Genomic DNA, 43,324 nt, shown 5'->3' on the forward strand with positions numbered 1-43,324 from the left:
TCCCAGACCGGCTTGTCCCAGGTGACCAGTGGGTCGCCGCCCCAGATGTCGTTCACCAGCACGTCGAGTTGGCGGTGCTCGGCGTCGATCCGGGCGACCAGGTCGCGGACCTGATCGGGCACCAGGTGGTCGACCTGGACGGCGATGCCGGTGCCGCCGGCCGCGCTGACCAGCTCGGCGGTCTCCTCGATGGTCTCCGGTCGATCCATCTCGGAGCGGCCGGCCCGTGAGCTGCGACCGGTGGCGTAGACAGTGGCCCCGGCCGCGCCGAGCTGAACGGCGATCTGCCGTCCGGCGCCACGGGTGGCACCGGCGACGAGCGCGATCTTTCCGGTTAGCGGTTGTGTCATGCCTGCGACGTTGTCAGGAATACCTGACAACCGACGTCCGAATTCGGTACTCGATCTAGTCGACCAGTCGGACCCGGACCCGGCGGTTGGCCCGGCCCTTGCTCTCCACCTTCACGACCTGAACCTTGCCGATCTGGGCGGTGGAGGCGACGTGGGTGCCGCCGTCGGCCTGCACGTCCAGCCCGACGATGTCGACGATCCGGACCTCCTGCTCATCGGGCGGGATGAGGTTGGACTGGGTACGGATGATGTCCGGCAGGGCCAGCGCCTCGGTGCGCGGCAGCACCCGGGTGGCGACCGAGCGGTCGGCGGCCACCTCGGCGTTGACCAGCTCCTCGATGCGACTTTTGAAGTCCGGGGGCACCTCGGGGAGGTTGAAGTCCATCCGGGCCTCGCCCGGTTCCATTGCGTGATCACAACGGTCACTTACCCAGCTTGCTGCCTCCACGCCTGACGGTACTGGGCGAGAACTGCCACGTTGATCCCGAAGGCGCAGGTGTCCTCGTCGCTGCCGAGCGCCGAAACCGAGCCCCAGAGCGCGCGGTCCTCTTCGCCGTCGAGCAGGTTCTCTTGTCGACGGAGGCGGGCGGCGTCCCACGCCTCGCGCTCGGCTTGCTGCTCAGCGCGGACCTTGCGGACGTGGACGGCCCAGCCGGTGCCGAGTGCCCCGACGACCAGGACGGCGGTCCCTGCGGCGGTGAGGAGCTCGACGGCGCCGACGGTGCTGGCGCGCCAGAGCCGGTAGCCGAGTCCGGTGGCGGCGAGGACGGCGAGGACGGTGCAGATGGCGCGGGCTGAACCTAGGGCGTTGCACTGGTGTTGCACGTTGCTCCGATCGCAGGGGGAGGTCATTGATCGGGGGTGGGCTGGCGTCACCTCCCACCTCGGGCGGCTTCGGGCCGAAGATCCGAGGCGTATTTGTGCTGGTCAATGCCACGGTTGGAGCTAGATCCATATGTTACGACGAGATGACAGACAGGCATCATGACTCTCGGCCGTGGAAGTTGCACACCTGGCGGACGTAGGTCGTCCTAAGTCCCACCAATCGGACTATCGCGAAATCCATTCGGTTGACCCCCGAACGGGGGTCACAGGTCAGCGGACGCGGAACGGCGCCCCGGAGTCGTCTCTCGGAGCGCCGCCCGTCGGAGGGGTGTGGGGGCTGAGCGAGTAGGCGCCAGCCCGACCCACCCAGCCCGTGCGAGTCACCTGCCAAGGAGACCCACCCCGGAAATCTATGATGACTAGTCATGCCCGGTCAACCCGCCATGACCTGTGATGACCTGGGATGTTGACCCGCGTGGCGACGCATGATCCGATTGGCGAACCTGCCAAGGAGAACGATCCATGCCGCCCGCCTACAGCAAGATTCAGCTACTCATCGACGGAGTCACCCAGCGCATCGAAGCCGGGGACTACCCGCCCGGCACAAAGCTGCCCTCGGGGCGGGAGTTGTGCGACGAGTACGGCGTCAGCATGCAGACGGTGCGTACCGCGATTGAGCGACTGAAGGCGGCCCGGTTGATCGAGTCGGTGCCGGGCGGCGGGTACTACGTGCGCCGCGGCCAGTAGCCCCGCTCAGAGGTCGATGACGTAGTCGAGCTCGACCCGGTCCCCGGGCAGCACGATGTCGACGGCCGCCTCGACCGGCCGACCGCCGGCCAGCATGGTCCGGGTGATGGTGAGGACGGGCACCGAGTCGCCGATGCCGAGCGTCCGCGCCTCGTCGGGGGTGGGCATCCGGGTACGGACCTGCTCGCGGACCTGGTCGACGGTGACGCCGAGGGTGGCGAGCTGGGCGATGTTCCCGCCGGGCCACGGCTCGTTGGCCGGGTCCGCCACGGGCGTCCCGCTAACCATGGCGAGCAGCAGGTAGGAGATGGAGATCTGCTGCGGCACGCCGTGGGAGCGGAACACGAAGTGCCGGCGCAGCAGCGGCGTGCCGGCGTCGACCTGGAGCAGCTCGCCGAGCTGCTCATCGGCGGGGACCTCGGTGAAGTCCTTGTCCAGCGTGTACGCGTCCCAGCCGATGCCCAGATCCTTGGTGAAGCTGGTCGCCTTGCCCGCTGGCTGCCCGTCGCGCTGGGCGGTCTCCACCTTGTAGCGGTCCACGCCGAGCCGGCGCACGGGCCAGCGGGGGCGGACGTGGGAGCCCCGGTGCCGGGCGGTGGTGATGAGCCCTTCGGCGCGCAACAGCGAGATGGCTTCCCGGACGGTGCCGCGGGCGACGCCCCACTGCTCCATCAACTCCACCTCGGTGGGCAGGGGTGCGCCCGCCGGGAGGGTGCCGGTGGTGATGCGTGCGCGCAGCTCGTCGGCGATCTGTCGGTAACGCGGGGTCTCGTCGCGGGGTGGGGCCATGGCGATCACGGTACCGCCCGATCTTGATTCGTCTGTGCGCCTGGTCTGGGCCGAACGTATCAGAGTTTCGTCTAGACGAATAGACAGAACGAAGGTACGGTTCCGCCATGGAGTACCGAGTGGACCTCTACACCGCTGCCGCCCTGTTCGAGCGGACTGAGCGGTTCATCGCTCGCAACGAGGCCGAGGCGGTCGTCACCGCGCGCGGCCTGGTCGTCGGTCATAACGCGGGCTACGCGCTTGTGTACACGGCGGACGGCAACGGCTCGACTGGCTTCGTGGCCAAGGTGGGCGCGGAGCGATGAACCTCCCCGACTGGGCCGCCTGGATCCCCGACGCACTCGACGTCGCGCAGGACAACGCGCAGCACGTCGCCGTCGGGGCCGGCATCATCGGCGCACTCATCGCCGCCAGGGCCATCCGCCGGTTCACGAAGGACCGCGAGCACGACGAGGTCGCGACCAACTTGGGGGTGCTGCTCTTCCTGGTCGTCACCACGGAGGGCATGTGGGAGGTCGTCCGCAACAAGCTCGGCGTACCGATCCTCTTGGCCATCGCGATGTTCGCCGCGTACGACGTGGTGATCTACGCGCAGCGGGCCTCGGCGCTCAAGGTGCTCGCGAAGGACAAGAACGCCCGAATCGGCTTCTACCTGGCGATCATCTGGGGGATGTCGATCGCCGCGTCGATCACTGTGAGCTTCGCCAGCGGCAATACCGCCGTATGGTTCCTGCGGTTCTTCTCCCCGCTCGTGGGCGCGGCCCTCGCCACGCAGAAGATCCTCGCCAAGCGGGGCGACGGGGCGACGAAGCAGGAGTCCAACTGGATCTGGACCGTAGACCGCGTCCTCGTCCACAAGGGCTGGAAGAAGCCCGGGGCCGTCGACGACCTCAAGGACGTGTTTGCCAAGCGGCGGATCGCGGCCCTCGTCGACGCCGGCCTGGAGCTGCGCGCCCAGCAGAAGGCGGCAGAGACCCGCACCGAGCCGGTGAAGGCGTCGCGTTGGCGCCGGCGTGAGGACCCGCTGGTTGCTGCCCGGCGTCGGGTTCAGCAGTTGACGAAGACCGCGACCCCGGCCGACGTGGACGCCGCCCGCCGGCAGCTCCGGCTCACGCTGAACGCCGAGCGGGAGTTGTTCCGGCCGGACGACGACCTGGACGAGCGTGGCCGGCAAACTCTCGACGAGGTTCGGCTCATCATGCGCCAGGCCACGGACCGGCTGCGGCCGGATCACGTCCGGGCGTTCGGCTCCGATCGTGGGCCGATGGTGGAGCTGGGCGGGATCCGGATGCCCGCTCACCTGGCCGCCCGGATCGAGCAGAGGTCAGCCGTCGAGCCGACCACGACTCCGACCGTGGAGCCGGCCACCGCGCCGACCGCGACGGTTGCCGCAGCGGCCACGAAGCGGCCGACCGTGGTCACCAGAACGACCGCGAAGCCGGCCGCCAAGCGTGGCCGGAAGCCGGCCGCGAAGGGCACCGAGGCCGAGCGCACGGCCACCGCGTACGCCGACCTCAGCGCTGCTCTCGGCCGACCGCCGACGGGCAGCGAACTGGCCACCGAGGCGGGCGTCAGCAAGTCCTACGCCAACGACTGGAAGCGCAACAACGCACCCACGAAGGAGAACTGAGATGCCGCAGAACGAGTCCGTGATCCCGTCGACGACCGAGACGCTGCGGGCGCAGCGCCGGGAGCAGCAGAACAAGGCGAACGGGGTCCAGACCCCGATCTCCCGCCGCTCGGCCCGCCTGATCGCGGAGCAGCAGAACCGGCGCTGACCCACCCAAGCAGCGGGGCGCCCGGTCCCACCTCCTACAGCCGGGCCGGGCACCCCGCACTCACTCCCGAAGGAGAGCAACCATCATGCACCGCGCCGACACCGACATCGACATCGACCTGGAACTCGACGAACCCCAGCCGGTCACCACCCCGGGCGTCGTCGCCCCCGCCTGCCTCATCACCGGCGGCCTGGTCCTCCTCGCCGCCGGGGTCGCCAGCTTCACCGGCCACCTCACGCTGGAGTCGAAGGCGTTCCCCCTGCTCCTGGCCCTGCTCTTCATCCTCGGCGTCATCGCCACCACCCGACGCCCCACCAACCACTGACCCGGAGGTAACCCCATGGCGACGCGCCTGCTCCCCGAGAACGAGATCCGCACCGACGAAGACCTCATCCAGATGCTTGAGGGCATCCGGCAAGTCGGCGTCGCCGGCCACGACGAGCTGGACGAAATGGCCGGCATGATCCGCATGAAGATCGAGCGATACGCCCGCCGCCACGGCATCGGCCGCATGAAGGCCCGCTGGTGGGGGCGCATGGTCGCCCTGCCGTTGAGCCGCTGCGCGGACGCCATGCTCGCCGTGGCCAGCTACTCCAAGGTCTGCAAGAACCGCTTCGAGGCGTTCGTGACCGCCCTCGACGACGAGAACGCCGGCCGCTCCGACTTCGAGGTCACATCCCGCAAGCAGGTCGCCTGATGAGCCGCAAGACAGGGTTCGGTGACGCCGCGCGCGGTGCCTCGTACGTGGTGCAGGCCAACCCCCTGCCGTACGTGGTGCCCGCCGTAGCCGCCGTCGTCAACCTGCTCCTGTCCGGGGTGCTGTCCCTGATCTGGGGGGCGTACGCCAACCCCACCCCGTGGGAGTCGGCGTGGCGTTCCGCGCTGGTCCTGGGCTGCGCCGCCCTCATCGTCTGGGTGACCTGGCGGGTTGGTCGCGCCCGCAAGCAGGAACTGCGGGTCATGTCGATGCTGATGTCGATGGCCAGTTGCATCGGCCTGTGGGTGCTGACGTTCCGCGGCTGGACCGTCGACTCGGTCCTCGTGTACCTGCTGGTCATGGCCACCGCGTGCATCGGGCTGGCCGCGACCCGGCTGCTGCGCGGCGACGGCACCGACACCCGGCCGAGCCTGTTCGGTGAGCTGACCGAGCGTGTGAAGGAGTTGCAGGACGTCGGAAAGCACGGCACGCCCCGGGTGGTCGACGGGCGGATCATCACGCCAATCGAGATGAACGCGGGCGGGGACTTCTCGCAGCTCGCGAAGCCTGAGGTTCGGACCGCCATCGCCTCGCAGCACGACGTGCCAGTCGGCGGGGTGCGGATGATCCCCGACCGTGACACCCCCCGGAAGGGGCGGATGGAGCTGTCGCCGGTGGACATGCTGGAGAACCCGGCGCAGTGGCCGGGCCTGTCGGCGCCCGGCGGGTCGATCGCTGAGCCGCTGCGCCTGGCCGTGTATCAGACCGGCCGCACCGTGCCGCTGGTCCTGCCGGGCGGTCCGGGTCGCAACGCGATCGGTGTGCTGATCCTGCTCGGTCAGTCCGGCAGCGGGAAGACCGAACTCCAGATGGCCCTGGCCACCGAGGCGCGGTCTCGCCAGGACGCCCGAGTCACGTACATCGACGGGCGGAAGGGCCGCCAGCTCCCGCAGGCGTTCCGTGACGCCATGCACACCATGATCTGCGACGCGGGCGACGGTGAGCGGTACCTCGACGACATGGTCAACCGGGTCTCCGCTCGCGCCGCGCAGATCGGCGACCACGGCCACGAGCAGTGGACCGCCGGCTGCCCGGCCTGCCCCGCCTTCGAGGTGGTCATCGTCGACGAGGCCAGCAAGTTCGTTGAGGCCGAGGACACCCTGGTTGAGCTGGCCGAATCGATCCGCTCCGTAGGGATCTTCATGCTCCTCGGTTTGCAGCGCGCCACCGGGGACCGGATGCCGACGTCGGTGCGCACCACGATCGGAGGGGTGATCTGCATGGGCGTCAAGAACGCGGCCGAGGCCGCCCGAGTGCTCAGCGAATCCACCATGACCGCCGGGGCGGACCCGGGTCAGTGGGGCAACAAGAAGCCCGGCGCCCTGTACGCCGAGCTGCCCGGCGTCGACGAGGAGGACTGGTCGCTGCCAGCACGGACGTACCGCCCCGACCGGGACGCCCTGGTCGCCGAGCTGGCCGAGCACCTCGAGGCCGCCAGCGCGGACGCCGACGACCGGGCCCTACCCGTGCCGGCGGGCGAGGGTGAGTTGGTGCCCGATGAGTCCGAGCCCACCGGTGACGACCAGGCCGCCGAGGACGACCCGGAGTGCCCGCCCCTGCCGGCGGACCCCGAGTGCCCACCCGACGGTGACCCGCGTACCCCGCTCACCGTGCCGGACCGCGAGCGGATCGAGCTGTTCATCGAGCCTTCGCAGGGGCAGCAGTTCACCCCGGAGCAGGTGCGGGACCTGTTCCGGCAGGCGATCGAGGACGCGCACCGCCGGGGCATCACGCAGGTGAAGCCGTCGTCGTTCGCGCCGCTGATCGACATCGTTGGTGAGGCTGGGTTGAAGCCGCCGACGGTGACGAAGATCCTCCGGGAGCTGTGCCAGCCGGGGCGGGGGCAGATGCTGCGGCGGGCACCGGCGCGGGGCGTGTACGAGATTCTGCTTCCCGAGCTGGTCGGGGTGCCCGCTACGTAGCGTCACGCGGGCCGGCGCCGGTGTGCGCACTTCACGCACTTCACGCGTCGGCCCGCAACCGGCCCCTATACGTGCGCGTGCGCGCGCCTGCGAGGGGCCGTGAAGTCCGTGAAACGTGAAGTCCGTGAAGTCCGTGAAGATTGACAGAGAGTGAGCAGGCCGTGAGTTGGCTCGGGACCGCCCGCAAGGGTGCCGCGAACGAGTTCGGTCGTCGGATGTGGCGGTGGTTCGCCGCCTTCGAGATCACCCGCAAGGTCGCCCCGGTGGTGCTTCTCCTGGCGGTGCTGGCGGCGTCGGTGTGGATGGCACTGCGGTGGTCGGCGTGGTGGATTCCCCGCCTCGGGATGCTGGCCACGCTGGCGGCGGTCCTCGGCGTGATGCTGTGGCTGTACCGGCGGTGGCGTTGGTCGGTGCAGATGGGCTTCCACCGGCCGGCGCTCGCCCTGGCCGGCCTGGTCCTGCTCGCCGGGGCTGGAGGGGCGTTCTACTGGCTGCGCTGACCCCGGACGCGACGCAGCGGCCCCGACCCCCGACGTGGGGGACCGGGGCCGCTGGGCGTTCGGGGTCAGTCGCCAAGCCAGAACGACGTCCGACTTCGCCGATCCGCAAGCACCAGTGCTACCCGTCCGACGACCACTCTTCGGTATCGGTAAGACCCGAGACGCAGCTTGCCGACCAACTGCCCGCGCTGGGTCAACATCCTCACCTCCCACGGCTCCGTGCCGAGTAGCTCTGCCGCTTCCGCGACCGTCACAAGATCGGATTCCTTGGCTGTCGAAAAGTAAGGGTCACGAATGGCGTGGCGGTTGTCCCTATCGAAGCCAGATGGCCGCAGGCCGGGCAGGACGCGAGGGATCGTCGAATGGAACGGCGCAGCGAGATACCGCCTCGTGAGGTCGTCGTGGTCGCGAAATCCTCGCTCCACGGCGGCGATGAGCAGGTTGCACCTGGTGCAAGTCAGGCCCCGTACAGCGTGACGGCCGATGGCGTGGTCATGCTCTATGCACGGGTTGCTCATCTCCATCCCGCAGCGATCGCAGCGGCCTTCGGCGCGACGCACTAGATCCTCGAACTCAAGGCACGTCAGCCGGTAGTAGTAGTGGATCGGCTTGTGGCCGACGCACCGGGCTGCCCGCCCCGTATAGCTCGTCACCCCTGCTCCGGCCGCTTGGGCAGCTTGGCACCGGGCTTGCGTAGCCACCAGTCGAGAAACTCTCGGCACAGCTCACCGGCCGAGGTTCCGGCGTCCTTGGCCTGCTCCATCGCCGGCTTCCAGGTGTCGTCGGGGATCCGGATGCTTCGGTGCTGGGTCTTCGGGGCGTTTGGCATGCTCCGAGCATATTCGGTGTACGTACAGAAATCCAGCATGGTGTACGTACGATTTCCATCTTAAAGCCCTTGCAGGTGTACGTACACCTGCGTTAGACTATGGGTACAGGGAAACGGAAGGGGAATGGAAATGACGAACATCATCTACTGCGAGGGCTGCGGCGAAGCGGGCGGGAAGCACGAGGACCCCTACTACCCGGGCGAGGACGACCTGATCGACATCTGCACCCCCTGCCTCCGCCACCGGCGCCGCCAGGCCGCCATCGACGCCCGGCAAGCCGAGTTCGCCGACATGGACCCCGCCCGAGCCGAAGCCCTGATCGGCGCTCTCTAACCCTGGAGGGCCGGGCAACCGGCCCACCCGCAGGAATGCGCTTTCCCTCCCTCTCTTGGATACGCAAAAACGCCCTCCCCAGCCGCAACCCGGAGAGGGCGTTTCGTGCTCGGGTCACGATCCCGTCCAAAGGCGCACCCGAGCGTGACCACTGCCAGCAGCCTGATCGGAGCGAAGGGGCTACCGGCCGTGGTCGCCTCCTTCGTACCGCGACGGCGAATGCCGCACAAGAGGTGGCGCACGGGCTCGCCCAGACAGACGAACGCCCCCACCCGGCCGGAGCCGAGCGGGGGGCGTTTCGTCGTGCGGGGAGGGCCTACCGGATGGACTGGCGGGGGTCAGCCGCTGGCGTGACCTGGTTGCGGGTCAGCAGCGCCAGGACACCCACCACGGCCACCTGCACGGCGCCGACGGTCTCCTGGGACACCTCCAGCCCGTACGCGGCGACCAGGACGGCCACGGCGGTCACGAGGCCGGTGAACGCGGCCGGGGCGACCGGGCGGACCAGGGTCGCGTTGATCGCGGTGGTGACCGCAGTCAGGACGGCGACGATCGCCGCGGCCTGGAGGGCGGACAGCCCGTCGATGCCGAACGTCACGACGACGCCGAGCAGCGCCGAGATGGCCTGGATGACGAGGGTGGGCTCACGGCCGAACAGCTTCACGATGCTCCTAAGGTGGGGGTCGTGGTGCGTGGTGGATACGCCCAGCAGCCGGACGGCTCACGGGCATGGCAGGAGTGGAAGCCGGACGCCTGTCCGGCCGGTCACACGCGCCTCGGCGCGTCGACGTGGGCGTGCCGGGAGTGCAACTGGCCCGTCCGGGCCTGGCCGTGCATGACGGAGGGCTGCGACGCGGTGATCTGGGACCCCGACCACGTCCACGGCGAGTAGCTACAGGTGGTCGGCCGGCTCGTGCTGGGCCCGGTGCAACAGCACACACCGCCACAGGATCTGGACAACCAGCAGTGCGAACGCGACCAACGTCACCACCGACCGGCCCGGGTAGTCCGGCCAGATCCGTGCCGCGACGATCAGGGTCAACAACACGCCCAGGTCGGCGGTGAACAGCATGACGTGCCGGCCACCCGGGTTGTGCCGCCAGTCGCCCGCCGTCGTCGCCCAGTAGACGAGCACGAAGTACCAGCAGCCGGCGGCGCCAACCGCAGCCACGGCAGTGGTCAGGTCTCTCATTTCGCCCCCCGCAGAGCGTCCGTGATCATCGGACCGAAGTGGTTCTTCCGCCGGAGGTCGTGCATCTGCTGCGCCACCCGGTCAACGGGGGCGTCGTCGGCGCGGGCGGCAGCCAGATCCTCCCGCGCCTTTTCCAGACCCTCGCGGACCTCGACGGCTTCCGGCGAGGGGCACTTACGCCTACGTCGCCAGATCATCGCGGCCCGCCTCCCGCGCGAGTCCCTGAAGGAGCCGCACTGTCAGATCCGAGTTCGGTAGCAGCTTCGTGAGCTGGTCATCTCTTACCCGGATCTGCTCGTCCTTGACCTTCACGGTTTCCTTCAGGTCGGCGATCTGGCCGTCCTTGTCCTTGATGCGGTCCTCGTGCACCGAGCGGGAGACGAGCCGACCGGTGAGGACCAGGAGCACCACGAAGACGAGTACCCCGACCGGGCCGCCGGTGCCGAGCAGCGCCGGTGGGAGTTCCACGGGCTACCCCTGCATCCTGCGGGCCAGTTCGTCGGCGACGGCCTTCACCTGCGCGGGCGGGATCGCGGCGGCGATCTTCTCCGGCGTCAGCGACGCCAGCACGCCTGCCACGATCGCCGGCTCGTCGACCAGGTCCCGGCCGGCCAGCGCGGCGAGCTGCGCCTCGAGGCGGGCCAGGGACTGCTGCTCCACGCTGACCTTGTTGCCCTTGAACTGGGCGTAGTGCAGGTCAGCGAGGGCCTGACGCTCCGACGGGCCCTTGTCGTAGATCGGCGTCTTGGTGTCGAGCGCCATGTCGTCTCCCTGGAAGTCGGCGAGGCTGTCGCCCCGCAGGATGGACAGGACCGCCGCTGCGGCCTTCGGGTCGTTGACGTACCGGCGGCGCAGTTCCAGGTGCACGTGCCACTCGTGGTCGTCCGTCGCCGTGGAGACGGTGCCCGCGTACCAGTCGTAGCGGCCCGGGTTGCCAGTGCCGTCCCAGCCGTTGTGGGCGTTGAGGTAGCGGGCCCTGGGGTCGTTGGCCCGATTACGCCACACCGCGCACAGGCGGGCGTGGCACAGCCTCATGTCGGCCAGGCTGAGGTTCATGTCGATCGCGGAGGCGCAGTCACGCGGCCACGTGCCGGGCGGTGCCTTGTCGTCGGGCCTGGTCACCGAGTAGTCGGACCGGTTGACCTGGTCTTCGATGCTGATGTGGTAGCCGCCCCGCTTGGCGTGGCGGGTGTCGCCGACGATGCCGGAGATGACCGCCGACGGGTACAGCTTCTTCCAGTTGGCGGCGATGCCGGTCAGGACCGGGGTTGCTCGGGTGGCCACGTCAGCACCTCTCCACGATCAGCTTCGACGACGCCGTGGAGAACGCGTCCATGGTGATGTTGCCGGTCCCGGACAGCCGCACCGCCGTCACACCGACCGTGATCTGCCCCGCGACGTTGGTGAACGTGCCCAGCAGCACCGTGATCAGGTTGGTGGTAAGGCACCCCTGGTTGGTCGTGTCGAACTGGGTGCCCGCCGCCGTCAGCGTTCCCCCGGCCTCCCGGCGCAACCGCAACTGCACGGTGTCGCCGGCCACCGATGAGCGCACGTGCTGATGCGCGGTCACCTTGTACCGGGCAGCCGCAACGGCGGTGAAGGTGAACGACGTCACCACGGTCTCGGTGGTGGTGAACGGGCCCACACCGGCACCCGACCCCCGCAACGTCTCACCGATCCATCCGGGTGCCCACGACGACCGAACGTCGTCACCAGCGGCCAACGGCACGGCAACCTCCTCTCACAGGCCCACGATCGCGGGCACAGCCACCTGAACGGCTGTCCCCGCCGCGTGGCCTTTCACGATTCCGTTGACGGACCGGACGACCGTCGCGGTCTGCGGGCTCGACGCCCCAGTGATCACGGTGACCGTGACCCGCTCCCCGCCCACCATCAGGTCGAAGGGGAACGCCGCCGCCTTCGTCGTCCACAAACCCATGGCCGCCGGGGTGGCCAGCAGCATCGTGGTCGCCGTGGACGTCACCGACGACGACAGGGTTGCCCCGTCCGCGGTGACCCGCTGCGGGCCGTCCACCACGGCGAAGCTCCATGCCGCCGCCGGGTCCGACGTGACCACCGCTGACCACGCCGTCGGGCTGATCGTCTCCGACCAACCCATCACCAGCCGATCGATGTCGCCCGGCGGGTGCGGAAACGGCGGGTTGGTCCGGACGATCCGCGATCCCACCCGACACGCCAACCACGCCCCGACCAGATCCCGGTTCGCGGCCAGATCCAGGGGGAACGTCTGCTCGTTCAGTCCGGGCAGCGTGCCCTGGTACACCCGCAGCGACGCGTGGTCGCGCAGTTGCCCGTCCGTCTCCACGTTCAGCGACGCCGAGTCGTCGTACAACCCGACCCGCTGCTGGTGAGGCACGTTGTCGACGGTCACCTCAATGCCGTCCGGCCGGGAGATCGCCCACCGGTTGCGCAGCCGTTGATCGTCGAGGGCCGGCGCGAGCACCTCCACCTGACCGCCCGACGTCACCTGGTACGTGGCCAGGTCAACGCTCATGGCGACCGGGCGGTTGTGCCGGGCCCCGTGCGGCAGGTACGCCAGCCCGAACCCGTCCTCGGCGAGGATCCCCTCGTCGGCTTCGGCGGCCTCCTGGAGCAGCTCCAGCACCCCGAGGGTGCCCTGCGGGCCGAGGCGCTCGCTGGCACCGCCGGCCACCGTGACGGGGATGCCTTCCTCCGCGCACAGCCGCGCGATCCGGGCTGAGGCGGTCTCACCCGCGTACCCGAACGCGGCAGCAACGGCGGTGTCCAACGGCGGCGGGATCACCGACACGGCGACGTGCTGTTGGGCCATGTCCGCGCCGCCCTGCGCAGCCGCGGTCAGCCCCAGGGTGTCGATCGCCGGCAGGGTCATGTTCCCCGCGGTGGTCCCGAAGTTGACCATGACGCCGTCGACGTACACGTTCCAGCTCACTTTCGCGCCGGCCTGGTAGACGTCCCAGCGGACGTGATGCGGCTGCCCGTCGAACAGCGTGGCAGCGGTTGCGGTGACCTCCGATTCGCCGTTCATGGCCACGTCCACACCGCGCACGCTGGGCAGCAGCAGCAACTGCGGCCACCCCAGCGAACCGCCCAGGTAGGACGGGTTCGCATCGACCGTGGCGTCACCCGAGTCGGTACCGGAGCGATACATGAAGTCCACCACCCAGCGTCCCGGGCTGGCCGGCATGACCACCCGGCCCCAGATGACCGTCAGGCCGGCGCTCCCGGACCGGGACAACGCCTCCGGCAGCCACGGGGCCATCTCCCCACGCCCCCACTGGGCGAAGGTGAGCACCGCCCCCGACGGGTGGGTGCCGGTGAACGGAAACAGCGGCGACCGGCCGACCGTGGCTGCGCCCTCCCGCACCGACTGCCCATCCTCCAGCGTCCAGTACGCCACCGGTGACGTGGTGGGGATGTACCGGGCCGGAGCCGACCGGGCCGGTTTCGCCCCTTGCGACAGCCGGCGCAGGATCCCCGACGCGGTCACCCGCACGAACGCGTCCATGCCGCCGCTGGTGGGTGTGAACTGCGGTTGCCACTGGTCGGCGTACCCGGCGAGCCGGTCGTACCAGATGCCCGCCCACCGCACCCGGTGCAGCATCGGCACCCCACGATCCACGTTCGGCCAGTAGGTGGAGAGCGGGTTGCCGGGGACCAGCGCCCCGTCCGGGCAGTCCAGCGTCAGCGTCCCCGAGCTGGGCGACGCCTGCCGGGCCCCGGCGGACAGGCCCGCCCGGATCCGCACCGGGTCGGCGCGCTGCCTTGACGACAGGTCCGTCCACGACCACGCCGTCCGGCCGGCGGACAGGTTCGCGCCGAACGCCGCCCACACCTGAGTCTCGAACCCGTCCTGCGACGGCTCGTCGCCGAGGATCGCCGCGGCAACCAGGTCAGCGATCAGCGCGTGGCCGGCGTTGGAGAAGTGCACCTCGTCGGCGTACAAGCCGGCGGCGATGGCGGCCGGGGTGCCCTGGTCGGGGATGCTGGGCCGCAGATCCAGGGCGAGGACGTTCGCGTCGGCCAGGTCCACGGCGTCGATCTGGGTCATGTAGTTCGCCCAGAGGGTGGCGTCGGCGGTGCCCCGCTTCGGCATCTTCAACAGCAGCACCGTGCCGGTGAAGCCGGCGGATCGGGTATCGGCGATCATCTGGTTGAGCGCGTTTTTGAACTGGGCCGCCGTGGTTCCGCTGGTGGAGTCGTTGGCACCCCACGGCATGATGAGCAGCTGCGCGCCCTCCACCGCGCCCAACGCCGTCCACCACGCGTTCGAGCCGGTGAACGTGGCCAAGGTGCTGCCGTGGCGGGCTGCATCCACGACCCGCACCCCGGAGGCGGTGTCACCGTTGTACGTCATCAACCCTTCGGGGAACACCGGACCGGGAGACGTGACGGTCGAGGCGGCACGCGCCACCACAACGCTGTGCGCGCCAGCGGAGAGAGTCCCCGAATCCCAGATCAGCTGACCGCTGACCACGGTCCCGTTGACCCCGTCGACGACCGTCTCAGCACCACCGTCAAGCTTGATCGAATACTTGCCGACCGTTGCGCCTTTCGTGCCGTAGAGCTTCGCCCGGGTGCCGGTGAAGGCGAACGTCACCGAGTCGGACGCCGTGATGGCGGCGGCCCGGAGGCCGGACCCGTAACTGCCGGTGGTCACTCCACCGGTCGCCGTGCGCGGGTAGTCGCTGAACAGCGGCGACACCCGAGGCGACGCCGAGATGTACGGCACCGCCGCACCCGTCACACCACCCGGCTGCATCCGGGCGCGGAGCTTCTGCTGCAGCAGGTACTGCCAGCGGGTCAGCACCGACGTGGCACCGGTGCCCTCCGAATTCGAGTCACCGATCACCACGATCGACGCGACGGACGACGACGCATCCAACCCAAGTGGACTACTCACCTACGCCTCCCGTCGATACCAGCGGTGGCGCGGGCTGCGCACACTGTCACGGTGACCCGACTCCGCCTGTGGCTGACCCCGGGAACCGTCCTCATCGCGCTCGCCCTGGCCGCCGTCACCGTCGGCTTCTCGGTGCGCGGTGTCGACACGATCCAGGGATGGCTGGCCGAACCCGCCCCGGCGGCCAGCCCGCAGCCGACGTACACCGTGCCCGGAGCGATCCGCCTACCCGCCGGCCAACACGTCACCCAGGGGCAGACCTGTCAGGGGACCACCATCAGGCCGGACGCGCAGATCGTCGTCACCGACCCGAGCGGCGCCACCATCGCCTACGCACCCCTCAGCCCAGGGCGGCTCGTCGACGGGGCGTGCGAGCTGCCGTTCACGCTGACCCTGCCCGCCGGCAAGGGCCAGTACGGCATCGACTTCCCCGCGTACGGGCTGATGCCCTACACCGAGCAGGAGATCGCCGACCTGCTGGAGCTGACCATCGGCTAGGACCCGAACGCCACGTTCGGGTCGCCGCCGTAGTAGATGCGGGTGTGCTCCCGGATCGCCTGCATGATGGGGTCACCGTCCCCACCGATCCACCGGGCGACCAGCGGTGCCGGTGCCGGCGCGGACGTCGACAGCCCGTACCCGCCAGCCGACGCGGCAGCCAACGGAGTACCCGCGACCAGGGCGGTCACCCCGCCAAGCTCCGACCGAAGAGCGGGCAGCTCACCCCGGATACCCCGGATCAGACCACCCATGATCGCCGTACCGGCCGGCTCCAACAGCTTCCGGTCGCGCGCCGGTGGGCCCTTCCAATCCGGGATGCGTGACGTCACCCAGTTCAGCGTCGACTCCAGCGCGCCGAACGCCGAACGGATGCCGTTGATCAGGCCGTTGATGATGCTGCGGCCAGCGTTGAAGAGCAGGCTGCCGAGGTTGCCAATCGCTGAGGTGATCCGCCCACGCAGGCCGCTGAACGTGCTGGCCACCGAGGACAGCGCGTTGCGCACACCGCCGGTCAGCTTGTCCCACAAGCCGGTGAACAGGCGGATCGCCGATCCGATGAACGCCTCAACCCGCTGCTTCACCGTGGCGGTGCCGCCGGTGAAGATGCTCACGATGTGCGCCCACCCCGCCGCGATGGACTCCCGGAGATCCTTGACCCACTGGAACAGCCCACCGAACGCGGCACCGAGCCCGTAGATCAGGTCCCCGGCGATGCCGATCACATGATTGATCAGGTAGAAGATGACGTTCAGGGCGTCAGCGGCAGCCGGGGCCAGCGCCGCCATCACCCCCAGGAACGTCCCCAGAGCCGCGCCCAGTGGACCCAGGTTCAACGCAATGACCTCGATGATCGGACCGGCCGCCTGAACCGCCGCCAACAGGCCAGGCATCACAGCCTTCACGAAGTCGGCGAACCCCTGCGCCAGGCCCGGGATGTACGGGCCGATCGCCGCGAACATCTGCTCCAGGCTCGGCCCGATGTCGATCACGAGCTGCTTCAGGATCTCCATCGCCCTCAGCAGCGGGCCCGGCTTGCCCGGTTCACCCAGCAGCGGAGCGGCAGCCTTCGCCAGAGTCGCCTTCAACGTCGCGCCGAGGTCCGCCGCTGCCGACTTGAAACGCGGGTCGTCCTTCACGCCCACGATGCCCAGGGCGATCACGCCACCGCCGAGCGCGGCGAGGATGCCGCCCGCGAGAGCGGCGCCGATCAGCGGGCCGGCCACGGCCGCAGCAGCGACCAATCCGACGAACGCGGCCGGGCCGGCGAGGGTGGAGATGCCGCTGCCAAGGCTGCTGACCACACTGCTCGCCAGGGTCCGGCCGATGGTCTCACCAGCGGTGTTGATCCTGCCGTCGCGCAGCGGCTTGTCCAGGTCGACGTCGACGTCCGCCTGGATGCGGGCGCGGACGGTGCGGGACACCTCGGCGACCTGGGCGCGCAACTGCCGCTCGTACTCGGCGCGGCCGGCGGGCTCGGTGGGCACCTGAGCGGACAGGCTGGCCTCGACCGCGCTGATTGCGGCGGACACGTCGGCACGCAGGTCGTCGGTGTCCGCCCCAACGTCGATCTTCACCGCTTCGCGGGTCAGCGCACCCAGTTCCCGACGGACGTCGTCCTGCAGCGCCTTCGTCAGCGGGTCCAGGCGCACCGGCAGTGTCGGCTCCTGGCCGGGTCGGACCGGCACCTCGGCGGGCAGGTCACCGGGGCGGAACTCCGGCTTGACGGGCACGCTGACCGAGGTGCCGGCGAGGGCATCCCCGATCAGCGTGTCCAGCTTCGACCCGGCGAACTCCCGGGCGATGTCCTTCTTGAGGGCGCGCGCGAAACCCCGGGCTGAGGGGATGATCGCCACGTACGCGGTGCCAGCCTCCGTAGCCATCTCACCCCCCAGCGTTGATCAGTCCGAGTCGTTGCAGACGGCCCACGTACTCGCGGCGCCGCTTCTCCGCCCGCGCGTCCGGGCGCTTCAACGCCTTCGGCTTGGAGCCTTTCCCGCCGCCGCGCTGCCAGTTCGCACCGGCGAGCAGCTCCACGGCGCTGGCCAGCAGGTGGTCAGCCGTCGACCACCGCCCGGCCTCCCCGTGTAAGGCGACACCGAGCGGGGAGTCGGGCGGCAGGTGTCGGATCAGGGCCAGCAGTTCCCGCCGGGTTACTTCGCCGGTGACGATTTGGCGGAGCGACGTGCCGGGGTAGTACCGGCGGAGCGACGCTTCGACGGCCCCGCCGTGCTCCCGGATGAGCTGGGCGAGGCCGGCGATTCCCCCGGCTTCGTCCCGGCGTGCGCCTGCCAGCGGCGGAACAACTCACCCATCGCACCGGCTGGCTGCGGCAACTTCTCGAATCGCTCCCAGCCCTCGGGGCCGAGACCACGACGGAACAGGGTCTGGATCGCGTCGACGTCGCCCTGGTCGGCGACCTCCATCACCCGCCAGTCGGTGTCCTGGGCGTGGGGCAGCTCGAAGTCCTGCCCGCCGTAGCGGAACTTGTACGGGTCTTTGCGGGTCTCGGCGACATAGGCGTCGAGGTCAAACACGTTTTCGGGCATGGTGCTCTCCTTGCGGGCGTGCGGGCTATGGAGCACCGGCGGGCCCCGCGCCCGCAGACGGGCCCGCCGGTGCGATCAGGGGTTACGGGGTCTTCATGTCCTCGTCGAGGTAGTAGCGGTACGCCACCACCCCGGACCCATCCACGTACGCCGACAGCGTCCACTCGTAGACCGTGATCTCCTCCGACGACCAGACGATGTCCCCGCGCTCGGTCACCTCGGCCTTCGGCAGGTAGATGCGCTGCGCCCGGGTCGTGCCGTCGAGGCCGTGCAGCACCCAGGCGCGCACGTCGGACACCGGCGGCTTCTCCGCCAGCGTGGCACCCTCGGCGGTGCGGGTGAGCGTGCTGCCCGGGTACTGAATGCCCAGGGTGACCAGGCTCGTTTCGGCAGCGGCGAACGTCCACGTCTTCGCGAACTGGCCGGGGATTCGCCTGGCCAACGCGTTGCCCTGCCAGATGAACACGTCGGTGCGGTCCTGGCTGGTGGCCTCGGTGATGCCGTCGGATGAGATCGCGCCAACGCCCAGGAACCCCGCCGCCAAGGCGGTCGAGGCGTTCGTGGGGGGCGTGATCGTGCCCGGGGTGGTCCGGTCGTGGGTGTAGACGCCACCGTCGGTGTAGGCGCGCAGCAGATCGGTGTCGACCGCCATCGGTCATCCTCCTGAGTGCATGGTGAGGGCCCGGCGGTCGCCGGGTACTGGTCGCGGGCGCGACGTGTGTTTACGCGGGTCGGCCGCGCATCCCGATCTCGACGGTGAGCTGAGTGATCGTCAGGGCGACATCCGCCGGATCCGGCACCGGCGTCGGACCCGCGAACGTCGCCACCCGGTAGCAGGTCACCGGGCGCGGCCACCCAGGCACCGTCACGTCCTGGCCCCGGATGCCGCGCAGCAACGCCCACACCAGTTGGGCGATCGCCTGCCGATTCATCTCGTCAGTGGTCGCACCGGTGGAGTACCAAACCTGCGCCTGCAACCTCGGGGAGTCGGCCACCATGTGCAGCTCCACCCCGCCGAGGCGGCGGATCCGGACGTACTTTCCGGGCGACTCCTTCGGGGCCACCTTCGTGCCCACCGTCACGCCGTTGATGTAGGGCTCGGACCGCTCGGCGAGCCGTGCACGCAGCCATGTCACCGCGACCTGCTCGGCGTCCGGGTACAGCGCGACCGCGTCCATCAGGCGTCCCGGGCGGCGTCGATGCTGCTGGTGAGGATGCCGTGCTTGGCTTCCACCGCCAGCCCTGACGGGTGGTCGAGGGTCACGGTGGCCCGCGCCCGCTCCACACCCTCCGCCACGTCCACCGTCACCGGCAGGGCGATCCGACCAGGGACACCGTCCACCCGGATGCCGGCGGCCTCGACCTGCTCGGCGACCGCCTCAGCCTTCCGGACGAGCACCGCCTGAACGCCCTCGGACCGCAGCAGGTTCCGCATCCCCCGCCGGTTCAGCTTCACCCGGGTCACCTTGACCGACACGGCTACCCCTCCACCCGGTTGCAGTACGCCACCGTCCCGAACTCGATGCCCGAGAACGGGCTCTTCCAGGCGAACGGTTCACCCACCACCTCGTACGCCCGGCCCCGGATCTCCAACCGGTCCGTGGCCAGGACGTCGGCGCCCACCGGCATGAACACGACCAGGTCCGAGGCGACGACGTTCCGGTCGCCGGTTAGGCTCTCGTCGCGGCCGTTCTGGGCCACCGCGCACCCCGCGTACGGCGTTGACGTCGCGGCCGACCAGTCCCGGACCTTGTTGCCGTACCCGTCGTCGGCCAGGCCGGCGCGCAGCACCGCCACCGACTCCCCGTGCGGAAACGTGATCGTCACGGGTCCACCAGCTCGTACAGCGGGCCCGTGCCGGTCAGGTCCGCCCCGCACGAGCAGTACAGCGCACCGAACATCAGCGAGCAGATCGGCGAGTGGATGGTGCCGCAGCCCGGGGCGGTGTCGACCGTGAACGCCGACGGGCTTGACGTGCGGCACAGTGCCTGCAGCGCATCGATCTCCGACGGCCACAGGTTGAACCCCGACCGCTGCCGGGTGTCCGTGGTCACCGAGTACGGGCCGGCGGTCTGCTGCTGGAACGCACCCGCCCCAGCCTCCGCCCACCGCTTCACCGCACCGATCAGGATCAACTTCGCCTCAGCGAGCTGGCCGGCGGTCGGTGCCGGGTCGGTGGACGCCAGGCAGGGTGCGACGCGGCTGGCCTTGGCGTTCGCGCCGGCCACCATCACGGCGACCAACTCCCCGCCCTGCAAGCTCGCGGGCAGGTCAGACGGCAGGATGATCTGCCCAGCGGCCGCCGGGTCAGGCCCCGCGGGGATCGCCATCGTCAGCTCCCGTCGGTGAGGTCGCGGCGGCCTGCGCCCGCAGCTGCGCGTTCTCCGCCCGCAGCACCGCAGCCTCTCGCTGCGCCAACCACAGCTCCAGCGCCAACTCGCGCACGTCGTTCAACGTCAGCTCCACGGCCGCCCCCTCACGCCGCAGCGATCGTGGTGACGGTGCCGCTGCTGCCGCGCCACTTCAACGCGCCACCCTCGGCGTACAGCACCCCACCGCCTGTCGGGTTCGACGCCGGCACGGTGGTGGCGTTGCCGACACCCACCACACCGACACCGCCGCCGAGGCTGGTCGTGTTCAACGTCAGCGAGCTGACCGACGACGACGATCGGCGAGCCACAAAGCCTGGCCCGAGCGTGATGTTGCCCGTCGACCGGGACACCACGATCGGGGTGTCGATCAGCACCCCGGCATCGTCGTAGCGGACGAGCTGCCAGTTGCTGCCGGCGTTGGCTCCCGCCTCCGCCTCGTTCGTGCTGCGGATCTTCCACCGCCGGTACTGGTCCGCGCCCTCCGAGTCGAGGCTGAACATCAGCCCCTTTTCCGTGCCCGCCGGAGCGGACAGGCGCAACTCCTGACCGTTCGAGCACCGCACGACCAGGTCCGCCAGATTGGTCATGATGAGCGTCTTGTCCAGGCCGGCGATGGCGTTGTCCACGGCGGGGTTGCCGAAGCGCACCTCAAACCGGGTCTGGATCGCACCCGTGCTGTCCGGGGTCTCCACCGACCAATGCTTGTGGTTCGACGCGTGGTTGTTGGCCTCCCAGTGAGCGCCCGCCCACACCACCGGCTTCATCGCACCCACCGGCTGACGGTTCACGTCGTACCCGCCCGCAGGGAAGTACCAGGCCTCCATGGCCTTGGCGTCCTTGCGCATCAGGTAGTGGCGGATCGTCTCGCCGTACGAGTTGTAGTCAGCCCGCTGGTACGAGTGCAGGTTCAGCCGGCCAGTCGAGTCGTACTGCCCCTGCTGGCCGTCGTCCTCGCCCCCGGCAAACGACGACGGGATCGACACCGACCCCACTGTGCCAGTTCCGACGATCTGCTCCAGCGCCTGGAGCCGCGGTTCCGGTGCCGCCATCACCCGGATGACCGGCCCGTTGTCGACGATCGCGTACAGCACGTCCGTGCCGTCGGTCGGGCCACGGAAGTCCACCTGACCGCCGTACCCGTCGAGGTGCGTCGTCGAGTTGAGCAGCGCGTCGCCTGGGTCGGGGGTGTCAGTGCCCCGCTCGGTGTAGACCGGCGCCCGGTTCTGGCAGGCCGGGTCGAGGTAGTAGGTGATGACCCCGTTGGTCGCCTGGTCGCCGTTCGGGCGCTGCACGAACCGAGTGCCGGAGTCGGGGAAGCGTCTGGACGCCACGGGGCTCTCCTTGCAGGTTGTGGTGGGGCCCGGTCACAGAGCGGCCGGGCCCCGATCCCTCAGCGCTCGTCGTCGGCCTGGAGAGCCGCGATCAGGTCCGGCTTCCGGCCCTCGGAGGACACCCGGTCCGCCTCGTCGCGGTCGGCGTTGCGCCGCTCGATCTCGGCCTTCAAGTCCGCGACCTTCATCGCCTCGTAGCCCTCGGCAGCCGGGCTGGACTCCGACCCGGTGTCGGGCACCCAGGACGAGTCCATGACCTTGTCGTCACGGACCGACACCCGGGCACCGCTGGTGATGTGCGTGTACCGCTTCATCGGGGATCAGCCCTCTCAGACCAGGTCGTGAATCTTGGCGAAGGCGTTCAGGTCCGCGATGCCCCAGCCGTAGACGACCTCAGCACGGAACGCGACCTGGTTGTTGCGCTTCAGGTCGCCGCCGCCGTCCGGGTCGCCGTACCGGATGACCTCTAGGCCGATCGACTTCTGCACGCCCCAGCGGATGGCCGAGAAGTCGCCGGCGAAGCCGAGCACCTTCGTGTCGACCGCGAGGACGCCCGAGCCGCGCACCGTGTTGGACACCGACGCGCGGTGACCGTCCAGCTCCGAGACCTCGGTACCGAGCTTGAAGTTCGGGTACAGCTTCTGCTCCGAGTTGGTGCCGCGGAGCGACGAGAACTTCGAGGCGTAGGTCGGGTCCAGAGCGATGTCGCGGGGCACGAAACCGTCGGCGAGCACGAGCGCGTCGGCCGCGTCGAGGCTCACGTACGGCTTGTCGGCCGCGACGTACTCGACGAGGTTCGTCGTGTCCGTGAGTCCGCCGTTCATGGCCGCCACGACGGCGCCGCCGGTCGGGTTGATCTCGTGGAACACGCCGAAGTCCAGCGCGCGGGACAACGCCGGCTGGATGAGGTCGAGGATGTCGTCGACGACCTCCAACTGCCGGGCCTCGTCGGCCCACAGGACTTCCTCGTTCATCCGGAGGGTCTTGTGGAACTTGTACGGCTTGACGGGCTTGCTCGTCGGCGTGATCGTCGAAGCGCCCTTCTGGCCGCCCTCAGCGACGTACTCGGCCTCGCCGATGTCGAAGGTCCACGACTCGCCCTCACCGAAGGTCATCGGGGTCTGGGCCGAGAGGGTGGCGACGCACGAGCCGCCCTTGATCTTGCCGAGCCACGGGCTCAGCTTCTGCTTGGGGATCGAGAGGGATCCGGTCGCCAGTGATGCCACGGTCTACTCCTGGAAAGGTCAGTCGACGTCGAACAGGCGCCGCGTGAACTCGCGCATGTCGCTGTTCGAGCCGGAGTTCGGGTTGCTGCCCTCGCGGGGCACGTGGTTGCCGGTCTTCTTGCGCTGCGAGCCGCGGCCAACCAGGCGATCCACCTGCTTGAGCAGCAACTCGGGGTCGGACGCGGTGAGGAACAGCTCGGCGTCCTCGTCGCTGATGCCGTGGAGCTTCACCAGGTGCTCACGCAACTGGCCCGCGACCAGGCTCGGAACTTTCGCCGCCTCGGCCTCGGCCTTGGTGACGCGGTCGTTCGCCTTCTCGATCTCCGACTTGTTGGCCTGCTCGATCTCGTCGAGCCGGCCAGCCTTCGCCTTCAGGTCGTTGTAGTCGGCGAACTTGCCGCGCTCCCGGGCCACCCGCTCCGCGATGACACGGTTCAGGTCGTCCTGGGACGTGATCGGGGTGAAGGGCCTCGGCTCGGGTGGCGTCGACCCGTCCTGCTGTCCGCCGTTCTGCGCGCCCTGCTGCTCCGACATCTCTGCTCCTCACATGTCCGCGCGTTCACCGCCGCGCGTCGGCGTACCCCACCCCTCGGCGGGAAGCTTCAGTTGATGCCCAGGTCGAGGCGCATCTGGGCGAGAATCGCCTTCGGGTCGCCCCCGGCCTTGGCCCGGGCGTCGCTGTACTCCTCCAGGAGCGCGTCGACGTCGTACGGCTCCTGCTCACCCGGCCACACCGGCGTCGGAACGCACCAGCACTTGCTGTGGTAGTCGTTCGCCATCCCACCGGCGGACTCTTCCGAGTGGTACGTCGCCCCCCGAGATGCCAGCAGCCGACAGAACGCGCACGGATCCGCCCTGCCCGGCACCCGCGCCCACCGGGCGTCCGCCGGGTCGGCGTCGACGCTGTCCGCGATCGTCCGCCGGGCCGGCTGCAACACGAGCCGCTGCACGCCACCGGACAGGTGCTCCAGCGCCTGCCGCTGATCCGGTTGGGCACCGAACAGCGGACCGACCGCCCACCGGGCCACCGCCGCAGCCTGGTCGCGGGGAGCCGGGTCGGCCATCTGCGCCCGGAACCGGCCCCGCACGTCGGCCTGGTCGCGCAGCTCGTCGTACCAGTCCACAGCGGCCAACGCCGCAGCGTCGCCATACACCGCGACCAGGTCGGCGGTGAACGCCTCGACCTGCGCCACCGGGACGTCGCCCGTCAGCAGAGTGAGCAGTTGCTCCCACCACTCGGCCAGCTCGGCGAGCGCCAGGGTCACCAGATCGGTCTGAGTCGCCCGGAACCCGGCCACATCAGCCGGCGTCGCCACCAGTACCCTCCGCCGCCGGAGGTGCCTGACGGGCCGCCTGAGCCGCCGCCGCGAGCATCGTCGTCCGCTGCTGCGCCTGCGCCCGCCGCCGGTCCGCCAAGGCGCGGGCGATCTGCTGCGGCTCCAGGCCGAGCAGTTCCAACCCCACCTCGGTCTCGGCCAGCCACGGCACCGTCGCGAGCTGCTTCGCCCCAGCGTCGGCCTGCGCCGCGCGAGACAGGTACATCGGGGGGCGCCACCGCGGCTGAATGGTCGCCCACTCGGCCGGCACGTCTTCGGCCTTGACGCCGTTCGCCATCGCCAGCGCCCGCACCACCGTGCGCCGGAGATACGGCCCCCAGTCCTCGGTCGCCCCCTCAGCCTCGGCGATGAGGTCCTCACGCGACGCCAGGTACGACTCCGCCGAGGTCGGGTTCGACATGTCCGACACACCCAGCGAAGTCAACGGGATGGACGTCTCGCCAGAGAAGAACATCGCCTGCTGCTTCAACGCCTTCAGGTGCGGCTCGGGGTCCGACGCCGGGATGTGCTTCACGTCCGCCCGCGGCTGCGCCGCGTCCTCGTCGTCGGGGATGCCCTTGATGCGGCCCATCACGACCTGCCACGACGCCTTTTGCGAGCCGTCTGCGTTCTTAAAGATCGATTCGTCGGCGCCGAGCATCCACAGGTCCGGGATCGCGTAGATGTCGGAGTGCGCTTCCAGCCGGATCGCCGACCGGGCCGCCATGTCCTGGTACGACATGACCGCGCGGGAGATCCGCGACGAGCCGAACGGACGGCTCAGCCGCGGCTTGTACGGCAGCGGCTCCGCCGGCACACCCCAGTCGTGTTCCTGGACGTCCACCGTCCAGCCGGAGGCGTCCTTGTCGGCGACGATGGTTCGGCCGTCGAGGTACAGGGCCAGCGCGGTCACCTGGTCGTCGTCGCCGCGAGCGTTGACCGAAAGGAGGTTGTCCAGGCGGCGGGTGCGAGCGTTCCACTCGCCGGTCGCGTTCAGCGCGTCCCGGAAGTGGATCAGCGCCTCCGGCTCGCCCTCACCGCCGGTCGTGTTCACCACGAACGACGTGGCGTGGATCAGCGACGAGACGGTGCCCTGCGACACCTCGGAGCCGAGGTTGTTGCCCTCCCAGATCTCCCGGAAGCCCAGATCGTCCAGCTTGCCGTCAGGCCACACGAACCCGTCGAGGTTGCAGCGGCGGGCCAAGATGTCGACCGCCTTACCGGACCAGCCGAGCACGATGCCCAACTTCCAGTACTGCGGTGGAATCACCGACCCGACCAGGCGCACCGCGTGCTTCATGTCGTAGTACGCCTGACGCAGCCGGTTCCGCTCGTACTTCTGGTTGAGCTGGTCGAGCAGCCGGCCAAGGGTGCGCTGGTCGTCGTCGGAAATGCCCGGCAGGGTGATCTGGTCCATCACAGCACCACCGCCCTCCGACTACCGCCACTACGCCCTGCGCCGGCCCGGCCGGGGCGGCGCACTCTCGTCTGCTGGGCACCGATCAGCGCCAACGTGCCCGCCTGAATCGGCGTGATGTCCGACTCGGCCGTCTTGCGCGACCACACCCACATGCCCGTGTCACCGAGGGCCCGCTTGCCGGCGGGGAGCGCCGCCGACGTGAACTGCGGCTGGCCGATATGCCAGAGCCAGCCCGTCACGATCCCGTCTAGGACTCGGGAGCACCCGGCGCCCAACTCGGCCACCTTCACCGGCGTCGCCTCAAGCTTCGTGCCCTTGAAGAACCACCGCCCGGCGCGCTGCTCCAGCAACGCCGCGATCGGCCCGGCCACGTCCACCACCACCGCACGAATCTGCGGATTCGCAGCCACCGTCGCTACGAGGTGCGGCACCAGCCACGCCACACCGCGGCCCCGGGTGTGCTGGTCGTCGTCCAGCTCGAAATGCCACATGCTGTCCGCGCGCTGACCGGCCAGTGCCACCGACGCCCACGCCAGATCGGGGCCGCACTCCACGCCCAGGGCGAAGCGGTCCACCGCGATCGACAGCTCGTCGGCCTGGTCCCGCCAGGACGGCTTCGGGATCACCCCGGAGCCCTTCGCCGCGTCCCAGATGCCGAGGGCCTCGCGCAGCCAAGCCTCGTCGGATGACAGGTTCTCCCGCAGCCGCAACATCGAGACCAGCGGCGTCCGCAGCGGGAACGACGGGTTCGCCTTCGCCCACTGCTCCCGGTCGTCGGGGTCGGCGTCCTCGTCGGCCGAGCACTCGATGTACACCAGGTCGTCGGACTCACCCGACAACGCCTTTGCCCGCTTCAGGGAGAACGCCTCGCCCGGGTCGATCGGCCGGGGCGGGGTCCCCATGTAGAACAGCAGCGCCCCGTGCGGGTGCCGGGACTGGTTGGTCGCGGCGACCATGTCTTCGAGCGCCTTCTCCGTCAGGATCTGCGCCTCGTCGAACACCTCGACGTCAACCTCGTCGAAGCCGCGGCCGAACCCCTGCTCCCGAGCACCGAACATGATCACGGACCCGTTGCGGAACCCGATCTCCTGCTCGCCGTTCGCCGTGCGGATGTACGCGATGTACGGATGGACCTTCTTGCGCCGCGCGAACCCCTGCAACGCCTTGAACGTGTTCGTTGCCGTCCTGGTCCGGTGCGCCGTCCAGATCACCTTGAAGCCAGGGAACAGCACGCACAGGGCGAAGATGATCCGGCCGACCAGGAACGTCTTCGCGACCTGCCGGGGGATGGAGAGCACCACCCCGCCGATCGTCGCCGCGTAGATCCCATCGGCGCGCTTGCCCAGGATCGCCCGGCCGGCGCCCTCCTGCCACTCATCGAACACGTCGCCGAACTCGCGGCACTTCTCCCGCACCGCGGGCCAGCCGGTCGACACCACGGCGGACGGCAGGATGACGTGGCGGGCGACCTCAGATAGCCGTCGCGTCGAACGCTTCGTCGGAGACCGGACCGCCACGCTCCGCCTCCTGCCCCTCGCGAGCGTCGATCGCCTCGATGTCCCGCACCACCTCGGACAGTCGCTTCGTCAAAGCCGCCAGATCACGCGCCGGGGTGTTCGGGTCCTCGACCGCGGTGGCGATCCGGGAGCGCATCGCGACGAGCAGCTCCCGGGTGGTGCCCGTGTCGGCTGCCTCGGTGACCGTCTTCGGCCTGGCCGGAGGTGGGGGTGCCTCGTCAGGGGCGACCACGCGCAGGGCCTTGCGGGGACGCGGGGGCATGGTCACCTCCTCAGAAGAACTCGCTCAGGTCGACCAGCCGGCCAGCCTGGAACACGTCGCCAGTGACGGTGATGTACCGGCCCACCGAGTACGACTCGATGCCCGCGCGTCGCCGGCCCGGTTGCTCCGGCGCCAACCCCCACACGTGCAGCCCATCACCCGACGGGCTGACCTCGACGTACGCGCCGGGAACGCGGGCGAGCACGTCGCGCGCCCGATCGTCCGGTTGCCCGTCGACCAGGCAGTGGTCCAGGTCCAGGCAGGCGATCCCGTCACCGAGGACGAACCCGAGGCCATGACCCGCGGTCCCGCGCTTCGCAGCAACGTACGAGCACCACGTGACCGGGTTCGTGCTGGACGCCGCCTTGCCGTGGACGTCGATCGGGCGCTTGCGGTAGTGCCGCACCCAGCGATCCCGGGACGTCAGCTCCGTCGGGATGCGCGGTCGCGCGCGGTGTGCGGCGACCCGGCACCGGCCGGAGCAGTAGCGGGGGGTCCGTCCGGTGGCCGCAGCAGTGAACTCGACGCCGCAGTGTCCACAGGTGATCCGCACTCGTCCATTGTAACGAAACAACGCCCTGACCTGCAACGACTCTGGAGGGGCAAGTCCGCAACCCGCTCAGATCGCCTGTGCCGAACGGGCCACCATCGGGCCACCAGCACAGCACGCCAGGTCGGCCACGGCCACCACACGCACCACACGGACCCGCGTGGAAAAAGCCCGGAGAGAGATCCCGCCTAAGCCGGGAAGTGCAGGTGGGGTCGGGGGTGGGGGACCTCCCCCTGGGTGCGGGTCAAGCTGCCTGACCGGCGCATGATCGGTCCGCCGTCCGTCTTGTCACTCTTGATCCGATTGCATCGCCTGTGAGCTGGCTGCTTGTTCGCGAGCGTGTCGGCTCCGCCCTTGTTGCGAGGCACGATGTGGTCGACGACGTACTCACCTGGGTCGAGGTAGGGCAACGTGTAGTCGATCTCTTCACCGCACAGCGCGCATGGTGGGCGGCCCTTGGCGATGGTGGTGCGGTGGCGGTCGCGTGTGGCGGTGTTGCGGGTGGGCCTTGGCATGGCTCCTCCGTGGGTGTGCGGGCAGGCCAGCGCCGCACCGGCCTGCCCGCGTTCCCCGCCGTGCGTCCCCGTCCCTGGACGCACAACAACCCGGGAGCTTCCGCTCTACCGGGTTGTGGGCATAGGCCACCTGTCGGGGCCGTGAACAAATGATCAGGCCGAGAGTGCCGCCTGGTCAAGTCGCGGGCGTCCGCGTGTCGCACGTCGCACCTGGGCTTCGATAGCGGCGGCCTCGTCGAGCGGGGAGCGTCCGTCGACGGTGGTGAGGCCCTTGCGGTCGCGCCAGCGGCGGATCATGGCGGGGGTGACGTCGGTGCCGAGGGCTGCGGCGAGTTCGCGGTCGGTTCCCCAGTAGCGGCCGGCGGCGTAGATCACTTGGGCCTCCGGGCTCCCGCCCGAAGGTGGTCCACAATGTTCCACACGATGCCCCAGAGCCCCACCATCATTGCTGCTCCTCGGTCATGGTTTCGGCGACTTCCCGACGCAGTTCCCGCCGTAGATCGAGCCGCACCTGTCGGGGTGAGCGTGAGCGGTCGGGGCAGTCGGGCCCGGGTGCGCCGTGGCAATGCGGACACCATGGCCGTGACGCCCGGCCAGGCATCCGCGCCATCGCTACCCCACCTTCGCCTGATCGTCGAGCCACTTCTCCACATCATCCCACCGGTAGCGGACGTGCCGGCCCACCTTCGAGCCGCGCGGACCAACGGATCGGTGTCGCCACTGGTAGAGGGTCTGGATCGGGACGCCGAGGTACTCGGCGACCTGCTCGGGGGTGGCGAGGGGCCGGCGCTCGCTCATGCGTCCGCCCCCGAGACGTCGTCGTCGCTCGCCGAAAGCCACTGCGTCACGGCGCTCTCCGCATACAGGACGCGCTTCCCGCGCTTGATCCCGCGCGGACCCTTCCCGATGTGCCGCCAGTAGCGGACCGTGCTCGGGGACGTGCGAGCGACCTCGGCAACTTCCTCGGTGGTCAGGTACCGCTCCATGGCCACCCTCCTAGACGAGTTCGTTGTACTTGGTCAGGAACCGGGCGGTGGGAACGACGACCTTGCGGCCAACGCGGATCGAGGGAATCCCTCCGCGTTCGATGGCGACGTAGGCGTGGCGGACCGAGATGCCGAGGATGGCGGCGGCGCGCTTAACGGAGATCGTGGGTTCGTCGGTGGGGTTGGGTACGGCGCGGGACTCGTTGGTCATGAGTGGCATCTTTCTGGATGTGCACAGAATTCTTGTTGAGGATCGCCGACCGGCGATCCGTACCTTCCTAGGCTGATTCTCTGCCCCGCGCACCATAAGTGTCAGTATGGTGCTCGCTAAACGATCTTTGATTCGGTCTATACCGGACACGGGGCGGTCAGCGAAGCGGCACCGCTCAGGGTCGGCTCGTCGTCGAGCACGTCCATCGCGCAGTGCGACGGCCGGCCGGGCACCCAGTGGGACCCGGGCATACCGCACGCCGAGTCCTCGACGGAGTGGACATCGTGCGGCCCGAAGTTGAGCGCAAGGCCGAGATGCCCATCGCAGGTGAGGCTGTTCTCCGTCGTCGCCGCGTTCCACCGGAGGTGGTGTGTGGCGGGCTTGCCGCAGAGGGTGTCGGTGTGGGGGTTGCCGTCGGGGGTGGCGGTGCAGACGAGGGCGTAGCCGGTTTCCGCGTCGGTCTCGCGCCCTACGTGGGCGGGCAGGTCAGGCATGGTCGGTCCTCTCGGTGGTTGGTGCGGCCCCCGCGACCGCACCGATGACGGCGTCCCGGGGCCAGATGTGCGCCACGCCCTCGACGGCCCCGGGCATCCCGCAGGGGCAGCCTTGGCCGGTGCAGAGCCGGCGGGTGGCGCACACGACGGTCCAGGCGTCGACCGGGCCGGCGGTCTGGACGTAGAGCTGCCGTTCGCCGCAGTGCGGGCAGTCGACGCCGAGCAGGGCCACCCGGGCGGGCGGGTCGCCGAGCAGATCCCGAATCCACGCGTCCTCGTCGGCCAGGTGCTGCGCGACGACCCGGGCCGTGCCGGCGGCGAGGGTGGGGATGCGGACGATGAGCCGGCCGAGGGCCGGTGCGGCGCCGGGGGCGACCTGGTTGGCGAGCCAGGCGATGCGGCCCTCCAACCGTTCGGCGACCTCAGCCCAGCGCGTCTCTCGGGTCCAGCGCGGGGCGGCGGTCAGGAGGCCGCCTGTGGGGTCCCCGTGGCCGCCGACGCCGTGCCGGGTGCCCCAGGTAGGGGAACGCAGCACGGCGGCGGCGTCGAGGAGCTGAGCGCCGTTGTGGGCGGCTTCCCGGTCCAGCCACACCGCGAGCGAGATGCGCGCGGTGTGGAGGGACCATGCGGCGGCGGTGGCGTGCAGGTGGTGCGGCGTCACGAGGCTCCTCAGGCGATCAGGTCGGCGAACAGGTCGCCTTGGCCGGCGTCTGCGGCTTGGGGTCGGGCGGCTCGGGGTTCGGGCATGTCCGCCAGCAGCAGCTGCAATGCGTACAGCCCGGCCTTCGTGAAGCCGACGTGCCTGAATCCGGCGCGTCGGTAGCAGCGGCCCGGGTCACGCTTGCGGCGGGTCTTCTCCGGGTCGACGAACGTGACCATCCCCAGCGGCGGCACGTCGGGCCAGTGCGCCCGGGTCGCGGCGACAGCGGTAAGGATCAGGTCGGAGGCGAGGTACTCGCACTCGGGTTCGCGGCGGAACAGGGAGTTCATCCACGCGCCAGCCCACTCGTGCTTGACGAACTGGGCGATGGGGTTGGAGGTCACCCAGACGGCGTCGGCGTTGTCGGTGAGGAAGACGACACACGATCCGGGCGGGACAAACTGCGGGCTGCCGACCTTCTGCCGGTTGTAGTGCCGGTCGGCGAGGGGTAGGGCACGCGGGTCGGCGCGGTACGAGCGACGCCAGGGCTGGCTCACGGCCGCCTCCCGCTGGCGACCTGGGCGACGAGCAGCGCCTGGGGCAGGAACACGGCGGCGATGGCGAGTGCGACGGCGTCTCCGGGGGTGTAGTCCCACCCGGCGGCTGCGGTGGCGGCGAGGAGCAGGGTGACGGCGGCGATGAGGGTGAGGGCGGCGATGGTGGCGGCGGCGATGAGGGTGAGGGCGGCGATGGTGGCGGCGCGGATCACGGCCGGGCCTCCCGCTCGTCGAGAGCGGCGAGGACAGCCGCAGTGCACCGCTCCCGGAGGGTGGCGAGCGGTGCCCACGGGTCGCAGTCCAGCAGGGCACGGCTGACGGCGTTGTAGACCAGGGCGTTCCGGTCGTCCTGCGCGCGCGGATCCGGGGAACCGAGGGGGGCCTCCGCTTCGGTGTCGGGTGCGTCTTCCGGCTCACGGGTCACCTCGGGCCGGGTGGCGTATCGCGCCCGCGCCCGGTCGAGCTGTTCGGTGACGTCGTCGTAGACGGCGATCAGTTTTTCGGCGGCTCCGAGTTTGGCGCTGAGGTCGTAGATGCGTCCTTCGCGCCACGTGGCGACCTGCTGGGTGCTGGTCAGCTCGGCGGCGAGGCGGGTGATGTGTTCGGCGATGCTGTGCGGCCCGGGTCGGTTGGCGGTGGTGATGGCGGCCCAGGCGTCGGTGAGTTCGCTTTGCAGCTCGTCGCGTTCGGCGGCGGCGTCGCGGTAGACGCTGCGGGCGTTGTCCCGCTGGATGGTCAGCTCGGCGATGGCCCGGTCCTTGCTGCGGTCGGCGGCGTCCTGGCCGTCGAGGTGGCGGTGCTGCTCGGGCGTGTGGCCGCAGCCGACGCGCTCGGCCATCGTGGGCACGCGGCGGGGCGTGGAGACGTGCTCAGACTGCGGCTCGCCCGGCTCCTCGATGCTGATGAGTCGAACGGTCACCTGCGACTGATTGCGTTCAGCTACGGACACGAAGTCGTTCCATCGGCGGCCGGACCACATCTCGGCGCCGCTCGCGGTGTCGATGCACAGCTCGGCGTTGTCGGGGAAGCGGGGGAAGCGGGGCACGGTCTGGTCGGTCATGGCGGTCTCTCCTCAGGCGGGGACGTTGAAGGCGTCGAGCAGGGACGGTTGGGCACCGAGCGGCCGGTTGGACCAGAGGACTTCCATGCGCTTGCCGTCACCGCCGCTATTGCCGGTGAACGCGGCCATGGTGTGGCGGTCCCACCCGGCGTACAGCTCGCGGTCGTACAGGTCGCTGGCGTAGCCGGACAGAACGACCGCGGCTTTGCAGGCGTGCAGCGCCTCGGCCAGCTCCCGGTGGTCGACGTCGGCCTTCATCTCGTGTCGGTAGTTGTTGCGGTGGTCCCGGGTGGTGCCGAGGTACGGCGGGTCGACGTAGAGCAGCACGTCGGGTTCGGCGCCGTACTTCGCGATGAGGTCGAGGGCGGGCATGCACTCCAGCGACACGGAGCTGAGACGCGCCGCCGCGGCGGCGATCCGCTCGACGTAGGCCTCGAGGTAGCCGGGCATGCCGACGGACGACCCTGTCGGGTAGACGTAGTGCTTCCACCCGGTCTTGCCCTCGCGGAGGGTGAGGCCGCGGCCCTGGCTGAGCATGACCCAGACCCGGCGGGCGACCTCCAGTTCGTCCTCGAGGCCTCGCTCGCGGGCGGCCATGTACTCGGCCCGGGAGTGCGGGGTGAGGGCGCAGGCGCGAGCCAGGTCCTCCGGTCGGTCGCGGAGCACGCGCCACCACGTCATCAGCTCGTGGTCGAGGTCGTTGACGGTCTCCATCTTGGCCGGTGGCTTGGCGAGCAGCACCGACAGCGACCCGCAGTAGGGCTCGACGTAGTGGCTGTGCGGCGGTAGCAGCGGGGTGATCCGTTCGGCGATCATGGTCTTCCCGCCGAAGTAGGCGAACGGTGGCTTCACGGCGTGCTCCTCAGGCGGTTCGGTCGTCGGCGGCGGGGATCGGCCAGCCACCCGGAGGCGGCGGACCCTGGTAGTGCGGGTTCGGGACGGCGTCGCGCTGCCGCAGTCGCTCCTCGCGCACCCACTCGGCCCGGCGCAGCACCGACGGGTCGGACGGGCCGAGCCGATCGCGGAGGGTCGCGAGCAGGTCGGCCACCTCGGCGGACCGGTCCCGGACGGTCACCGCGTCGGCTGCGGTGGCCTCCAGCTCCAGGCGCTCCCGCTGCTCGCGGGCAACCCGGTGCCGCTCCCGGGCCAGGTCGAGAGCGATGCGGCGGACGTGCACGGGCATGAGCCGCTGCTCGCTGCTGGCGTAGTGGCGGGTGACCGCGGCGAGGGCGTCGACGGCCTCCAGGTCGTGGAGGGCTTCGTGCCAGGCGAGGATGTCGGCCTGGCCGACGGTGCGCTGGTCGAACGCGGCGGCCTTGGCGAGGACGTTCGCGATGTCGGTGGCGTTCATGACCCGAGTGCCTTCCGGTCGATTTGGGCTTGCACGGCGGCGCCCGCGGCGAGGGCGGCGGCGACGCGCTGATCGGTGGTGGAGGGCCGGCCGGCGACGTGGCTGGCGCGCATGACGCCGTTGCCGGCGGCAGGGAGGGTGACCACGTTGCTCGGGGTGCGGTTGGCGATTTCGTCGACGAGGGACGGGAGGGCTCCGGGGCCGAGCCTGCGGGGGCGGAGCTGGCCGAGTCCTTCGCGGATGTGGTCGGGGTGGAACTTGTCGGCGAGCAGCTCGTGGACGTGCTGTGCGAGCTTGGTCGCGACGGTGCGGGAGACGCCGTAGGGCGAGTTCTCCCGGTACTCGGTCATGATCTGTTCGACCATCGATGGCGGTCCATCGGAGTCCGGCGCTTCCGCGTCGCGTGCGCTGGGACCTAGAGGGGCGTACGGACCGCCAGTGGAGTTCCTTTCCCTGTTCCCTGTTCCCTGTTCCCTGTTCCTTTCCTCCCGTGAGTCCTCACTGAGGTGTGCGTGAGGGTGCGGTGAGGGGTCTCGGGAGGCGCTGCCGGAAACGCTCTGACCAGGGGTTTCGTCGGCCGGTGGAGGCGTGTTCTCCCTGTTCGGAGGGGGTTCGGGGGTGGTCGGCGGGGCCGGGAGCTTGCTCTTGGTCGGACGGTTGATCCGCTGGTGCTCATCCCACCCTCGGACGGCCAGGTATGAGCGCTCGCCCACCTTGTAGCGAAGGATCAGTGAGGACTCACTGAGTCGCTTCAGGTCGAGTTCGACGTCGGTGGAGAGCCGGTCGTCGAGGGGCCAGACGGCGGCCTTGATGAGCCGGGGATCGTCGACGCAGCGCCCTTGGTCATCGACGTGCGTCCACAAGCCGATGAACGTCAGCCGCGCCTCGACCGGCAGGCTGGCCACGGTGAGCGAGGTGAAGAACTCGGGCTTGATGGTGCGGATCCGGGCCACGTCGTGCCTTCCTGATCTATGTGGTGGTGCTGTCGCTGTTCGGTGTGGCGGTGGTGGGTGGCCGGGCCCCGGTGTGAGGCCCGGCCAGCCCGGTCAGGCGGAGGTGCCGCCCTGGTCGTCCGCGAGGTAGGCGCGGGCGATAGCCAGGGCCTTGACCGACTGGGTGTGCCAGTCCTTGCGTCGTCCGGCCTCGATGTCGTCGGCGGCGTGGTCCAGCAAGTCCGCGACGGTTGCGGCGACAAGGGGCTGCCACGACGCCATGTGCGTTGCGACCGCGAACGCCTCGGCGTAGGTCCGTTGCTCCTCGTCGCCGGGATAGGCGAAGTAGGCGATGCAGGCGGTCGATCGAGTGCCGTCCTCGGACACGTCACCGGGGGCGTAGGAGCCGACGATGAGCCCGCTGTCAGGACTGACGTCGACCGTCCAGTGCTCACCGGGGAGGTTGGTGGCGCTGGTGGCCCGCTCGCGCATCAGGCGGGCGGCTTCGCGGATGGTCTCGGTGGCGGTCATGCGGCTGTCTCCTTGGTGCGGCGGGTGGTGCTGGACGTGGTGGTCTTCTTGCTGCGGTAGCGGGCCGCCCAATACGCCTTGCGGGACCACGCCTTCGGGGTCGGCACCCGGCAGTACCGGCACCCCTCCTCGGCCGGGCGGCGGCGGTGCGGCAGGTCCGCCACCGGGTAGCCGCAGGTGGTGCAGATCGGGCAGACGCCGCCGCGCTCGTTGTAGGCGACCCCGGCGCGGATCACCCCGGTCGGGCGTGGGTCCGGAATTCCGGCTCGGCAGGTGACCCCGTCGCGCAAAGGGCACTGGCGGCAGAGGGCCAGGGCTAGGCGGTTGCCGTCGTCGCCGGTCTCCCAGAACTCCGGCGGCTGCGTGAAGCACAGGCCGGCCGTCACTGGTCGTCTCCGATGCGGCGTAGGTGCTCGGCCTGGGCGTCAGCGGTGTCAGGCAGCGTGTGCGCCCGGTTCGCCTTCGGCAGCGGGCAGTGCAGGCACGGCCGCACGCCCTGGTGATCCGGGTACGCCGCCCGGTCGGGCTCGTACAGGTGGGTGGTGATCGACTTCTTCACGACGCCCGCCTCCCGTAGATCTGCCGGGCGGTCTTGCGTCCCTCGACGGCCGCCAGCGGGAGATGACCGATGTGCCAGAACCCGTCGACCAGGTCGCACCGGTACTCGCGCATCCCGCCCCGGTCGCGGTGGTTGCGGATGGTCTGCTTGGCCTGCTTCCGGGAGGAGTAGAGGCGCTTCTCGTGGGTGTCGCAGTAGCCGATGGGCCCGGGTCGCTGGTCAGCCATGGGTGGCCGTCCGGAGGGCGACGGTGAGGCGGTGGATCTCCTCACGCAGCAGCGGCACGTCCTCGGCGAGGGCTGCCTCGAGGAACCGGACGCTGGTGTGGTCGCCGCGTTCGCGGGCGTCGAGCAGGTCGGTCCACCGGTCGGCGACCGCGTCCAGGTCGAGGGTGTGCGCGGGCGGCCCGGCCGGGGCCGGCGTGGTGCCGGCCCCGGGGAACATCTCGATCACGGTCGAGGGCTCGAACCGCTTGCAACCGGCGGCGGGGAACCCACCGCGCCGGCCGGGGCCGGTGACGGGGTGGAGGGTTTCCATCCGCCCGCACGTGCAGCGGCGCATCGGGCGGATGGTCCCGCCGTTCGCCGCGCCCGGGTCGCGGCGGGTCACCGACCACCGCCGGGCTGCGCTGCCTCGGGCCAGTCGTCCTCGGTGAAACCGCCGGCGGTGTCGGTGCCGGCCGGGTCGGCGGGGGCGTCGTCGACGACCTCACCGTCCACGTAGTCCGACTGCACGGCCGCCGCGCCCTCCGGGGCGTCCGGGGCCGTCGCGATGCGCTGCGCCTCGGCGGCGGCGCGGAGCTGCTCGCGGCGGAACTCGGCGGAGGTGGGCACCCACTTCTGGAGCTGCCGGACGCTGGACTTGAGCCACATCGCGGTCTCGTGGTTGACCCACGGGCTGTACTTGCTGCTCGACCCCTGTGACGACTTCTTGATGCGGTCGATGTCGTCCTGGCCCAACTCGATCACCCGGGACACGGCGCCGTTGAGCATCCGGGCGTAGGCGTAGACGCCGATGAGCTTGCCGCGCTGGGTCTCGCCGCCGAAGTTCCCGCCGGCCTTCTTGTGCCAGGGGATCTCCTGCGGGCCGACCCAGCGGGGCGGGTGCTGCCGGTCGAGTTGGCCGGGCGCGTACTCGTACTCGTCGCGCTCGCGGACCACCTCGGCGACCACGCTGGACACCGCGCCGGCCCGGTACATCAGCTCGATGTGGCCCTGGTAGCCGGTGATGCCCAGGATCTCCAGGCGTCCGCCGACCGAGCGGGGGGTGAGGTAGTACTGCTCGGTGCCGGGCTCGAGACCCTGCCGGGCGGCGTCGAGCAACGCGGCGAGGAAGACGCCGGGGTTGTTCGCGGCGGCGATCTCCAGCTCGAAGCGGCCGTCGTCGGCCCGCTTGCCCTTCTTGAGCGCGCCCTGGGCGAGGCGGACCCAGGTGGCGGGCTTGACGTGCGACGGCAGCACCTGGGCGAAGCTGTCGGAGTACTGCTTGATGAGGCCGGCCGGGGAGTTGTCCCGGGTGGCGACGGCCTGAGAAACGGTCTGAGTCACTTCTTGCTCCTGGCGGGTGTGAGTCGGTCGGTGGTGGAGGTGGTGACGTACGCGGCGGCCACCTCCGGCTGCTCCGCCTTCAGGCGGGTCGAGTCGAGCCGGGTCGTCGGGTAGATCGATCGGGTCGCGACCTTGACCCCGTCGTGCACGGCCACCCGGTTGGCGCCCATCTCCGCGCGGAGGCGGGCCTCGAAGCGGTCGCACAGCGACTCGGCGGCCTTCTTCAGGGCGCGGGCCCTGCGGTAGCCGGCGGCGGTGGTGTCGCTAATCTCGGCCTCGGCGTCGACGAGGTCCGGGTGGAGGCGCTTCACCGCGGCGAGGGTCGCCCGGTGGTCGTCGACGTCCGGCGCGTCGTCGGCGTCGAGACGACCGAGGAACCGGCGGGCGGCTTCCCGCATGACGGTGAGGTCCCGCTCGTCGCGGCGAATCCGGTAGGCCCGGAAGCCGCCCGGCCCGAGCATCGAGAGGTGCCCCTCGTCGACGCCGAGGACGTCCATCTGCCACAGCACCTGGCAGCGGTAGTAGACCGGGACGTCGTCGGTGCCCGGGTCGCCCCAGCCGTCCCACGACGCGGTCCACTTGCACTCCAGCGGCGCGAGCACCTCGCCCGAGGTGCCAGCGGGGCGGCCCAGGCAGTCGGGGCACGCGCCAAGGCCGGTGTCGACGTCACCCGCGAGGCCGGCACCGTCGCAGCCGGGGCACACCCGGTAGATCAGTCGGTCGGGGGTGGCGAGCTGCCACGGTCGGTCCGGGTGGGCGTACAGGCCGGCGCGGGCGCCGGTCAGGTTCTCGTGCGGGTCGTGGGTGTCGAGCCACCAGTCGGCGACGACGGGCTCGACGCGGCGGCCGGTGGCCATCTCCTCGTTGTCGGGGGTCTCCCACCCGTTGCGCTTCTGCCAAAACAGGGAGAACGGCGACTCCCACGGGGACAGCCCGAGCACGGCGGCGATCTCCGACGCGCTGACACCCTCACGGCGCAGCTTGTGCCACTCCGGGTTGTCGGGGGTCGCGGCCCCAGCGGGCAGGACCTCGATGGCCGTCATGCCGCACGTCGCTTCAGCTTGCGGCGCTCCCGCTCCGAGAGCCCGCCCCAGATGCCGAACCGCTCGTCGTGGCCGAGGGCGTACTCCAGGCACTCGGTGCGCACCTCGCAGCGGGCGCAGATCCGCTTCGCCTCACGGGTGGATCCGCCCTTCTCCGGGAAGAAGGCTTCGGGATCGGTCTGCGAGCAGAGGGCCCGCTCCTGCCACGCCGGCTGGTTGCCGATCAGGTCGGCGATCTGGAGGTGTTCGTCGTTGCGGATGATCCGCAGGGTTGGGCTGCTCATGCCGTCAGCTCCCTCTGCGCGCGCTGGCCCAGCTCGGCGAGGACGCGGCGCGCGGTCAGCTCGGCGAACATCGGTGCGCCCGCGTCCTGACCGGACGGGGCCGGCGGGAGGATGTCCCACGCGGCGAAGGTCACGACCTCGGTGGCGGCTTCGATGGGGCGGAGGTGCCGCACGGTGGCCGTGGCGACGGCCGGGGTGGCGTAGTCGGCGACGTTGAAGTCGTCGGCGGCGTCGGCGGGGATGCTGCGGTACCAGAGGGCCACGCCGGCGGTGATGAGCAGCGGCGGGTAGACGACGGCGGCGATGATCGGCATGGCGTCGGTGAGGACGGTGGCGACGGCGTCGAAGTCGATCACTGGGCCACCGCCTCGACCGGGTCCTGCTCGTGGTCGCCGGCTTCGAGGCCGCACCGCTCGCAGGTCAGGATGTCCGGGCCTTCCGACTTGAACGGGTGCCGGTTGTAGACGCAACTGCCGCAGACGAACTGGTTGCCGACGCGCCGCCAGTCGTCGTCCTCGGCCATGGCCTGCGCCTCGTCGAGGGTGCTGAAGTGCACGACGCCACCGTCGTACTCGTACTTCTCGTCGCACTCCAGGCAGGTGACGATCAGGCAGATCTGTTGGCGGGCCTTGGCCAGCTCGGCGGTCAGCTCTTCGACCTTGGACTCGGCAGCGCGCAACCGGGCCAGCACCGGCCCCATCCGCTCCCCCATGAAGGAGGTGAGGTTGAGGCAGAACAGGTCGCCGCCCTTGGCGGGGTGCTCGTGGTCAACGCGCTCGGCCAGGGTGCGCCAGAGGCTGGCGATCAGCTCGTCGGTGGCCTGCGGGATGGCGTCGATGTCGATGGTGGTCATCGGTTGTCCTCCGGGAAGGTCACGTCCAGCTCGGCCATGAACGCGAGCCATTCCTCGGTCAAGGTCGGCTGCGGCTGAGAACCGCCGAGCGCGTCCACCTGGTCGCGCAGCTCCTGGTTACGGGCGGCCATCTGGGATGCCTCGGCGTGGTACTTCTTGGCCTGGTCGCTGTAGTGGCGGACCTTGACCGACTGCCGGTCGCACGCCTCCTGCGTCAGGGTCATCTCGGCGCGGAGGGACCGGATCTGCTCGTCGCGGGCGATGACCTCCCGGTCGGCGGTCCGGTACGCGCCGCCGAACAGAGCGGCGAACAGGACGGCGATGACCAGGGCGACGATCAGCGCGGCGGTCACCGGACACCACCCAGGGCCGGGTCGGTCAGCGGGAGCAGGCCGGTCAGGTGCGGGACCAGGCCCTCCAGGTACGTGTCCGGGTGCGGGTACTCACCCCGGGCGACGCCGCGCCAGTAGTCGCACGACGTGTCGCACAGCTCGGTGCCGATGTGTCCGCATCCGAGGTCGACGACGGTGATCGCGGTCGCGGGGAAGGTCTGCGGGCCGTTGCCGCCGGTGTTCGGGCCGGACGGCGGGATGTTCGTGGTCGGCAGCGTCATCGGGCCACCTGCTTCGCGGCGAGGTACGCCTCCATCTGCTCCGGCGTCACCACCGGGCAGGACAGCTCGTGCGTCTTGGTGGGCTCCACCCAGCAGGTCGGGCATCGCTTGGTGCCGACGTGAACCGGCAGGTTGCTCTCGGGGGTGCGCAGCTTCCCGCAGTAGCAGGAGCCGACCCGGGCGAGGTCTTCGCGGCAGCCCGACCGCTGCGGCGACCACGGGTTGCGCTTGTAGCCGAGCGGCCAGTCGGCGATGTCCGCCCAGCACTGGCCGGGGATCTTGTTGACCAACTCGGCGACGCGCCACTTGAGCTTCTCGATCAGTTTCACGGGTACTCTGTCCCTTCGGTCGGCGCTCCGCGATGTCCTTGCCGGGATGCGGGGCGCTGTCTTCTGTCCGGGCCCGGTGAGCCCGGTGGTCTCAGGGGTGCTGCCGGTGGTACTCGTCGAGCGCGCCGTGCAGGCGCTGCCGCTCGTACGCCCGCTCCTCCGCCGCCGTCGCCGGCCGCCACCGCAACTCCAGCGGCGAGGCAGGTCGGGTGACCGTCGCGGCCAGGAGCAGGCCGACCGCGAGCGCGCTGTAGACAGCGGCCCGGGTCAGGTGCGCCAAGGCGGCGAGGAACAGGCGGCGGTTCATGCGGCTGCCCCGTGCGCGTCGTCCTTGCTCAGCGGGTGCCACACCTCATCGCGCACCGGCCCGAGCAACGCGACCACCAGGTCGACCTGCCGGTCGGTGAGCGGGGGGAAGTCCGCGACGGCGGCGGCTCCGGCGGCGAGGATCTGCTCCTCGGTGCGCAGCGGGCCGGTCATCGGATCTCGGCCTTGAAGAAGCGGTTGAGCGAGTCGGGGCTGTCCGGGTCGCTGAGCTTGACCAGGACAGCGGCGATGAACTTCGGGGACGGCTGTTCGAGGCCGCGGGTGACCTTCGAGTACGAGGCACGGGAGACACCGAGGAACCCGGCCTTGTCGGCCTGCGTCTCGTAGCCGCGCTCCTTCACGGCTGCGTCAAACGCCACCGTGTCGAAGATCAGTACCGGCCTACCGGCTTGTTCGTTCACGAAAGTTACGCTAGTGCTGTTCGAGTAAGAACACAAGCGGGTCAGCGGTTCTTTTTCGAACGGCTTCGAGGTCAGATAGCCTGTCGCCTATGGATGCCGCCCCCGCCGCAGCGCGCCTCGCCGATCCCGCCGCTCCGCCGTACCCGCCGTTCAGAGGCGTCGCTAGCGTTCGTTCTCGAAATCACTTAGGCTCGGTTCCCGTGAGCGCAGCCTGGGACCACGAAGCCTTCTACCGAAACGTGGTAGCCCGGGCCAAGAGCCTCGGCATCGCGAACTCCACCGCAGAACTCGCCCGGGCGGTCGGCATCGGCCACGGGATGCTGTCGAAGTGGTACCGGGGGCAAGAGCGCCCGACCCCGAGGAGCCTGCAGAAGCTCTCCGACGTGCTGACGCTCCCCGACGAGCGCGCCCAGGGGAAGTCCGCGTACACCGAACTGATGGTTCTGGCCGGCCACCTGCAACCACACGAGGTTGGGCTCGCCGAGGCCCCCGCCCCTCCCCCGGCGGTCGAGCGCGACCCGCTTGCGGTTGAGGTGGAGCAGCTGCTGTCGGAGACGTCGAAGCTCAACCCGGAGGAGCGCGAAGTCTTCCGGGGTCTCGTAGAACGGCTGGTGGTCGGCTTCCGCCCTCGACGCGGAGGGCGTCGCAGCGCCTAGACCGGCGTCAACTCCACCGACGACGGATCGAAACCTGGCCCTCGCTTCTGCGAGGGCCAGACTGTTATGCGCAGCAGTGCGCTGATGGCCGCCCGGCGGCGGTGAAGCTCCAGAGCGTCCCAGCCGGCCCGGTCGATGTTCCACAAGCCGGCGAGCAGGGAAGGTGTCTGCGCGGCCTCGATCTCCGCGCGCAGCTCCCCGAGGCGCTTGTCGATCCGGCGCACCGACAGCCGGAGCACATCGGCGCCCATCTCGTCGTCGTCGCCGAAGTCGGCGATCACCTGCTCCCGCCGCTGGGCGAGTTTGTTCATCTCCGCCGTCAGCGGGGCCGTGTTCTTCGTGGTCGGCTGCATCCGCTTGCGGACCCGTCCGTCGGCCAGGAGCGCCAAGGTCGCGCCGATGACGTACGCGTCGAGGTGATGCATCGCGCGGTGGGTCTTGCGGCATCCGGGGGTGATACACCCGTAGCCGAGCAGGTGTTTGCCCCGGGCGTTCTGGCGAGGCGCGAGCGGCTCGCCGCACGGCCCGCACCTGGGGATGCCGGACAGCAGGTGGGTGCGCGCGTGGGTGATGTAGGTGAACGTGCTGGCCTTCTGGCCCAGGACGTCGCGGACGGTCTGCCAGGTTTCCCGGTCAAGGATGGCAGGCCAGGCCGCTTCGCCAACGATCTCGCCGCGGCGTTCGAGCAGCCCTGCCATCCTTGGCTTGGTCAGGACCCGACGCATGTTGGAGTGGTCCCAGAGCGCGCCGGTTACGGTCCTGATCCCGCGGTCGTTGAGGCTGCGCACGATGGCGCCCATGGGTTCTCTGGCGAGGACTCGCCTGGCGACTTCTTGGATCACTGCCTTGTCGGCTTCGCGGATGGTCAGCCCGTCCGGCTCGAATCCGTATGCCCGCCCGCCGCGCCCGCCGAGGCGGGTGATGCCTTGCTCGGCGAGGCGCTCGTAGTGGCGCTTCAGCCGGCGGCTGGTGGCGTCCACCTCGCGGGTATTGCCGGCTGCTTCGATGCGGAGGATGTACCGGTCGTCGGCGTTGTCGAGGTCCCGCTCGCCAGTGGGTGAGGCCAGCCGGATCCCCTTGGTGTCTGCGAGGTCGATGAGAGCTTCGAGGTCGGTCATCTGCCGGACCAGCCGGTCACCGTGGTAGACGACGATGGCGTCGACTTCACCGGCCTTCACGGCGGCGAGCATGGCCTCCCAGCCGGGGCGCTTGCGGTCGCGGCGCCACGCTGACTTGGAGTTGTCCTTGAAGACGTGGGCGGGGGCGACGGTCCAACCTCGCGCGGCGGCCAGCTCCCGGCAGACTCTTTCCTGGTCGTCGACCTTGAGGGTGTCGTCGAATCGGGCGAGACTGATGCGGCAGTAGACGGCAGCGCGTAGGGGCACGGGAGTACGTTATACCTGCCTTACGCAGTACGCCGAGGGAGTGCCGGATCGACGAGAGCTCCAGGCCGGGCGGGCTGCCGATC

At 70.1% G+C, this 43,324-nt stretch carries 71 protein-coding genes and 1 pseudogene; 12 read left to right on the plus strand and 60 right to left on the minus strand.

What is annotated here, in order from left to right:
- The 3 genes and pseudogenes from ABZ749_RS00865 to ABZ749_RS00875 form a co-directional block, all read right to left on the minus strand.
- On the minus strand, positions 1 to 350 hold a 350-nt coding region (locus tag ABZ749_RS00865), incomplete at its 3' end, for an SDR family NAD(P)-dependent oxidoreductase (RefSeq protein ID WP_357221308.1).
- 55 nt (positions 351 to 405) lie between these two features.
- Positions 406 to 756 (minus strand): annotated as a pseudogene (locus ABZ749_RS00870) (alanyl-tRNA editing protein); the annotation flags it as partial.
- A gap of 20 nt (positions 757 to 776) precedes the next feature.
- Positions 777 to 1,202 carry a hypothetical protein gene (locus tag ABZ749_RS00875; RefSeq protein WP_357221311.1) on the minus strand — a complete coding sequence of 142 codons (426 nt, stop codon included), beginning with the start codon at positions 1,200 to 1,202 and terminating at the stop codon, positions 777 to 779.
- 495 nt (positions 1,203 to 1,697) lie between these two features.
- Between ABZ749_RS00875 and ABZ749_RS00880 the strand changes: the two genes are divergently transcribed.
- Positions 1,698 to 1,922: a winged helix-turn-helix domain-containing protein gene (locus ABZ749_RS00880; protein ID WP_357221314.1), complete on the plus strand. Its 225-nt coding sequence runs from the start codon at positions 1,698 to 1,700 to the stop codon at positions 1,920 to 1,922.
- A gap of 6 nt (positions 1,923 to 1,928) precedes the next feature.
- Here ABZ749_RS00880 and ABZ749_RS00885 read toward each other — a convergent pair whose 3' ends face one another.
- Positions 1,929 to 2,711 carry a GntR family transcriptional regulator gene (locus ABZ749_RS00885; protein WP_357221316.1) on the minus strand — a complete coding sequence of 261 codons (783 nt, stop codon included), beginning with the start codon at positions 2,709 to 2,711 and terminating at the stop codon, positions 1,929 to 1,931.
- Positions 2,712 to 2,818: 107 nt separating this feature from the next.
- On the opposite strand from ABZ749_RS00885, the gene ABZ749_RS00890 reads away from it, so the two are divergent.
- From ABZ749_RS00890 to ABZ749_RS00920, 7 genes are all read left to right on the plus strand, one after another.
- The gene (locus tag ABZ749_RS00890) at positions 2,819 to 3,016 is read left to right on the plus strand and encodes a hypothetical protein (RefSeq protein WP_357221319.1); all 198 of its coding nucleotides are present in this window, start codon (positions 2,819 to 2,821) and stop codon (positions 3,014 to 3,016) included.
- Positions 3,013 to 4,341, plus strand: a complete 1,329-nt coding sequence (locus ABZ749_RS00895) for a hypothetical protein (protein WP_357221321.1) — start codon at positions 3,013 to 3,015, stop codon at positions 4,339 to 4,341. Before ABZ749_RS00890 ends, ABZ749_RS00895 begins: the two co-directional genes overlap by 4 nt.
- A gap of 1 nt (position 4,342) precedes the next feature.
- Positions 4,343 to 4,489, plus strand: coding sequence for a hypothetical protein (locus tag ABZ749_RS00900; RefSeq protein ID WP_357221324.1), 147 nt, complete (start codon positions 4,343 to 4,345; stop codon positions 4,487 to 4,489).
- Between the two features lie 85 nt (positions 4,490 to 4,574).
- A complete protein-coding gene (locus ABZ749_RS00905; RefSeq protein ID WP_357221327.1) occupies positions 4,575 to 4,814 on the plus strand; it encodes a hypothetical protein in 240 nt (79 codons plus the stop codon).
- A gap of 15 nt (positions 4,815 to 4,829) precedes the next feature.
- Positions 4,830 to 5,186 (plus strand): hypothetical protein, encoded by a 357-nt coding sequence (locus tag ABZ749_RS00910; RefSeq protein ID WP_357221330.1) that lies wholly within the window; start codon positions 4,830 to 4,832, stop codon positions 5,184 to 5,186.
- On the plus strand, positions 5,186 to 7,168 hold the full coding sequence (locus ABZ749_RS00915) for a hypothetical protein (protein ID WP_357221333.1): 1,983 nt from the start codon (positions 5,186 to 5,188) through the stop codon (positions 7,166 to 7,168). Before ABZ749_RS00910 ends, ABZ749_RS00915 begins: the two co-directional genes overlap by 1 nt.
- Positions 7,169 to 7,329: 161 nt before the next feature.
- Positions 7,330 to 7,668 (plus strand): hypothetical protein, encoded by a 339-nt coding sequence (locus tag ABZ749_RS00920; protein ID WP_357221336.1) that lies wholly within the window; start codon positions 7,330 to 7,332, stop codon positions 7,666 to 7,668.
- Positions 7,669 to 7,733: 65 nt separating this feature from the next.
- Here the strand turns inward: ABZ749_RS00920 and ABZ749_RS00925 are convergent, their stop codons facing one another.
- Positions 7,734 to 8,321, minus strand: a complete 588-nt coding sequence (locus tag ABZ749_RS00925) for an endonuclease domain-containing protein (protein ID WP_357221338.1) — start codon at positions 8,319 to 8,321, stop codon at positions 7,734 to 7,736.
- Positions 8,318 to 8,497 carry a hypothetical protein gene (locus ABZ749_RS00930; protein WP_357221341.1) on the minus strand — a complete coding sequence of 60 codons (180 nt, stop codon included), beginning with the start codon at positions 8,495 to 8,497 and terminating at the stop codon, positions 8,318 to 8,320. The genes ABZ749_RS00925 and ABZ749_RS00930 overlap by 4 nt, the downstream gene beginning before the upstream one ends.
- Before the next feature lie 130 nt (positions 8,498 to 8,627).
- On the opposite strand from ABZ749_RS00930, the gene ABZ749_RS00935 reads away from it, so the two are divergent.
- The gene (locus ABZ749_RS00935) at positions 8,628 to 8,831 is read left to right on the plus strand and encodes a hypothetical protein (protein WP_357221343.1); all 204 of its coding nucleotides are present in this window, start codon (positions 8,628 to 8,630) and stop codon (positions 8,829 to 8,831) included.
- A gap of 316 nt (positions 8,832 to 9,147) precedes the next feature.
- Here the strand turns inward: ABZ749_RS00935 and ABZ749_RS00940 are convergent, their stop codons facing one another.
- Positions 9,148 to 9,495, minus strand: coding sequence for a hypothetical protein (locus ABZ749_RS00940; RefSeq protein WP_357221346.1), 348 nt, complete (start codon positions 9,493 to 9,495; stop codon positions 9,148 to 9,150).
- A 21-nt stretch (positions 9,496 to 9,516) separates the two neighbouring features.
- On the opposite strand from ABZ749_RS00940, the gene ABZ749_RS00945 reads away from it, so the two are divergent.
- Positions 9,517 to 9,723, plus strand: coding sequence for a hypothetical protein (locus tag ABZ749_RS00945; RefSeq protein WP_357221348.1), 207 nt, complete (start codon positions 9,517 to 9,519; stop codon positions 9,721 to 9,723).
- Here the strand turns inward: ABZ749_RS00945 and ABZ749_RS00950 are convergent, their stop codons facing one another.
- Genes ABZ749_RS00950 through ABZ749_RS00975 form a run of 6 tightly spaced genes read right to left on the minus strand, consistent with a single transcriptional unit; the run spans position 9,724 to position 14,926 of the window.
- Positions 9,724 to 10,023 carry a hypothetical protein gene (locus tag ABZ749_RS00950; RefSeq protein WP_357221351.1) on the minus strand — a complete coding sequence of 100 codons (300 nt, stop codon included), beginning with the start codon at positions 10,021 to 10,023 and terminating at the stop codon, positions 9,724 to 9,726.
- The gene (locus ABZ749_RS00955; RefSeq protein WP_357221354.1) at positions 10,020 to 10,220 is read right to left on the minus strand and encodes a hypothetical protein; all 201 of its coding nucleotides are present in this window, start codon (positions 10,218 to 10,220) and stop codon (positions 10,020 to 10,022) included. The genes ABZ749_RS00950 and ABZ749_RS00955 overlap by 4 nt, the downstream gene beginning before the upstream one ends.
- Complete coding sequence (locus ABZ749_RS00960) at positions 10,204 to 10,491, minus strand: hypothetical protein (RefSeq protein WP_357221357.1); 288 nt, start codon at positions 10,489 to 10,491, stop codon at positions 10,204 to 10,206. The genes ABZ749_RS00955 and ABZ749_RS00960 overlap by 17 nt, the downstream gene beginning before the upstream one ends.
- Positions 10,492 to 10,494: 3 nt before the next feature.
- On the minus strand, positions 10,495 to 11,307 hold the full coding sequence (locus ABZ749_RS00965; RefSeq protein WP_357221360.1) for a hypothetical protein: 813 nt from the start codon (positions 11,305 to 11,307) through the stop codon (positions 10,495 to 10,497).
- A gap of 1 nt (position 11,308) precedes the next feature.
- Entirely contained in the window at positions 11,309 to 11,752 is a 444-nt protein-coding gene (locus ABZ749_RS00970) for a hypothetical protein (protein ID WP_357221364.1), read from the minus strand.
- A 12-nt stretch (positions 11,753 to 11,764) separates the two neighbouring features.
- On the minus strand, positions 11,765 to 14,926 hold the full coding sequence (locus tag ABZ749_RS00975) for an SGNH/GDSL hydrolase family protein (RefSeq protein WP_357221367.1): 3,162 nt from the start codon (positions 14,924 to 14,926) through the stop codon (positions 11,765 to 11,767).
- A gap of 51 nt (positions 14,927 to 14,977) precedes the next feature.
- On the opposite strand from ABZ749_RS00975, the gene ABZ749_RS00980 reads away from it, so the two are divergent.
- Positions 14,978 to 15,424, plus strand: a complete 447-nt coding sequence (locus tag ABZ749_RS00980) for a hypothetical protein (RefSeq protein WP_357221370.1) — start codon at positions 14,978 to 14,980, stop codon at positions 15,422 to 15,424.
- On the opposite strand, the gene ABZ749_RS00985 is transcribed toward ABZ749_RS00980, so the two are convergent.
- The 46 genes from ABZ749_RS00985 to ABZ749_RS01210 all read right to left on the minus strand — a co-directional run bounded on the left by ABZ749_RS00985 (position 15,421) and on the right by ABZ749_RS01210 (position 41,200).
- A complete protein-coding gene (locus ABZ749_RS00985) occupies positions 15,421 to 17,307 on the minus strand; it encodes a hypothetical protein (protein WP_357221373.1) in 1,887 nt (628 codons plus the stop codon). The two genes, ABZ749_RS00980 and ABZ749_RS00985, sit on opposite strands and share 4 nt — an antisense overlap.
- A gap of 270 nt (positions 17,308 to 17,577) precedes the next feature.
- Entirely contained in the window at positions 17,578 to 17,973 is a 396-nt protein-coding gene (locus ABZ749_RS00990; protein WP_357221376.1) for a hypothetical protein, read from the minus strand.
- 82 nt (positions 17,974 to 18,055) lie between these two features.
- Positions 18,056 to 18,625 (minus strand): hypothetical protein, encoded by a 570-nt coding sequence (locus ABZ749_RS00995; protein WP_357221379.1) that lies wholly within the window; start codon positions 18,623 to 18,625, stop codon positions 18,056 to 18,058.
- Between the two features lie 70 nt (positions 18,626 to 18,695).
- Positions 18,696 to 19,151: a hypothetical protein gene (locus tag ABZ749_RS01000; protein WP_357221381.1), complete on the minus strand. Its 456-nt coding sequence runs from the start codon at positions 19,149 to 19,151 to the stop codon at positions 18,696 to 18,698.
- A complete protein-coding gene (locus ABZ749_RS01005; protein ID WP_357221384.1) occupies positions 19,151 to 19,429 on the minus strand; it encodes a hypothetical protein in 279 nt (92 codons plus the stop codon). Before ABZ749_RS01005 ends, ABZ749_RS01000 begins: the two co-directional genes overlap by 1 nt.
- Positions 19,430 to 19,452: 23 nt before the next feature.
- Positions 19,453 to 19,800, minus strand: a complete 348-nt coding sequence (locus tag ABZ749_RS01010) for a hypothetical protein (protein ID WP_357221387.1) — start codon at positions 19,798 to 19,800, stop codon at positions 19,453 to 19,455.
- Positions 19,797 to 20,303, minus strand: coding sequence for a hypothetical protein (locus ABZ749_RS01015; protein ID WP_357221390.1), 507 nt, complete (start codon positions 20,301 to 20,303; stop codon positions 19,797 to 19,799). Before ABZ749_RS01015 ends, ABZ749_RS01010 begins: the two co-directional genes overlap by 4 nt.
- Positions 20,281 to 20,439, minus strand: coding sequence for a hypothetical protein (locus ABZ749_RS01020; RefSeq protein WP_357221392.1), 159 nt, complete (start codon positions 20,437 to 20,439; stop codon positions 20,281 to 20,283). The genes ABZ749_RS01015 and ABZ749_RS01020 overlap by 23 nt, the downstream gene beginning before the upstream one ends.
- A gap of 10 nt (positions 20,440 to 20,449) precedes the next feature.
- Positions 20,450 to 21,676: a hypothetical protein gene (locus ABZ749_RS01025; protein ID WP_357221395.1), complete on the minus strand. Its 1,227-nt coding sequence runs from the start codon at positions 21,674 to 21,676 to the stop codon at positions 20,450 to 20,452.
- A 59-nt stretch (positions 21,677 to 21,735) separates the two neighbouring features.
- Positions 21,736 to 21,990, minus strand: coding sequence for an SAP domain-containing protein (locus tag ABZ749_RS01030; protein WP_357221398.1), 255 nt, complete (start codon positions 21,988 to 21,990; stop codon positions 21,736 to 21,738).
- A gap of 15 nt (positions 21,991 to 22,005) precedes the next feature.
- Positions 22,006 to 22,902, minus strand: coding sequence for a phage major capsid protein (locus ABZ749_RS01035; RefSeq protein WP_357221401.1), 897 nt, complete (start codon positions 22,900 to 22,902; stop codon positions 22,006 to 22,008).
- An 18-nt stretch (positions 22,903 to 22,920) separates the two neighbouring features.
- A complete protein-coding gene (locus ABZ749_RS01040) occupies positions 22,921 to 23,436 on the minus strand; it encodes a hypothetical protein (RefSeq protein WP_357221404.1) in 516 nt (171 codons plus the stop codon).
- A gap of 68 nt (positions 23,437 to 23,504) precedes the next feature.
- A complete protein-coding gene (locus ABZ749_RS01045; RefSeq protein WP_357221407.1) occupies positions 23,505 to 24,218 on the minus strand; it encodes a hypothetical protein in 714 nt (237 codons plus the stop codon).
- Positions 24,202 to 25,635, minus strand: coding sequence for a phage portal protein (locus ABZ749_RS01050; RefSeq protein WP_357221410.1), 1,434 nt, complete (start codon positions 25,633 to 25,635; stop codon positions 24,202 to 24,204). Before ABZ749_RS01050 ends, ABZ749_RS01045 begins: the two co-directional genes overlap by 17 nt.
- Positions 25,635 to 27,155: a hypothetical protein gene (locus ABZ749_RS01055; RefSeq protein ID WP_357221413.1), complete on the minus strand. Its 1,521-nt coding sequence runs from the start codon at positions 27,153 to 27,155 to the stop codon at positions 25,635 to 25,637. The genes ABZ749_RS01050 and ABZ749_RS01055 overlap by 1 nt, the downstream gene beginning before the upstream one ends.
- Complete coding sequence (locus tag ABZ749_RS01060; RefSeq protein ID WP_357221416.1) at positions 27,109 to 27,417, minus strand: hypothetical protein; 309 nt, start codon at positions 27,415 to 27,417, stop codon at positions 27,109 to 27,111. Before ABZ749_RS01060 ends, ABZ749_RS01055 begins: the two co-directional genes overlap by 47 nt.
- A 10-nt stretch (positions 27,418 to 27,427) precedes the next feature.
- Positions 27,428 to 27,970 (minus strand): hypothetical protein, encoded by a 543-nt coding sequence (locus ABZ749_RS01065; protein ID WP_357221419.1) that lies wholly within the window; start codon positions 27,968 to 27,970, stop codon positions 27,428 to 27,430.
- Between the two features lie 185 nt (positions 27,971 to 28,155).
- A complete protein-coding gene (locus ABZ749_RS01070) occupies positions 28,156 to 28,482 on the minus strand; it encodes an HNH endonuclease (protein WP_357221422.1) in 327 nt (108 codons plus the stop codon).
- A 153-nt stretch (positions 28,483 to 28,635) separates the two neighbouring features.
- Positions 28,636 to 28,857, minus strand: a complete 222-nt coding sequence (locus ABZ749_RS01075) for a hypothetical protein (RefSeq protein WP_357221425.1) — start codon at positions 28,855 to 28,857, stop codon at positions 28,636 to 28,638.
- A 237-nt stretch (positions 28,858 to 29,094) separates the two neighbouring features.
- On the minus strand, positions 29,095 to 29,280 hold the full coding sequence (locus ABZ749_RS01080; protein WP_357221428.1) for a helix-turn-helix domain-containing protein: 186 nt from the start codon (positions 29,278 to 29,280) through the stop codon (positions 29,095 to 29,097).
- Positions 29,277 to 29,468 (minus strand): helix-turn-helix domain-containing protein, encoded by a 192-nt coding sequence (locus ABZ749_RS01085; RefSeq protein WP_357221430.1) that lies wholly within the window; start codon positions 29,466 to 29,468, stop codon positions 29,277 to 29,279. The genes ABZ749_RS01080 and ABZ749_RS01085 overlap by 4 nt, the downstream gene beginning before the upstream one ends.
- Positions 29,469 to 29,478: 10 nt before the next feature.
- On the minus strand, positions 29,479 to 29,679 hold the full coding sequence (locus ABZ749_RS01090; protein ID WP_357221433.1) for a helix-turn-helix domain-containing protein: 201 nt from the start codon (positions 29,677 to 29,679) through the stop codon (positions 29,479 to 29,481).
- Between the two features lie 137 nt (positions 29,680 to 29,816).
- The gene (locus ABZ749_RS01095; RefSeq protein WP_357221435.1) at positions 29,817 to 30,173 is read right to left on the minus strand and encodes a hypothetical protein; all 357 of its coding nucleotides are present in this window, start codon (positions 30,171 to 30,173) and stop codon (positions 29,817 to 29,819) included.
- A complete protein-coding gene (locus ABZ749_RS01100) occupies positions 30,166 to 30,834 on the minus strand; it encodes a hypothetical protein (RefSeq protein ID WP_357221438.1) in 669 nt (222 codons plus the stop codon). The genes ABZ749_RS01095 and ABZ749_RS01100 overlap by 8 nt, the downstream gene beginning before the upstream one ends.
- Positions 30,835 to 30,842: 8 nt before the next feature.
- Entirely contained in the window at positions 30,843 to 31,370 is a 528-nt protein-coding gene (locus ABZ749_RS01105) for a hypothetical protein (protein WP_357221441.1), read from the minus strand.
- The gene (locus ABZ749_RS01110; RefSeq protein ID WP_357221444.1) at positions 31,367 to 31,582 is read right to left on the minus strand and encodes a hypothetical protein; all 216 of its coding nucleotides are present in this window, start codon (positions 31,580 to 31,582) and stop codon (positions 31,367 to 31,369) included. Before ABZ749_RS01110 ends, ABZ749_RS01105 begins: the two co-directional genes overlap by 4 nt.
- On the minus strand, positions 31,579 to 32,430 hold the full coding sequence (locus ABZ749_RS01115; RefSeq protein WP_357221447.1) for a hypothetical protein: 852 nt from the start codon (positions 32,428 to 32,430) through the stop codon (positions 31,579 to 31,581). Before ABZ749_RS01115 ends, ABZ749_RS01110 begins: the two co-directional genes overlap by 4 nt.
- A gap of 12 nt (positions 32,431 to 32,442) precedes the next feature.
- Positions 32,443 to 33,282 carry a DNA adenine methylase gene (locus ABZ749_RS01120; protein ID WP_357221450.1) on the minus strand — a complete coding sequence of 280 codons (840 nt, stop codon included), beginning with the start codon at positions 33,280 to 33,282 and terminating at the stop codon, positions 32,443 to 32,445.
- A 10-nt stretch (positions 33,283 to 33,292) separates the two neighbouring features.
- Positions 33,293 to 33,781, minus strand: coding sequence for a hypothetical protein (locus ABZ749_RS01125; RefSeq protein ID WP_357221453.1), 489 nt, complete (start codon positions 33,779 to 33,781; stop codon positions 33,293 to 33,295).
- Positions 33,778 to 34,686 (minus strand): hypothetical protein, encoded by a 909-nt coding sequence (locus ABZ749_RS01130; protein WP_357221456.1) that lies wholly within the window; start codon positions 34,684 to 34,686, stop codon positions 33,778 to 33,780. Before ABZ749_RS01130 ends, ABZ749_RS01125 begins: the two co-directional genes overlap by 4 nt.
- Positions 34,687 to 34,827: 141 nt before the next feature.
- Entirely contained in the window at positions 34,828 to 35,244 is a 417-nt protein-coding gene (locus ABZ749_RS01135; protein WP_357221459.1) for a hypothetical protein, read from the minus strand.
- Positions 35,241 to 35,630 carry a hypothetical protein gene (locus tag ABZ749_RS01140; RefSeq protein ID WP_357221462.1) on the minus strand — a complete coding sequence of 130 codons (390 nt, stop codon included), beginning with the start codon at positions 35,628 to 35,630 and terminating at the stop codon, positions 35,241 to 35,243. Before ABZ749_RS01140 ends, ABZ749_RS01135 begins: the two co-directional genes overlap by 4 nt.
- Positions 35,627 to 35,803, minus strand: a complete 177-nt coding sequence (locus ABZ749_RS01145) for a hypothetical protein (RefSeq protein WP_357221464.1) — start codon at positions 35,801 to 35,803, stop codon at positions 35,627 to 35,629. The genes ABZ749_RS01140 and ABZ749_RS01145 overlap by 4 nt, the downstream gene beginning before the upstream one ends.
- Positions 35,800 to 36,030, minus strand: coding sequence for a hypothetical protein (locus ABZ749_RS01150; RefSeq protein WP_357221467.1), 231 nt, complete (start codon positions 36,028 to 36,030; stop codon positions 35,800 to 35,802). Before ABZ749_RS01150 ends, ABZ749_RS01145 begins: the two co-directional genes overlap by 4 nt.
- Positions 36,023 to 36,340, minus strand: coding sequence for a hypothetical protein (locus ABZ749_RS01155; protein WP_357221470.1), 318 nt, complete (start codon positions 36,338 to 36,340; stop codon positions 36,023 to 36,025). The genes ABZ749_RS01150 and ABZ749_RS01155 overlap by 8 nt, the downstream gene beginning before the upstream one ends.
- A gap of 68 nt (positions 36,341 to 36,408) precedes the next feature.
- On the minus strand, positions 36,409 to 37,350 hold the full coding sequence (locus ABZ749_RS01160) for a recombinase RecT (RefSeq protein WP_357221473.1): 942 nt from the start codon (positions 37,348 to 37,350) through the stop codon (positions 36,409 to 36,411).
- A complete protein-coding gene (locus tag ABZ749_RS01165; protein ID WP_357221477.1) occupies positions 37,347 to 38,393 on the minus strand; it encodes a lambda-exonuclease family protein in 1,047 nt (348 codons plus the stop codon). Before ABZ749_RS01165 ends, ABZ749_RS01160 begins: the two co-directional genes overlap by 4 nt.
- On the minus strand, positions 38,390 to 38,677 hold the full coding sequence (locus tag ABZ749_RS01170) for a WhiB family transcriptional regulator (RefSeq protein ID WP_357221480.1): 288 nt from the start codon (positions 38,675 to 38,677) through the stop codon (positions 38,390 to 38,392). The genes ABZ749_RS01165 and ABZ749_RS01170 overlap by 4 nt, the downstream gene beginning before the upstream one ends.
- Positions 38,674 to 39,033, minus strand: coding sequence for a hypothetical protein (locus ABZ749_RS01175; protein WP_357221483.1), 360 nt, complete (start codon positions 39,031 to 39,033; stop codon positions 38,674 to 38,676). Before ABZ749_RS01175 ends, ABZ749_RS01170 begins: the two co-directional genes overlap by 4 nt.
- The gene (locus ABZ749_RS01180; protein ID WP_357221486.1) at positions 39,030 to 39,530 is read right to left on the minus strand and encodes a hypothetical protein; all 501 of its coding nucleotides are present in this window, start codon (positions 39,528 to 39,530) and stop codon (positions 39,030 to 39,032) included. The genes ABZ749_RS01175 and ABZ749_RS01180 overlap by 4 nt, the downstream gene beginning before the upstream one ends.
- Complete coding sequence (locus tag ABZ749_RS01185; RefSeq protein WP_357221489.1) at positions 39,527 to 39,883, minus strand: hypothetical protein; 357 nt, start codon at positions 39,881 to 39,883, stop codon at positions 39,527 to 39,529. The genes ABZ749_RS01180 and ABZ749_RS01185 overlap by 4 nt, the downstream gene beginning before the upstream one ends.
- Positions 39,880 to 40,143 carry a hypothetical protein gene (locus ABZ749_RS01190; protein WP_357221492.1) on the minus strand — a complete coding sequence of 88 codons (264 nt, stop codon included), beginning with the start codon at positions 40,141 to 40,143 and terminating at the stop codon, positions 39,880 to 39,882. Before ABZ749_RS01190 ends, ABZ749_RS01185 begins: the two co-directional genes overlap by 4 nt.
- Positions 40,140 to 40,472 (minus strand): hypothetical protein, encoded by a 333-nt coding sequence (locus ABZ749_RS01195; protein ID WP_357221495.1) that lies wholly within the window; start codon positions 40,470 to 40,472, stop codon positions 40,140 to 40,142. Before ABZ749_RS01195 ends, ABZ749_RS01190 begins: the two co-directional genes overlap by 4 nt.
- 91 nt (positions 40,473 to 40,563) lie before the next feature.
- The gene (locus ABZ749_RS01200; RefSeq protein WP_357221498.1) at positions 40,564 to 40,779 is read right to left on the minus strand and encodes a hypothetical protein; all 216 of its coding nucleotides are present in this window, start codon (positions 40,777 to 40,779) and stop codon (positions 40,564 to 40,566) included.
- Positions 40,776 to 40,952 (minus strand): hypothetical protein, encoded by a 177-nt coding sequence (locus ABZ749_RS01205; protein WP_357221501.1) that lies wholly within the window; start codon positions 40,950 to 40,952, stop codon positions 40,776 to 40,778. Before ABZ749_RS01205 ends, ABZ749_RS01200 begins: the two co-directional genes overlap by 4 nt.
- The gene (locus ABZ749_RS01210) at positions 40,949 to 41,200 is read right to left on the minus strand and encodes a hypothetical protein (RefSeq protein WP_357221504.1); all 252 of its coding nucleotides are present in this window, start codon (positions 41,198 to 41,200) and stop codon (positions 40,949 to 40,951) included. Before ABZ749_RS01210 ends, ABZ749_RS01205 begins: the two co-directional genes overlap by 4 nt.
- Before the next feature lie 200 nt (positions 41,201 to 41,400).
- Between ABZ749_RS01210 and ABZ749_RS01215 the strand changes: the two genes are divergently transcribed.
- Positions 41,401 to 41,856 carry a helix-turn-helix domain-containing protein gene (locus ABZ749_RS01215; protein ID WP_357221507.1) on the plus strand — a complete coding sequence of 152 codons (456 nt, stop codon included), beginning with the start codon at positions 41,401 to 41,403 and terminating at the stop codon, positions 41,854 to 41,856.
- Here the strand turns inward: ABZ749_RS01215 and ABZ749_RS01220 are convergent.
- The gene (locus ABZ749_RS01220; protein ID WP_357221511.1) at positions 41,853 to 43,241 is read right to left on the minus strand and encodes a recombinase family protein; all 1,389 of its coding nucleotides are present in this window, start codon (positions 43,239 to 43,241) and stop codon (positions 41,853 to 41,855) included. The genes ABZ749_RS01215 and ABZ749_RS01220 overlap by 4 nt on opposite strands.
- Positions 43,242 to 43,324 lie beyond the last annotated feature (83 nt).

The sequence above is a fragment of the Micromonospora sp. NPDC047753 genome (assembly GCF_040642735.1).
GTDB lineage: Bacteria > Actinomycetota > Actinomycetes > Mycobacteriales > Micromonosporaceae > Micromonospora.

Excerpts from the sequence above, each read along its gene's own strand:
- ABZ749_RS00875 (WP_357221311.1), bottom strand. The coding sequence starts at position 1,202 with ATGACCTCCCCCTGCGATCGGAGCAACGTGCAACACCAGTGCAACGCC.
- ABZ749_RS00880 (WP_357221314.1), top strand. The coding sequence starts at position 1,698 with ATGCCGCCCGCCTACAGCAAGATTCAGCTACTCATCGACGGAGTCACC.
- ABZ749_RS00885 (WP_357221316.1), bottom strand. The coding sequence starts at position 2,711 with ATGGCCCCACCCCGCGACGAGACCCCGCGTTACCGACAGATCGCCGAC.
- ABZ749_RS00890 (WP_357221319.1), top strand. The coding sequence starts at position 2,819 with ATGGAGTACCGAGTGGACCTCTACACCGCTGCCGCCCTGTTCGAGCGG.
- ABZ749_RS00895 (WP_357221321.1), top strand. The coding sequence starts at position 3,013 with ATGAACCTCCCCGACTGGGCCGCCTGGATCCCCGACGCACTCGACGTC.
- ABZ749_RS00900 (WP_357221324.1), top strand. The coding sequence starts at position 4,343 with ATGCCGCAGAACGAGTCCGTGATCCCGTCGACGACCGAGACGCTGCGG.
- ABZ749_RS00905 (WP_357221327.1), top strand. The coding sequence starts at position 4,575 with ATGCACCGCGCCGACACCGACATCGACATCGACCTGGAACTCGACGAA.
- ABZ749_RS00910 (WP_357221330.1), top strand. The coding sequence starts at position 4,830 with ATGGCGACGCGCCTGCTCCCCGAGAACGAGATCCGCACCGACGAAGAC.
- ABZ749_RS00915 (WP_357221333.1), top strand. The coding sequence starts at position 5,186 with ATGAGCCGCAAGACAGGGTTCGGTGACGCCGCGCGCGGTGCCTCGTAC.
- ABZ749_RS00930 (WP_357221341.1), bottom strand. The coding sequence starts at position 8,497 with ATGCCAAACGCCCCGAAGACCCAGCACCGAAGCATCCGGATCCCCGAC.
- ABZ749_RS00935 (WP_357221343.1), top strand. The coding sequence starts at position 8,628 with ATGACGAACATCATCTACTGCGAGGGCTGCGGCGAAGCGGGCGGGAAG.
- ABZ749_RS00950 (WP_357221351.1), bottom strand. The coding sequence starts at position 10,023 with ATGAGAGACCTGACCACTGCCGTGGCTGCGGTTGGCGCCGCCGGCTGC.
- ABZ749_RS00955 (WP_357221354.1), bottom strand. The coding sequence starts at position 10,220 with ATGATCTGGCGACGTAGGCGTAAGTGCCCCTCGCCGGAAGCCGTCGAG.
- ABZ749_RS00985 (WP_357221373.1), bottom strand. The coding sequence starts at position 17,307 with ATGGCTACGGAGGCTGGCACCGCGTACGTGGCGATCATCCCCTCAGCC.
- ABZ749_RS00990 (WP_357221376.1), bottom strand. The coding sequence starts at position 17,973 with ATGCCCGAAAACGTGTTTGACCTCGACGCCTATGTCGCCGAGACCCGC.
- ABZ749_RS00995 (WP_357221379.1), bottom strand. The coding sequence starts at position 18,625 with ATGGCGGTCGACACCGATCTGCTGCGCGCCTACACCGACGGTGGCGTC.
- ABZ749_RS01000 (WP_357221381.1), bottom strand. The coding sequence starts at position 19,151 with ATGGACGCGGTCGCGCTGTACCCGGACGCCGAGCAGGTCGCGGTGACA.
- ABZ749_RS01015 (WP_357221390.1), bottom strand. The coding sequence starts at position 20,303 with ATGGCGATCCCCGCGGGGCCTGACCCGGCGGCCGCTGGGCAGATCATC.
- ABZ749_RS01030 (WP_357221398.1), bottom strand. The coding sequence starts at position 21,990 with ATGAAGCGGTACACGCACATCACCAGCGGTGCCCGGGTGTCGGTCCGT.
- ABZ749_RS01040 (WP_357221404.1), bottom strand. The coding sequence starts at position 23,436 with ATGTCGGAGCAGCAGGGCGCGCAGAACGGCGGACAGCAGGACGGGTCG.
- ABZ749_RS01050 (WP_357221410.1), bottom strand. The coding sequence starts at position 25,635 with ATGGACCAGATCACCCTGCCGGGCATTTCCGACGACGACCAGCGCACC.
- ABZ749_RS01060 (WP_357221416.1), bottom strand. The coding sequence starts at position 27,417 with ATGCCCCCGCGTCCCCGCAAGGCCCTGCGCGTGGTCGCCCCTGACGAG.
- ABZ749_RS01070 (WP_357221422.1), bottom strand. The coding sequence starts at position 28,482 with ATGCCAAGGCCCACCCGCAACACCGCCACACGCGACCGCCACCGCACC.
- ABZ749_RS01080 (WP_357221428.1), bottom strand. The coding sequence starts at position 29,280 with ATGAGCGAGCGCCGGCCCCTCGCCACCCCCGAGCAGGTCGCCGAGTAC.
- ABZ749_RS01085 (WP_357221430.1), bottom strand. The coding sequence starts at position 29,468 with ATGGAGCGGTACCTGACCACCGAGGAAGTTGCCGAGGTCGCTCGCACG.
- ABZ749_RS01090 (WP_357221433.1), bottom strand. The coding sequence starts at position 29,679 with ATGACCAACGAGTCCCGCGCCGTACCCAACCCCACCGACGAACCCACG.
- ABZ749_RS01095 (WP_357221435.1), bottom strand. The coding sequence starts at position 30,173 with ATGCCTGACCTGCCCGCCCACGTAGGGCGCGAGACCGACGCGGAAACC.
- ABZ749_RS01115 (WP_357221447.1), bottom strand. The coding sequence starts at position 32,430 with ATGACCGACCAGACCGTGCCCCGCTTCCCCCGCTTCCCCGACAACGCC.
- ABZ749_RS01125 (WP_357221453.1), bottom strand. The coding sequence starts at position 33,781 with ATGAACGCCACCGACATCGCGAACGTCCTCGCCAAGGCCGCCGCGTTC.
- ABZ749_RS01135 (WP_357221459.1), bottom strand. The coding sequence starts at position 35,244 with ATGACCGCCACCGAGACCATCCGCGAAGCCGCCCGCCTGATGCGCGAG.
- ABZ749_RS01150 (WP_357221467.1), bottom strand. The coding sequence starts at position 36,030 with ATGGCTGACCAGCGACCCGGGCCCATCGGCTACTGCGACACCCACGAG.
- ABZ749_RS01155 (WP_357221470.1), bottom strand. The coding sequence starts at position 36,340 with ATGGAAACCCTCCACCCCGTCACCGGCCCCGGCCGGCGCGGTGGGTTC.
- ABZ749_RS01165 (WP_357221477.1), bottom strand. The coding sequence starts at position 38,393 with ATGACGGCCATCGAGGTCCTGCCCGCTGGGGCCGCGACCCCCGACAAC.
- ABZ749_RS01170 (WP_357221480.1), bottom strand. The coding sequence starts at position 38,677 with ATGAGCAGCCCAACCCTGCGGATCATCCGCAACGACGAACACCTCCAG.
- ABZ749_RS01180 (WP_357221486.1), bottom strand. The coding sequence starts at position 39,530 with ATGACCACCATCGACATCGACGCCATCCCGCAGGCCACCGACGAGCTG.
- ABZ749_RS01190 (WP_357221492.1), bottom strand. The coding sequence starts at position 40,143 with ATGACGCTGCCGACCACGAACATCCCGCCGTCCGGCCCGAACACCGGC.
- ABZ749_RS01200 (WP_357221498.1), bottom strand. The coding sequence starts at position 40,779 with ATGAACCGCCGCCTGTTCCTCGCCGCCTTGGCGCACCTGACCCGGGCC.
- ABZ749_RS01205 (WP_357221501.1), bottom strand. The coding sequence starts at position 40,952 with ATGACCGGCCCGCTGCGCACCGAGGAGCAGATCCTCGCCGCCGGAGCC.